Genomic DNA, 54700 nt, shown 5'->3' with positions numbered 1-54700 from the left:
CGGTGCAACTGCGGGAGACGGCCACCGGCATCGTCCGGCGCACCATCAGGGACAGCGCAAGCGAGTTGGACGGAGTGGCTTTCGCTCCGGACGGGCGGACCCTCGCCATCCCCGGTCGCGGGGACACGGTACGACTGTGGGACACCGCCTCCGGCACTGAGCGGGCCGCCGTGACCGCCGGTCACCACGAACGCGGGACCCCGAAAGTGGCCCTCAGCGCGGACGGCCGCACCCTGATCACCGCAAGTAACGGTGGCCCCGCCATTCGCGTTCACCGCCTAACCGCTGATCAGCCGCAGATCACTCTGCGAGGCCGTGCTGACACGTCCATTGACGACGTGGCATTCAGTCCGGACGGACGCACGGTGACCACAGTTCACCAAGGCCCGCCCGGCCAGGGGGCGGTACGGCTCTGGGATGTCCGGACCGGTGATCATGAAGCCACGCTGGCGCTCGACACCGACCTGGCACTCCGGGGAGAGCATCTGAGTTTCCCGGTTTGGCGCTTCGGTGCCGTGGGGTTCAGCCCGACTGGGCGTGCCCTGGCCGCCAGGGCCACAAAGAACAGAGTGGTGATCGAGGTCCGCGATGTCGCCACGGGCCGTCTTCGCATAAGCCGTGCCCTGGGCGCCATCAGGGCGGTCTTCAGTCCCGACGGGACGCGGCTCGCCATCGCCGGCGGGAAGGGGTGGGTGCGGATTTGGCACCTTTCAACCGGCGCACTGCATACCGTCCACACCGATCACGGCCGATCCGTCAGAACGTTGGCGTTCACCCCGGACGGCCGCACACTTGCCGTCGTGGGGATCGGGGCCGGCGAACGGATAACGCTGCTCGACGCCGCAACCGGCCGTACACAGCACATCATCGAGCCGGGCGGGAGCGGGCTGTCGTCCCCCGCGTTCAGCCCAGACGGGCACACCCTGGCCACCGCAAGCGACAGCAACGGCTGGGTGAAGACATGGGACCCGCGCACCGGTCAGCTCCAGGACAGCTTCCGTGTCGGCGGTCCGGTGGCATCGCTGACTCTCAGCCCCGACGGACGCACCCTGGCCACAAGCAGCGCAAGAGGAGTCCAGCTGTGGGACCTTGACACCAGCCAGATCCGAACCACCCTGCGGACCCGCTCGCCCGGAGCAGTGGCGTTCAGCCCGGACGGACGCACCCTGGCCATCAGCACGGGCAACTCCGTCGAGCTGCGGAACATCGACCTGCCCGACCCGGCCCGCGCCCTCCGCAACATCTGCGAGGCCATCGACACAACGCTCACCACCCTGGAACGGTCCCGCTATCTGCACGACCAGCCCCCCGAAACCGGCTGCCAACAGCGGTGAGCCGCCCGGCTCAGCCCTCCGGCGGGACAGAAGGCGGGGTTACGGGGTGCGCGTCGCGGCGCCAGTAAGTGGGACGCCAGCAGTACAGGACACCGTGGGGCCGCCCCTGAACCCGTACGGCACCGTCAGCGGCGGCGCCCTGCTCGACAACCTCACCGCCCTCGGCGGCGACCCCGCAAGAAGACGCCCCAGTCCGAAGGGCGAGCCAGGTCAGGACTGCGCGATCCGGAACGTGAGATAGCGGCTGAAGGCTTCGTGGCTGTCGGGGGTGAAGCGCCACTCCAGCATGGCCGAGCGAAGCTCCGGCTCGGTCAGCCAGCCGTGCCAGGCGACCTCGTCAGGATCGGGGGCCACGGCGTCCGGCATCACGGCTTCGTGTACGCCGAGCCAGTGCAGGCTCAGGCCGCTGCGGTTGATGAACGTGAACAGCAAGCGCGGCAGCACACGAATGCCCAGTTCCTCTGCCAACTCCCGGGCGGCGGCCTGTTCATAGGACTCGCCGACATTCACCGCGCCACCGACCACGACCTCATAGAGCCCGGGGAAGCGCGACAAGTGCTCCGACCGCCGGTGGACGAGGATCCGGCCACGATCACCACGACACACCGTCACGGCGACCCGATGCAGCCAACCCTCCCGGGTGGCCTGCCGACGGCTGACCACACCCACCACACGATCTTGACCGTCGACCCGCTCCACCAGTTCATCCACGACGCACACCCTGGCAGAGCCCACCGACAACGCCGCCGCCCCCACACAGTGGCGTAGCGCACTATTGCAAGCGTCTGCTTGCAATAGTTAGCGGGGGTGGGGCAAGGTGGGGGCATGGCAACGCTCAACGTCGGCAATCTTGGTGAGTATCTGCGGGAGCAGCGGCGCAATGCGCAGTTGAGCCTGCGGCAGCTCGCCGAGGCCGCCGGGGTGTCCAATCCGTATCTGAGCCAGATCGAGCGCGGGCTGCGCAAGCCGAGCGCGGAGGTGTTGCAGCAGGTCGCCAAGGCCCTGCGGATCTCCGCCGAGACGCTGTACGTGCGGGCCGGGATCCTCGACGCCGAGCGGGACCGGGACGAGGTGGAGACGCGAGCCGTCATCATCGCCGACCCGACGCTCAGCGAGCGGCAGAAGCAAGTGCTGCTCCAGATCTACGAGTCGTTCCGCAAGGAGAACGGCTTCGAGATCAAGGATGTCGAGGAAATCCCGGGCGTTCAGGATGATCTGGACCCTCAGGGCGTAACGGAAGGCCGGGTCACCGCCGTTGACAGGGCCCGCACGGCCGACGGCAGCGAGGCCGAGCAGAACGACCCGTACGACGAGGACAGCCTGCACAAGAACACGAAGAACAACGATCACAAGAGCGATACGAACGACAAGAACGGCAAGAACGATCGCGGTGCACCGCACGGTCGGCAGTCCGCGAGCTGACCAGGGGCGATGTAGCCCCACCATGCGGCAGCGGTCGTACGCCGTCGCACAAAACGCCACATAAAACCCTCACTCACAGCTTTCCGGAGGACCATCGCCATGGCCATCACCGACGACCTGCGCAAGACCTTCAGCGACCCGACCCCGCTCTACTTCGCCGCCGGCACCGCCGACCTGGCCTTCCAGCAGGCCAAGAAGGTGCCCACCATCGTGGAGCAGATCCGCACCGAGGCCCCGTCCAAGATCGAGGCCGTCCGGCACATCGACCCGAACTCCGTCCAGGAGAAGGCCACCACCCGCGCCAAGGAGGCGCAGGAGACCCTTCAGGGCAAGGTCACGGAGTTCATCAGCACGCTCGACACCGACCTGAAGAAGATCGGTGAGACCGCTCAGGACTTCGCCCTCCGCAGCGTCGGCGTGGCCGCCGAGTACGCCGTGAAGGCGCGCGAGACCTACGAGAAGGTCGCCGAGCACGGCGAGCAGACCGTGAAGACCTGGCGCGGCGAGACCGCCGAGGGCATCGAGGAGCTCGCGGTCGCCGTCGAGCCGAACCCCGAGCCGGCCGCGCCCGCGGCTGCCGAGGTCAAGGACGAGAAGCCCGCCGCGGCCAAGTCCGAGCCCGCCGAGGCGAAGAAGACGGCCCCGGCCAAGAAGGCCCCGGCCGCCCGCAAGACCACGGCCAAGAAGACGACGCCCCCCAGCAAGTAAGCGCGGCGTGTAGGGACGTAAACACAGATTCACCAACGCAAGAACCGTCGGGGACTCCGGGCACTATCGGAGTCCCCGACGCGTTCTGCGGGTACGGTGACGGCGTAGAGACGACTCGACACGGGTGGTGGGCACAGTGCTGATGACGGCATTCGGCGGCTTCATGTCGCTGCTCTTCCTCGCCATGCTGGTGCTCGCCGTGGCGGCGCTTGTGCTGGCAGCGATGGCCCGCGAGGACGCGTACCGCGCCGCGGACAAGAAGACCAAGCCGTTCTGGCTGATCATTCTCGGCGTCACGGTGGCCGTGAACCTCCTGGTGCCGATCCTTTTCCTGCAGATCGCCGGCCTCATCGCGACGATCGTCTTCTTCGTGGACGTACGCCCCGCGATCAAGCAGGTCTCGGGTGGCGGAGGAGGCGGCCGTCGCGGGGGCAGCAGCAGCGACGGTCCGTACGGGCCTTATAACGGCGGACGCTGAGGCATAACGGCGGACGTTGCGGCACGCGTACGCGGCTGCCAGCGAGCTGGCACTGACCCAGGCAGGCGTACGTGGCTTACCGTCGGCGCTGACCCAGGGCGTACGCGGCTTACGGCTGGCGTTCCAGCACAGGCCGTACGTGGTTTACGGGCGGTGCTGACCAGGGCAGGCGTACGTGGCTTACCGCCAGTGCCGACCCCCGCAGGCGTACGCGGCTCATAGCCGGCGTTCCAGCAGCAGTACCGCCACGTCGTCCGTCAGTTCCCCGCCGTTGAGGTCGCGGACCTCGTTCACGGCCGCTGTAAGGAGTTCCTCGCCGCTCAGGCCCTTGGCCAGCTGGCGGCGGACCATGTCGACCATTCCCTCCTGGCCGAGCCGTTCCTTGCCGGCGCCGATATGGCCCTCTATCAGGCCGTCCGTGTAGAGCATCAGGCTCCACGCGCCGCCCAACTCCACCTGCCGGCGCGGCCAGCGGGCGTTCGGCAGCAGGCCGAGGGCCGGGCCGCCGCTCTCGTACGGGAGCAGTTCGGCGACGTGGCCGGAGCGGGCGATCAGCGGGGTGGGGTGTCCGGCCAGGCACAGGCCGGCGCGGCGGCCGTCCGGTGCGATGTCGACCGTGCAGAGCGTCGCGAAGATCTCGTCGTTGTCCCGCTCGTGCTCCAGGACCTGCTGGAGCGTGCCGAGCAGCTCGTCGCCGCACAGCCCGGCCAGCGTGAGCGCGCGCCAGGCGATGCGCAGCTCCACGCCGAGCGCCGCCTCGTCGGGGCCATGCCCGCAGACGTCGCCGATCATGGCGTGCACGGTGCCGTCCGGAGTGCGCACGGTGTCGTAGAAGTCGCCCCCGAGCAGTGCGCGCGAGCGGCCGGGCCGGTAGCGCGCGGCGAACCGCAGTGAGGAGCCCTCCAGGAGGGGATTGGGCAGCAGCCCGCGATGCAGGCGGCGGTTCTCCTGGGCACGCACCCGGCCCTCGGCGAGCTTGCGCTCGGCGGTGTCCGACCGCTTGCGCTCCACCGCGTACCGGATCGCGCGGCTGAGCAGCCGGCCGTCCAGCTCATCGCGGAAGAGGTAGTCCTGGGCGCCGACGCGCACCGCCTCAGCACCGCGTTCGGCGTCCCCGGACGCGGTGAGCGCGAGGACGGCGTGCCGGGGCGCGAGCCGAAGTACGTGCTTGAGCGTGGCCAGCTCGTCGTCGCCCTCTACGGCCCGGCCGGGCGCCGGCAGCGCGAGGTCGAGCAGGATGCAGTGGACGTCGTCGGTGAGCAGCCGCTCGGCCTCGGTGAGGTTGCGCGCGGTACGGACCCGGATCGGCTTGCCGGCCGAGTCGAGCAGCTCGGGCACGCTCAGCGAACCGGCCGGGTCGTCCTCGATCACGAGCAGCGTCAGCGAGGTGCTGCCGGCCGGTTCACCGGCGTTGCGCATGGCCGAGGACGGCGCCTGGGCGGCCGAGGCGCCCGCTGTGGACGCGGTGCCGGCCGTGGCGCCGATTCTGGAGGCGGCGCGAGCCTGACCACCTTCCACGGCCGGGATCGCTCTCTGCCGCGGTACGGGTACGGGCATCGTCTTGGTTCCTTCCCTCCCCCCGAGGGCACGGTGGGACAAGGTCTAGCCCACCGACCGGGACCATAGCGTCAGCGGTGGCCACAAAGGAATGGCGTAAAGCGATCGGTACGCAAAACGGCCCCCGTCATATGCCGCATCCCCTAACGGATTTGGACATCGGTCGGCTCTCCAGGTGATGACGAACGTCACGTTGCCAGGGTTGATCCGGGCCCCGGAACGTGCTGCACGTCACGTGGGATGCGTCACGTATCAGCGGTTATGGGAGGGAGTTGCGGCAGCGACCGCCGTCCGCACCTTCACGTCACGCGCGTCCCTCACGGTCCCTCACGCAGCCGGACGCACGACCCCCAGGATCGGCATGGATCCCGCACCCGCGACCGTCACCGTCCGCCCCGGCCGTGGGGCGTGGATCATCGCGCCGTCGCCTATGTACATCGCCACATGGCTGGCGTCGGAGTTGTAGATGATGAGGTCGCCCGGGCGCATGTCCTTGATGTCGACACGGTCGAGCTGCTTCCACTGCTCCTGCGACGTACGCGGGATGGCCTGGCCTGCCGCCGCCCATGCCTGCAAGGTCAGGCCGGAGCAGTCGAACGTCTTCGGGCCCTCGGCGCCCCATTCGTACTGTTTGCCCAGCTGCTCCGTCGCGTACTCCACGGCCTTCTTGCCCGACGCCGTCGCCTCGCCCTTGACGTCATCGAGTACGCCGGAATCCAGCCAGGCCGTCTGCGCCTTGGCCGCGGCCTCCCGCTCCAGCTCGGCCAGCCGCTCCTTCTCGTCCTCCTCCAGCTCCGACTCGAGCTTCTCGGCGGCGGCGATCTGCTTCTTGACCTTCTTCTTCGCCTCGGCCTTGGCCTTGCGGTTGCCCTCCAGCTTCTGCCACTGGGCGGAGGCGTCCTTCGCGTACTGCTTCAAGTCCTTCTGCGTACGGGCCAGTTCGGCGAGCAGGCTCTTGGTCGCCCGCTCGCCCTGGCGCACCCGGCCCGCGCCGTCCAGATACTGCTGCGGGTTGTCGCTGAGCATCAGTTCCGCCTCGGGCGGCAGTCCGCCGCTGCGGTACTGGGCGCGGGCCGCCGCACCCGCCCGGTCCTTCAACTTGTCCAGCTTCGCCTGGCCCTGGACGATCGCGCGGGCCAGCTCGACGATCTGGGCGGACTGCTTGTCGGCCTTCTCCTCCGCCGCGTTGTACGCGTCCGTGGCGACCGCGGCGTCGTGGTAGAGCTTGTCCAGCTTCTTGCGGATCGCCTCAAGGTCCTTGGTGCTCGCGGGCGTTGAGGACGGAGATCGTGGTGCCGGGCTCGGTGTCGGATCCGCGTACGCCACCCCGGGCGCGGCCATGATGGCCGCCGCGCAGGCCAGGGCCATGGTCACCGTGGTCAGGCTCCGCTTGCCCGCTCCCATACTCCGCTCCCCAAAGCTGATTTACCGTCAGTAACTTACGGATGCCTCGGGGGATGGTGCCATGGCGCCCCGCAATCCGACAGAGGCAGACGCGAACTCCCCCAACTCCCCACAGGCCGCCTCCCTCAACTCCCCTCAGGCCGCCGCCCACTCGGCAACTCCCCTCGGGTCCTGCCCACTCGTGCCCACTCGACAATGATCTCCCCGCCCATGTGACGAACGACTCACGGAGATCGTTCCCGCTGCTGCCGGAGATCCTTCCCGCGGCATCACCGCGCCACCGCGCCACCGCGCCGCCTCATCGCGTCATCGCGTCACCGCAGGCCGGTTCACGGGTGCGGGCTGCCGCATCGTCGCGTCACCGCAGGCCGGTTCACGGGTGCGGGCTGCCGCATCGTCGCGTCACCGCAGGCCGGTTCACAGGTGCGGGCTGTCGCATCACCGCATGCCGGTCTACGGGCGCGGGCTGCCGCATCGTCGCACCACCGCACGCCGGTTCACGGCCGCGGGCTCACCAGAAGGCGCGGGCCACGGCAGCCGTGACTACCCCCGAGGCGCCAACGCCCCCCACCGCACGGTCACTTCGCCCTGTCGCCAGCGCGTCACGCCGTCCGTGACCGGCCAGTCGGCCGACAGATCGCGTACGGCCCGTATCCAGCGCTGCCGGACGCCGTACGAGGCGTACGGCGCTGCTGCCGCCCAGGCGCGGTCGAAGTCGCGCAGGAAGGCGTGCACCGGTTCACCCGGGACGTTGCGGTGGATGAGCGCCTTGGGGAGCCGTTCGGCCAGGTCGGAGGGGCGGTCCAGGGAGCCGAGGCGGGTGGCGAACGTGACGGTGCGCGGGCCCTCGGCGCCGAGCGCGACCCAGACGTGCCGTCGGCCGATCTCGTCGCAGGTGCCCTCGACGAGGAGCCCCCCGCGCGAGTTGGCGCACGCCGGCGCGAGGCGGGCGCACAGTCGCGCCCAGACGCCGGCGACCTCCGCCTCCTCGTACTGACGCAGCACGTTCGCCGCGCGGATCAGCGAGGGCCGCTCCGGGAGCGGGATCTCGAAGCCGCCGTGCCGGAAGGCGAGCCCTTCGCGCTCGTAGGGCAGCGCCGCCGCGACCCGGGCCGGATCGATCTCGACACCGACCACGCGCGTGCGTGGAGCGACGGTGCGCAGCCGCTGGAGGAGCTCCGCCGGGGTCCAGTGCGCGGCCCCGTAACCGAGGTCGACGGCCACCGCCTCGCCGGCCCGGCGCAGTTCGGCGCCGTGCACGGCGGCGATCCAGCGGTCCATGCGCCGCAGCCGGTTGGGGTTGGTCGTCCCGCGCGTCACCGTTCCCACGGGGGCGGGGGCGCGGGATGTCATGCGTACGAGGTTAGGGGGCGGCACTGACAGCGAGCCCTGGGTGTGTCCGCCACCACGTCTACGCACGGCAGCGTCGAACGGTTGAGCGAGATTCGGCAATGTTTCGGCAAAGAGGAAATGGAACGGGGGGCTCCGGTGTTCCGGCATTGGAGGGCACTCCAGGTCCTCCGGTCAGGCATGCCCGCAGCAAGGAGGAACGCCACGTGAGCCAGTACGTGAGCAGGCTCGGGCGCCGCTCTCCGGCGGCACCCCCGAGGCTCAGGCTGCACCGCAGGCCACGCCGCGTCGCGATGCTCTCCGTGCACACCTCGCCACTGCACCAGCCCGGCACGGGCGACGCCGGCGGCATGAACGTCTACATCGTGGAGCTGGCCCAGCGCCTCGCCGCGATCAACATCGAGGTCGAGATCTTCACGCGCGCGACCACCGGCGGCCTGCCGCCCAAGGTGGAACTCGCGCCCGGCGTCCTCGTACGCCACGTCGACGCCGGCCCCTACGAAGGCCTCGCCAAGGAGGACCTGCCCGCCCAGCTGTGCGCCTTCACGCACGGCGTGATGCAGGCCTGGGCCGGTCACCGCCCCGGCTACTACGACCTGGTGCACTCGCACTACTGGCTCTCCGGCCACGTCGGCTGGCTGGCCGCCGAACGCTGGGGCGCCCCCCTGGTGCACGCCATGCACACCATGGCGAAGGTCAAGAACGCCGCCCTGGCCGAGGGCGACACCCCCGAGCCGACCGCCCGCGTCATCGGCGAGACCCAGATCGTCCGCGCCGCCGACCGCCTCATCGCCAACACCTCCGAAGAGGCCGACGAACTCGTACGCCACTACGACGCCGACCCCGGCAAGGTCGCGGTCGTCCACCCCGGCGTGAACCTCGACCGCTTCCGCCCCGCCGACGGCCGCGCCGCCGCCCGCGCCCGTCTCGGGCTCCCGCAGGACGCCCTGATCCCCCTCTTCGCGGGCCGCATCCAGCCCCTGAAGGCCCCCGATGTACTGCTGCGCGCGGTGGCCGTCCTCCTTCAGGAGCGCCCCGAGCTCCGCTCGAAAATCGTGGTCCCTGTAGTGGGCGGTCCGAGCGGCAGCGGACTCGCCAAGCCTGAAGGCCTGCAGAAACTCGCCGCCCGCCTGGGTATCGCCGACGTCGTCTGGTTCCGCCCGCCCGTCGGCCAGGACAAGCTGGCGGACTGGTTCCGGGCCGCCTCCGTGCTCGTGATGCCCTCCTACAGTGAGTCGTTCGGGCTCGTCGCCATAGAGGCGCAGGCGACCGGCACTCCGGTGCTCGCGGCCGCCGTGGGCGGACTCCCCGTCGCCGTACGCGACAAGGAGACGGGCTTTTTGGTCCCCGGTCACGACCCTGCCGACTACGCGCGCGTGCTGCGCGATTTCGCCGACAATCCCGCGCTCCCGGAGCGGATGGGCGAGGCAGCCGCCTGGCACGCCAAGTCCTTCGGCTGGAACACCGCGGCCTCGGCCACCGCGGACGTCTACACGGCCGCCGTCCACGACCACCGCCGTCGCGTACGCTCCCACCATGGCTGACGAACGGCAGGCCGCACAGGTCGTCGAGGCGTTCCTCAAGGACGCCGAACTGGAGTGGGAAAGCCCCGAACCCGGCACCTACGTGGTGAAGCTCCCCGGCACCCGCAAGCTGTCCACGACCGTCTCCCTGATCGTCGGCAGACACTCCCTGTCCCTCAACGCCTTCGTGATCCGGCACCCCGACGAGAACGAGTCCGGCGTCCACCGCTGGCTCCTGGAGCGCAACCTCAAGCTCTATGGCGTCAGTTACGCCGTCGACCCGCTCGGCGACGTCTATGTGACCGGAAAACTCCCCCTGGCCGCCGTCACATCCGAGGAGATCGACCGGCTGCTCGGATCGGTCCTGGAGGCAGCCGACGGCGGTTTCAACACCCTCCTTGAGCTCGGTTTCGCGTCCGCGATCCGCAAGGAGTACGCCTGGCGGGTCTCGCGCGGCGAATCGACCCGCAACCTGGACGCGTTCACTCACCTGACTCAGCGCCCCGCCAACTGACGCCTGGTTTCGGTCGATCAACCATCGATTAACCGCTGCACGCCCTCTTCCCTGCTCTGGGGCCCCATGGCATGCTCACCGCCGGCGCAATTCTGAACGTCGTTCACATCCATGGAAATACCCATCCCTGGAAGGACGTGCGTACATGAGCAAGGAGTCAAAGGAGTCAGGCGAGAGGCACGAAAAGCGACGCGGGCACCCTGGGGGACACGAGAAGCGCCCCAAGCACGCGCGTATCACCAGACGGGCACTGCTGAACAGCGCGGCGGCCGTGGCCGTCGGCGCCGTGACCGACGGACCGGCGGCGGCCGCCACCTCCCCGCAGGCGGTACCCCGGGAACGTACGGGCAAAGTGCCGGCCCTCTGGCGGGAGTTCGTGAGAACCCCCTTCACGCACCCGCAGATCCCGTACGTCGGCCGAGCCGGTCACCGCGCCGGGGCGGCGCACTTCCCCCGGCGCCCCGTCGTGGCCGACGTCCGCGCGTACGGCGCCAGGGCGGACGGCGTGACCGACTCCGCTCCCGCGATCAACCGGGCCATCGCCGCCGCCGGAAGGGCCGGCGGTGGCACGGTTGTAGTCCCGCCCGGCACGTACCGCATCGACAACCTGATCCGCATCGGCTGCTCCAACGTCGTCCTGCGCGGCGCCGGCAGCGACCGTACGAAGCTGTACGCGACCAAGAACCTCACCGAGCTGATCGGGCTCTACGGATCGCGTTACGGCGGCGACAAGTCGTCGTGGTCGTGGGCGGGCGGACTCATCTGGCTCTGCCCCACGGCCCGTTGGGACTCACTCGCCACCGCGATCAGGGCGAAGGCCTGGCCCTTCGAAGGCTGGACCGGGAACAGTCGGGACGAGTGGGAGACGCTGACCACCGTGGCACCGGCGCGACGGGGCTCGTGGTCGGTGACGGTCGCCGACGCGAAGCACCTGAAGGCCGGCCGGCTTGTCCTGCTCCGATTAGCCGACGACACCGACCACACCCTCCTGGAGCACATGGCGGGCGGCGGCCCGGGCCCGGAGGCGTACCACTGGGACGACAAGACAAAGCTGACCGGTTACGTCCCCTACGAGTGGCCCGTGCGCATCGCGCGCGTGCAGGGCAAAAAGGTCACCCTGGAGCGCCCCCTCCCGCTCGACATACGCCCCGAGTGGGACCCGCGCCTCACCACCCACGTCACGGCGCTCACCGGCGCGGGCGTCGAAGGCCTCACCCTGGAGGCCGTCGAGACGCCGCAGCCGCCGCACCTCCTCGACCAGGGCTACAACGGCGTCACGTTCCAGTGCGCGTACGACTGCTGGGCCGACGACGTCGTCGTACGCCATATGGACAACGGCTTCGGCCTGGTGGCGGCCTCGGCCTGCACCCTACGCAACACCCGTGTCGCGGGCCGGGGTTCACACCACCCGTACTTCTGCCGCGAGGGTTCGCACGACAACCTCATCGAGGACTTCACGATCGAGCAGGGCACGACCCCGGCGCCGTCCGGCACCCAGCTCCACGGCATCAACGTAGAAGGCCTGTCCTCCTACAACGTCTGGTCGCGCGGCGATATGCGGATGGGCACCTTCGACTCACACCGCGGCATGCCCTTCGCGAACGTCCGCACCGACATCACGGTCAACAACACCGGCCGCCACGGAGGGGACTACAGCGCCGGACCCCTCTTCGGAGCCCGCTTCACCCACTGGAACATCCGCGTCTCGAACCACCGGGCCGGCCTGGTGAAGATCGACGGCGTGGCCCCGTACAGCGTCACCGTCGGCCTCAACCACTGCACCGAGTTCGGCCAGATCGACGTACCCGACTTCGCCGGAGACCTGCACACGCGCCTGGAGCTGTACGACACCACGGACGTCGTACGACCGCGGAATCTGTACGAGGCTCAGCGTGAGCTGACGCGAGAACTCATGCGCGAGCTGCCGCGGTAGCGCCCCGGGGTCACACCCACCAACCGCTTGAAATGGCGCGTCAGATGGGACTGGTCGTAGAAGCCGGTCGCCGTGGCCACCTCGCTCGGCGCGTGACCGTCGAGGAGCAGCCGGCGGGCGCGGTCGACGCGGCGTGACATCAGGTACTGGTGCGGCGCGATACCGAAGGCCGCGCTGAACGCCCGTACCAGATGGGCCGGATGGGCATGCACGAGCCGCGCGGCCTCGTCCAGGGCGATGCCCGGGACGAGGCGGGCGTCGAGGAGTTCGCGCAGGGTGTGCGCGATGCCGTGGTCCGGTGGCGGCCGGTCGTCAGTCAACCGGGGGCGCAGGTGGCCTCGCAGCCTGTCGCCGATGAGCGCGAGTCGGCTCGCGGCCTCCAGCTCGTCACCGGGCTGCCGCAGAGCCGAGTGCAGTTGCCCAACTCGCGTGCGCAGTACGGGATCCGCCAGGTCGGGGCCGTCCACCGCCGGGCCGATGAAGCTCTCGTCGAGCTGGGTCGCGTCCAGGTAGATGACGCGCTTGCGGAAGCCGTGCGGGGTCGCGGGGGAGCCGTTGTGCGGCACGTGCGGCGGAAGCAGGGTGACCGTGTCGTGCGGGGTGCCGTGCTCGTGCCGGTCGAGGTCGTAGCGTACGGCGCCGTCGTCGACGATCAGCAGGGTCCACGCGTCGTGTACGTGCATGGGGTACGCGTACTCGGTGAAGTGGGCGTGGAACACCTCCACGACACCCGGGACACGCGGGCGCCAGGCGGACACTTCCTGCCGGGGCACCATGCAAGAAACGTACAAGACGGTGGCGTACGGCGGCCGTCAGTCTCGTCCCATGAACAACGAACCCATCCTCCCCCACTCTCGACTTCGCTCGAGCGGGGGGACCCCCACCGACACCAAGATCGCCGTACTCCTGCGGGACGACCTGGAGTCCTGGCAGCGCCTGAATGTGACCGCCTTCCTGGTCAGCGGCCTGGGGACCGAGCTGCCCGAGGTGATCGGCGAGCCGTACGAGGACGCCGACGGAACCCCGTACCTCCGGATGTTCCGCCAGCCCGTGATGATCTTCGAAGGCTCCAAGGAGACCCTGACCGCGGCCCACAGCCGCGCCCTCACCCGCGCTCTGCCCCGCTCGGTTTTCACGTCGGACCTGTTCACCACGGGCAACGACCGGGACAACCGCGCGGCCGTACGGGCCGTCCCCACAGGGGAGTTGGACCTGGTGGGCCTCGCGGTGTACGGGCCGCGCAACGGCGTGGACAAGGTGGTGAAGGGGGCGCGGATGCATCCCTGAGGTCTTGGCCCGAGTCCCGTTTGCTGACCCTCAGCGGTCGAACCACTTCCCGCCCTCGCCGCTGAACCCGACCACGATCACGAGGGCGAAGGCGAGGCCCGAGGCGGCGGCGGGGGCGCCGCCTGAGGCGGCCAGCCCGATGAGGCCGCTGAGTACCGCGAACGCCTCGATCACGAGCACGGTGATACGCACCCAGGCGTACCGCTTCCGTGCCAGTACGGCACAGGTGAGCAGGACGAGCGCCAACACGATGGAGGTGTATGCCAACGGCCGCATCACACCGTCGACCTCCTGGTTGTGTTCGATTCGGCTGTTCACCTCGGCCAGGATGAAGAACCCGCCCAGACCATTGATGACAGCCTGAATCCACATCACCACCACAGCGATCTTGACCTGCAACGGCATACGCGCCGGCGCTTCAGTGACCATGAGCCCTGCCCCTTCTCGTGTCCCGTCTGCGCCGGCGACCCGGCGCACCCCGCCATCCAGCAGCCCCTGAACCATGGGGTATTGGAGCGGGGAGGGGTCCCGGGCGCCGGGCGCCCAGGGCTCGTCGAAGGCGGGGGGCGGGGAGGATGGGGAGGGCGCCCCATGGGCGTACGGCCCGAATGGCTCACGCCGCGCTGATCCCCGGCTTCGCGGGCGACGCGGCGGATCCCGGCGCCGGCTCCTCATCCGGCAACCCCCGCATCAGCACCCAGTACCCGACCCCCGCCACCGTCCCCACCACCGCACACGTCCCCCACAGCCACTCCGCCCCCAGCCAGTCGATGATCCCGCCCGCCATCAGGGGGGCGACGAGGCTGGCCACCGGCCAGGTCGATGCGTAGACGCCCTGGTAGCGGCCCCGGCCGTGCAACGGGGAGAGACGGACGACCAGGCCCATCTGGATGGGGGCCATGACGATCTCGGCGAGGGACCAGACGCACACGGTGAGGGCGATGAGCCCGAGGGACCCGGCGAAGGCGGTGAGGCCGAAGCCGTACCCCGCGCAGAGCGAGGAGATGACGAGCAGCCGCCCGGGATCACGGTCTTCGAGGAAGCGGGTGACGGGGATCTGGAGGACGACGATCAGGACGCCGTTGATGGCGATCGCCATGCCGTAGTCGGCGGGCGCGAACCCCGCCTGCCCCATCGCCACCGGCAGCCCCACCATTCCCTGCATGAAGATCAGCGCGATGAGGAAGAACAGCACGACCATGCCCATGAACCGGCCGTCGCGCAGAACGGTGCCGAGGCTCACCTCCTCGGCCGCCTTTTCCTTCTCCGTACGTACGGGCCTGGATTCCGGCAACTTGGCGAAGATGACGATCGCGCAGGCGAGCGTCATCCCGGCCTCGATCAGGAACCCGGCGACATAGCTGTACTCGGCGATAAATCCGGCGACCGCCGACGAGATCGCGAACCCGAGGTTGATCGCCCAGTAGTTGAGGGAGAGGGCCCGCACCCGGTCTTCGGGCGGGACGATGTCGGCCATCATCGCCTGCACGGCGGGCCGGGAGGCGCTGCTGGTCGCGCCGACCAGGAAGGCGACGGCGGCGATCGCGACCGGGTGCTGCATAAAGCCGAGCAGCGCGACGCTCGCAGCCGTCGACGACTGGGCGATGAGCAGGGTGGGCCGCCGCCCGAGCCGGTCGGTCATCACGCCCGCGACGATGGAGGAGACGACCCCGCCGAGCCCGTGGAGTGCGACGACGAGACCGGCGTACGAGGCGGAGTAGCCGCGCTCGAGGGTGAGATACAGGGCCATGAAGGTGGCGACGAAGGCCCCGAGCCGGTTGACGAGCGTGCTGAGCCACAGCCACCAGAACGCGCGGGGTAAGCCGGAGACGGATTCGCGGACGGCGCGTTTCATGGCGGCGCGTGACATCGGAATCCCCCGGATGTAAGCGGCTTAGGGTCCCTCTGTAACTTACAAGAGCGGAGCGTTGCCCCGCCCTCCAATTAATGAGGGTCCTCAACTGTCCGGCTGCCGGGCAGCCCCACGACGGATTCAGGGCGTCTATTACGCTCGGGGCATGGCCGACGCACCGTACAAGCTGATCCTCCTCCGCCACGGCGAGAGCGAATGGAACGCGAAGAACCTGTTCACCGGCTGGGTGGACGTCAACCTCAACGAGAAGGGCGAGAAGGAGGCAGTCCGCGGCGGTGAGCTGCTCAAGGACGCCGGCCTGCTGCCCGACGTCGTGCACACCTCCCTCCAGAAGCGCGCGATCCGCACCGCGCAGCTCGCGCTGGAGGCCGCCGACCGCCTGTGGATCCCGGTCCACCGCACCTGGCGCCTGAACGAGCGTCACTACGGCGCGCTCCAGGGCAAGGACAAGGCGCAGACGCTCGCCGAGTTCGGCGAGGAACAGTTCATGCTGTGGCGCCGCTCGTACGACACGCCTCCGCCGCCGCTGGACCGCGACGCCGAGTACTCGCAGTTCGAGGACCCGCGCTACGCGACCCTCCCGCCGGAGCTGCGCCCGCAGACGGAGTGCCTCAAGGACGTCGTCGTCCGCATGCTCCCGTACTGGTTCGACGGCATCGTCCCCGACCTCCTCACCGGCCGCACGGTCCTGGTGGCGGCCCACGGCAACTCGCTGCGCGCCCTCGTCAAGCACCTCGACGGCATCTCGGACGCGGACATCGCGGGCCTGAACATCCCGACAGGCATCCCGCTGTCCTACGAACTGGACGCCGACTTCAAGCCGGTGAACCCCGGCGGCACGTACCTCGACCCGGAGGCGGCCGCGGCGGCGATCGAGGCGGTCAAGAACCAGGGAAAGAAGAAGTAGGTTTTGTGATCATGCCCCTGAGCTGCGCATACGGCGCGACTCGGGGGCATTTTCATGCCGTGGAACCTCTCTGGAACCTCAGCCCGTGTGATCTTGCGGCCGGAGAGCCTGCCCGAGAGCCTTCCGGGCCCGCTCCCGACTGCTCGGCATGAGGTGCGGTACACCTTCAGAGTCAGGCCTGGGTCCGAGTGCCCGAAGTACTCGGCAAGGGCCTTGATGCTCTCCCCGGCGTCCAGGACCCCGCAACCTCACTGAGGCAGGAACCCCGGCTCCTCCTGTCCAAGGGCGTGGAGTCGCGCAAGGTAGTCCTGAGCTGCTGGCTCCGCGCTGTAGCGGTTCCGTATCTCGGCTCTTGCACTTGCGGCTCCGGAACGTCCGCCCCTTGCTGCAGTCTGGTCAGCCCTCCGCACCTTGTGCCTGCGCATAGCACCCTGTGCCTGCCCATACTGGGATGAGGATCTGATCGGCGTCCGGTCGACGGGTAAGGAGGTGCCCGCACGTGAAGCTCTACCTGCGCCGTGCCGCCGTCTCTGTGGCCGCGGTGTCCCTGGCCGTCGTCCTGGCCTCCTGCGGCAATGCCGGGAACACCTCCGGCACGGGCGGCGTGACGATCGGCTTGCTGCTCCCGGGAGCCGGGACCCCTCGCGCCGAGCAGTTCGACAGGCCCCTGATCGAGAAGAAGATCAAGGACCTGTGCGGCGACTGCACGGTGGAGTACGCCAATGCCAAGGAGGATGTGGCCACCCAACACCAGCAGATTCACTCCATGGTCACCAAGGGGGTCGAGGTCCTGATCCTCGACCCCGTCGACGCCAAGGTGGCCCGGTCCTCGGTCGAGACGGCCGATCGCGCGGGCATCCCGGTCGTCGCCTACGACCGCCTCGCCACGGGCCCGATCTCGGGCTACGTCTCCTTCGACGGCGAGAAGGTCGGTGAGATCCAGGGCCGGGCGCTCCTCAAGGCCATGGGCGACAAGGCGGACGGCGGGCAGATCGTCATGATGAATGGCTCCTCGGCCGACCCGAACTCGGCCGCCTTCAAGAGGGGCGCTCTGTCTGTCCTCCAGGGGAAGGTGAAGATCGGGAAGGCGTACGACACCGTCGAGTGGAATCCGGATAACGCCCACATCAACATGTCCGGCGCCATCTCCGCTCTGGGCGCCGACAACATCGACGGCGTCTACTCCGCCAACGACGGCCTCGCTGGCGGCGTCATCTCCGCCCTCAGGGCCGCCAAGGTCTCACCGCTCCCCCCGGTCACCGGCCAGGACGCCGACATTACGGCCGTACAGCGCATCGTGAGCGGCGAGCAGTACATGACCGTCTACAAGCCCTTCAAGCTTGAGGCCGATGCCGCCGCCGAAATGGCCGTTGCCCTGGCCCAGGGTGAACAACTCGGCGACATCGCCCCAGACATGGTCGACAGCCCCACCACCGACGACATCCCGGCCGTCCTGCTCACCCCGATCTCCCTGACCGCCGACAACATCAAGGACACGGTCGTCAAGGACGGCATGTACACGATCGATCAGATCTGCACGCCCAAGTACAAAGCCGCTTGTGAAAGGGCGGGACTCACCACGTAAACGCGATCTACGCGTTCACCTCAAGACCTCTAGCGGTAGAGGGTCTGACCTCTAGCGCTAGAGGTCCCGACGCGCCCCAAGTTGGGGCCCTCTCCGGGACCTCTGTGGGACCTCCGACGACGACCGGCAACGACCAACGACGACCACCAACAACCGCTCAGCCGCAGTTCAGTTGGGCCTGCACCTCTCTGACCAGGGCCGAAAAACGGGCCCGCCAGACCCAGGGCAAGAGGAAGTAAGGATGACGATCAGGCCCCTGAGCTGCGCTTACGGTGCAGATCAGGGGCCTTCGTTCGCTCGGGGCGCACTATGGGCCCTCAGCGCGGGGTTCGCACGGCTGCAGGGCAGCGAGCGCAGATCAAGAGTGTGGCGGCATGTCGGTCGGTCATTCCTGCACGGCTGTGTCGCCGTAGCGCCGCGCGACCTCGTGGAACGCCTCCTTGGGTCTGCACGCACCGTCGCCGGTCACCGCCATGACCCCGAAGCCGGCCTTGTCGAGGTCGAGGCGAGGGTCGTCGTGATGCGGGAAGTCGGGCATGGCGAAGGTGAAGACGAAGCAGCCGTGTACGCCCTCCGCGTTGTACTGGTCGATGAGTTCACCGAGGTAGCGGGCCTGGACGGCCTCGTTGCGGGGGTGGTCGCCGCGGATGCGCGGGGGTGTGGCGAACCAGTTGACGATCCAGAAGGAACCGGCTCCCCGCTGGTCGGCTCCTATGAAGGCACCGCACCCGAACTCGGTGATGACGACGGGCTTGTCGTGGTCGCGGACCAGGCTGCGCAGGCGGTCCGTGTAGGTGGGGTGGTTGCGGCCGGAGCGGTAGAGGCTGACGGCGACCAGGTCGAACAGCGACCAGTCGACGTGTTCCCATCCGGCCGCGGAGTAGGTGACCGGCCCGCCGAAGCGGCGCCGCGCGGTGGTCACGGCGGTGGTGAGCAGCCGGTGGAGCCGCCGGTCGATCCGGCGCCGCAGCACGCGGTGGAAACGCACGATGAGCTTCAGGCGCAGGAAAGACCGAGGTCCGGGGACGATGCCGGGCACGGTGTGGGAGAACTCGCTGCCGACCAGGAGCGTCACTCGGTCCGGGTGTTCCCGGCGAAGTTCTTCAGCCGCCTCGGCGACGGCGTCCAGGTGCTCCAGCAGCTTCGGCTGAGGCAGCTCGGGAACGTTGGGCCGGATGTAGACGCCGAGACCGGTCTCGAGGGCAGTGCGGGCGGCATCGATCAACCCCTTCCCGTCCCCGATGAGCATCACGGTGGTGCAGTGCAGATCCCGGGTGATGACCTCCATGTCACGCCGCACGTCGTCGGTACTTGCCTCGCCGAACAGGTAGGAGATGCCGCGGATGGTCAGCATGCGCTCGGCTCCTGTCGAAGCAGACGGTGGGCGGCCATGAGGGCTGGTGCGGGCATGCGGATCCTTTGGGTGGTGGTTCGACGGTCCGGGTCGTCATCGGTCCGGTCGACGCTAGAGAGGCAGCCGACGGTCGGGCATCCGTCTTCCGTCCAGAACCGCACGACTTCCGTCCAAAAGTGCGCGGCCCTCCGTCCATGCGCGACCTGACGTCTGGTCATGCCGGAGCCGCACAACGGCTCGTAGCGGTTCAGGCGGGTCCCGCGCGGCCGCGGCGAAAGTTCGCTGTGGTTCGCCCTGCCCGCGTCTAGCCGGCGATCCGCCGCTGCGTGGCCGCCAGGTACTCCCGCAGTGTCTGGCGGGACTGGACGAGCGTGTCGATCTGCTCGTCCAGTCCGGCGATGCGCGCCTGTAGCAGGTCAAGGGTCTCCGGGCAGGGCCTCAGATCGGGGGCCGCGCCGGTGACGCACGGTTGGAGGTACCCGATCTCCTGGGTCGACAGCCCGGCGTCGAGCAGTTTCCTGATCTGGGTCACGGTCAGCACGGCGTCGTCGCCGTACTCGCGGTAACCGTTGTCGCCGCGGTCGGGCACCAGCAGGCCCTGCGCCTCGTAGTACCGCAGTTGGTGCGGGTTCACCCCGGTGCGCCGACTCAGCTCCCCGATCAGCATGGGAATTCTCCCTTGACCTTCATACCGGTGTGAACGTTGACGATTGTGCCACCGAGCGGAGAAGGAGCACATGATGCAGACCAGCACACCTGTCACTGTTCTGGGCCTCGGACTGATGGGCGGCGCCCTCGCCGGGGCGTTCTTGCGCGCGGGACACCCGACGACCGTGTGGAACCGCACGACGGCCAAGGCCGACGACCTCGTGGCTCGGGGCGCGACGCTCGCCGAGTCTCCGGCGGCCGCGGTTGCGGCTGCCCCGCTTGTCGTGGTCTGCGTGTCGGACTACGACGCCGTGGCGGACGTCCTCGACGGACCGCTCGACGGCCGGGTCGTGGTGAACCTGACCTCGGGCACACCCTCGCGTGCCAGAGTGTTTGCCGAGGAGGTGGCGCGCCGCCGCGGCGGCTACCTCGACGGCGGGATCATGGCCGTCCCCGAGGCCGTCGGCACGGCCGGCGCCGTGCTCGCCTACAGCGGGCCGCGACCGCTGTACGACGCCCACGAGTCCACGCTGGGCAGTCTCGGCACGGGTCTCCACCTCGGCGATGACCCCGGACTGTCGGCCACGCACGAGATGGCCACGCTCGTCCTCATGTGGGGCATGCTCGACGGTTTCCTCAACGGCGCCGCGATCCTCGGCACGGCCGGTGTCTCCGCCACGGCATACCTCCCCATCGCACAGACGGCGATCGACACGGTGGCCGGCTGGCTGCCGGGCTACGCGCGGCAGGCAGACGACGGCATCTACCCGGCCGACGACGGCACTATCGGCACCCACCTGGCGGCGATGGCCCACGTGGTCGAGGAGAGCGAGGCGCTCGGCGTCAACGCCGAGCTGCCGAGGCTCGTGAAGGCACTGGCCGAGCGAGCGGCGGCCAGCGGTCACGGCGCCAGCGGATACGTGGCGTTGGTGGAGCAGTTCCGCAAGCCATGAGTCGCACGGTGGCGGCACTGAGAGGCCCCGGATCGCTCCGGGGCCTCTTGCGTTCGAGCCACAGCAACACTTGATGTCGGCCTGGGCTGGGCCTGCCCCGCCGGACGTACGGACTCAAACCGCTGCCCCGGCCAGGCGGTGGAACGCCTGGATGGTGTCGGGGTGGGCGAGTTCGTCCAGGAGGTGGCGCCACTCGGGGTCGGTGGCGGTCGCATGCGCCAGCTCCCAGGCGGTGAGCAGCGCGGTGAGGTCGCTTTCGTGAGGGATCGCGGCCGGGGCGTCCTGCGTGGTGCTCGTCTGTGTGGACAGCGGCGCCTTCATGGGAGTTTCCTTCCGGCTGGGAGCTGTGAACCTCTGGATTCGCTGGGTTCAACCATCCCGTTGCCCGTTCGCCGGAACCATGGAGTGCTCTACCGGATCGAGGGTGCAGGTAGCCGCACCCCGAGAGGGTCGTTCGCCCCCTCTCACACTTCCAGCGGCACCGGATGGATCTCGTCGGCCTTGTGGCCGGTGCGTTCGTGGATGCGTTGGACCGCTTCGGCGGTGGGGGCCTCGGAGAGGCAGTAGACCGTGCCGGACTCGGGGTCTGCCCACGCCTTCTCGAAGTGCACGTTCTCTTCTTGCTCGATGGCGAGGTCCGCCTGGTGGGCCTGCCTCAGCTGTTCCGCCGTGATGCCCTGCATTCCGTGGTGGACGTCCATGAAGTGAGTCATGGCCTCGCACCTCCTCGCGCTGACGAGTTCGCCCGCCCCCTCTCCTCCATGCTGCGCCCGGAGGGCCACGCGGGCGACCGCTCACAGAGGCACGTACGAATGACTCACAGGGGCTCGTACGACGGCCCGGACACCGAGCCGTCGTACGAGCCCCGCAAGACGTACGAGCCGTACGAACTCAACCGCACTGGCAAGGGCTGCCCGACTGGCAGCCGCACCTGCAGCCCGCGCCGCAGCCGCACGCGGCGAGCAGCGGGAGGCTGGTGATCTCGGCGGGCTGTTCCGTCTCGCGCTCGCGGGTCGGGTCGGGGGTGGTGGTGGGGGATTCGGCCATGGTCCCTCCTCGAAGGCTGATGCCTACGCCCATTGCAGGCCCCCACCGCCCGGCGCATCAACGGCGCACCGAGGCTCCCAAGCACCGACCACGAACCCGTACGCCCTTGCGACGGAGCCGCACGCCCCCGCAACAGCCCGTACGCGCCCTCGCAACCCGACCCGTACACCTTGCCGCGGAGCGCCTACGCCCCCGCAACAGCCCGTACGCGCCCTCGCAACCCGACCCGTACACCTTGCCGCGGAGCGCCTACGCCCCCTCAACCCCCGTAACCGGCTGCACGTCCTGCTGAAGCTCGTCCGCGTGCTCGCCCGTCACCAGGTACACCACCCGGTTCGCCACCGACACCGCATGGTCCGCGAAGCGCTCGTAGTAGCGGCCCAGCAGCGTGACGTCGACGGCCGTCTCGATGCCGTGCTTCCAGCGGTCGTCCATGAGGTGCTGGAACAGGGCGCGGTGCAGCGTGTCCATCGCGTCGTCGTCCTGCTCCAGCTGGAGCGCGAGGTCGACGTCCTTCGTGACGATGACCTCCGCCGCCTTCGCCATCAGGCGCTGCGCGAGCTGGCCCATCTCCAGGATCGTGGCGTGCAGGTCGTGCGGGACCGCGCGCTCCGGGAAACGGAGGCGGGCGAGCTTCGCGACATGCTGGGCGAGGTCGCCCGAGCGCTCGAGGTCCGCGCTCATCCGCAGCGACGTGACCACGATCCGCAGGTCCGTCGCGACCGGCTGCTGCCGCGCCAGCAGGGCTATCGCCCGCGCCTCGAGCTCGTGCTGGAGATCGTCTACCTTCTGGTCGCCCGCGATCACGGTCTCCGCCAGCTTCAGGTCGGAGTCGAGCATCGCCGTCGTGGCGCGCCCGATCGCCGACCCGACGAGCCGGGCCATCTCGACCAGGCCCTCGCCGATCGAGTCAAGTTCCTCGTGGTACGCGTCGCGCATCAGGATGTCCCTCTCTTACGTCAGCTTCCGGATCCCGTACACGGAGATCCCCGTACACGGGTCCCCATGCACGATTCCCCTACGGGATTCCGAGGGGCTCGCGTACCCCACGCTCCCACGGTCCGGCCTGAACGCGTCCGTTTCCGCCCCCACAAATGAACCATCCGTATCACCCAGGTGAACTGTGAGCGACATGGCCCCTCCCTGCTGGTATGCCTTCCGACGAAGCTCTCGGAGGAAGTGAACCGACACGGTCCCCACGGTGAACTCTGGGCGACACGAGACTCTGGGCGGTGTAAGGGGGGCGTACGTCATGCCTAACCTGGAGCCATGGACGTGAACGCGGCGGTCGCCGCAGCGGCAGCGATCGCCGGTGTGCTCACCGGTGTCATCGCCATGCTGGCGTTCCGCTGGAGCGAGCGTGAGCAGAAGCGGCCGACGCGCACGTCACTGCACACGGACCCGGTGCTTCCGCCGGGCGTCGACACGGTCCTGTCCGTGCTCCGCTCCTCCGCCGTCGTACTCGACGAGGCCGACGCCGTGGTCAAGGCGAGTTCCGCCGCCTACGCCCTCGGTCTCGTACGCGGCGGGAAACTCGCCGTCGAGCCCATGCTGCAGATGGCCCGAGACACCCGGCGCGACGGCGAAATACGGCAGGTCGAGCTGGACCTGCCTCGCCGCGGCACCGGCCGCGGCGAGGCCCTCGCCGTGTCCGCCCGCGTCGCCCCGCTCGGCTCCCGCCTCGTACTCCTCCTCGTCGAGGACCTCACCGAGGCCCGCCGCATCGAGGCCGTACGACGCGACTTCGTCGCCAACGTCAGCCACGAGCTCAAGACCCCCGTCGGCGCGCTCAGCCTCCTCTCCGAGGCCGTCATGGACGCCGCCGACGACCCGGAGGCCGTGGAACGCTTCGCCGGACGCATGCAGATAGAGGCCACCCGCCTCACCAACCTCGTCCAGGAACTCATCGACCTCTCCCGGGTCCAGAACGACGACCCCCTCGAGGACGCCGAACCCGTACGCGTGGACGAACTCGTCGCCGAGGCCATCGACCGCTGCCGCCACCAGGCCGGCACCAAGCAGATCACCATGGCCGCCAATGTGGGGGGCGGGCCCGTAGGGACCTCGGATGAGGGTGGTGGTGGGCGACGGGCGGGAACCGCCGACCTGCAGATCTGGGGCAACCGCGGCCAGCTGGCCGCCGCCCTCGGCAACCTCGTCGAGAACGCCGTCAACTACTCGCCCGCCCGTACGCGCGTGGGAATCGCCGCCCGCAAGGTCCCCGCGCCCGGCGGAGACCTCATAGAGGTCGCCGTCACCGACCAGGGCATCGGCATCTCCGAGAAGGACCGCGAGCGCATCTTCGAGCGCTTCTACCGCGTCGACCCGGCCCGCTCCCGCCACACCGGCGGTACGGGCCTGGGCCTGGCGATCGTCAAGCACGTGGCCGCCTCGCACGGCGGGGAGGTCACGGTGTGGAGCTCCGAGGGTCAGGGCTCCACCTTCACCCTCCGGCTGCCGGAGGCGGGCGTGGCCCGCGACCGCGCGACCGACCACACGTCCGGACTCGCCGACGACGTCGACACCGGGCAGCCCGACGGAACGACCACCGTCACATCCCCCACTACATCCCCGTACGAATCGCTTTCTGCCCCGGAGGTCCTTCCGTGACCCGAGTGCTCGTCGTCGAGGACGAGGAGTCCTTCAGCGACGCTCTGTCCTACATGCTCCGCAAGGAGGGCTTCGAGGTCGCCATCGCGACCACCGGGCCCGACGGCCTCGACGAGTTCGAGCGCAACGGCGCCGACCTCGTCCTGCTCGATCTGATGCTGCCCGGACTGCCCGGCACCGAGGTGTGCCGCCAGCTGCGCAGCCGCTCCAACGTCCCGGTGATCATGGTCACCGCCAAGGACAGCGAGATCGACAAGGTCGTCGGCCTGGAAATAGGAGCCGACGACTATGTGACCAAGCCCTTCTCCTCACGCGAGCTGGTCGCCCGCATCCGCGCCGTACTGCGCCGCCGCGGCGAGCCCGAGGAGGTCACCCCCGCCGCACTGGAGGCCGGCCCGGTCCGCATGGACGTCGACCGCCATGTGGTCACCGTCTCCGGCTCCAAGGTCGACCTCCCCCTCAAGGAGTTCGACCTCCTGGAGATGCTGCTGCGCAACGCGGGCCGCGTGCTGACCCGCATGCAGCTCATCGACCGCGTCTGGGGCGCCGACTACGTCGGTGACACCAAGACCCTCGACGTCCACGTCAAGCGCCTCCGCGCCAAGATCGAGCCGGACCCGGGCGCGCCCCGGTACCTGGTGACGGTGCGGGGTCTCGGGTACAAGTTCGAGCCGTAGGCCGAACACCTCGCACGCTGAGCACGACGAAGGGCGGGACCCCTGGAAAGAGGGGTCCCGCCCTTCGTACGTACGAGAATTCAGTACGTACGAGAATTCCGCAGCCCTACGACGCTCAGTGCCCGGCGGCCGCGTCCTCGCCGCCCTCGGGAGCCGTGGGCGTCGCGCTCGGCGACGCGGCGTCCGTGGGGCTGTTCTGCCCGGACCCGTCCGCGCCGGCCTCACCGTTCCCCGGCTCGTTCGGCGTGCCGGAGGGGGACCCGCTGGGGCTCGGGCTTCCGGAGCCCTCGGAACCAGGCGCCTGGGGAGTCTCGGAGGGGCCCCACTCGGCGTAGTAGCCCTCGGACGGGACGACGAACGCCCGCAGATTCACCGCACCCGTCTCGCTGAAGGTGAAGGTGACCTGCTGCGCCTCGCCGTCCTCCAGGGCCTCACGGCCGCCGTTCAGGACGGCGGAGGCGTTGCCCTTGCCGCCGAGAATCACCGAGCCGTCGGCCGGCACCGTGATCGGGCCGGAACCCTCGGCGGGCTTGAGCGTGACGGGCTCCTTGACGCCCGCCACGCGGATCGACTCCAGCGTCTCAGCGCTGTTGCCGTTGTTGAACAGGGTCGCGGAGATCGCGGACGGGCCCGTCGACTCCGGGTCGGGCTGGGTGATCACCACGGCGTTCTGGATCTGGATGTCGCCCACGCTGGTCGCGGCGTTGTCCGGCCTGATCTCCAGCGACTGGGCGTTGCTTCCGGCGCCGCACGCGGCGAGCGAGGCGATCGAGAACGCGATGGCGGCGGCGGCGAGGGCGCCGCGTCGAAGGCTGCTGCTCACGGCGGCGGCAACTCCTTGAACGCAGGGGCGGCGGCCTTGTAAAGCCGCACTGAGGTCGGTCAGCGGCCTCAGGTTACCGAGCCGCCCCCGGGCTCCCGCACCCGACCCGCCTCTACGGGCACTCTCGGGGGTCGCCGCGACCGTCGCATCGTGGCGTGTTCTTGAGGTCGCCGCGCAGAGCGCACCTCATGTCCCGACGTACACAAAGAGCACACAAGTAGATCCGAGCCACGTTGACAACATTTCCCATAAGGAATGCGATCAGGACTACGCAAGAGATCCGCAAGAGAATTGATCTTCGGCATGGCGTGATCAATTCCGGAATCGTCTCGTACCCGCCCCCGATCACCGAACGGAGTAGCCCAAGCCCCACCTCTGGAACCCGACAAATCTGGACGTTCGGCCACGTGAGTAAGCCTTCGAAGGCTTGTAACGGGCGGGTTTCGCGCCCCTCGAGGAACGGCTCCGACCTGCGAATACCCCCTTGTCGCGCCCCCTCGAAGCACGTTCCTGTCGCTGTTGTCAAGCCCCGAGATGTGCCCTGACCTGCGAAAACGCCATTCAGAAGATGCGGTTCTCGTGTTACTCTGGATAGCCACGGAAGGGGTACCTGTCACATGACGTTCAAGGTTGGCGACACCGTGGTCTATCCCCATCACGGGGCCGCGCTGATCGAGGCCATCGAAACTCGTCAGATCAAAGGCGTGGACAAGACCTACTTGGTGCTGAAGGTCGCCCAGGGCGACCTGACGGTGCGTGTGCCAGCGGACAATGCGGAGTTCGTCGGCGTGCGTGATGTGGTCGGTCAGGACGGGCTGGACCGGGTCTTCGAAGTGCTGCGCGCGCCGTATGCCGAGGAGCCCACGAACTGGTCGCGTCGTTACAAGGCAAATCTCGAGAAGCTCGCCTCCGGTGATGTCATCAAGGTTGCGGAAGTCGTCCGTGACCTGTGGCGTCGTGAGCGCGAGCGTGGACTCTCCGCCGGCGAGAAGCGCATGCTCGCCAAGGCTCGGCAGATCCTGGTGAGCGAGCTCGCCCTCGCGGAGAACACGAACGAGGACAAGGCCGAGGCCCTGCTCGACGAGGTCCTCGCGTCCTGACGCCCGTCACTCTCTGATCGCTTCCCGACCAGAGGCGATACGAGCGGTCCGGCGTACGCAATTGAAATGCCGCGGTGCCCGATGACGTAAGTTCTGTCGCCGGGCGCTGCGGCATGCTCGCACCCAGAACACCGTACGACCGTACGTGAGCGACTGGGTAATGAATTTCCGGCCGCCGATACTTGGCGTGCCGGGCCCGGGCAGCTGGCTCGACCGGATGTCACGGAAGGGTCCCCGGTCAAGGCGTCGCGCCCGGCACGCTGAGGCCATACCCATACGGGCCCGGTCGTCAAACCGACGTCAACCGGCGGGTCAAACCGGTGCGTGCCGGGCGGCGTTCGCGGGCGCCGGATTGACGTCCGGCGGACGCCGGATCGACGAGCGATTGACGCCGGGCCGACGACCGGACCTGGCCGTGCACAACCGGCGAGACCGGGCCGGTGCACAACCGGCAGGACCTGGCCGTACACAATCCCGTACACACCCGTACGTACACACACCCGACAGGAACCGATGTCTGACGATTCACGCCGTTCCGGGGCCGGTACCGCGGCCGTGATTCCGGCCGCAGGCCGAGGCGTGCGCCTCGGCCCTGGCGCTCCCAAAGCGCTACGGGCGCTGAACGGCACTCCCATGCTCATTCACGCGGTACGCGCCATGGCCGCATCGCGTGCCGTCCAGCTGGTCGTCGTCGTGGCGCCGCCCGACGGGGCCGCCGAGGTCAAGTCGCTCCTGGGCTCGCATTCGCTGCCCGAGCGCACCGACTTCCTCGTCGTGCCCGGTGGCGAGAGTCGGCAGGAGTCCGTGAAGCTCGGCCTCGATGTGCTGCCGCCCGGCATCGACATCGTGCTCGTGCACGACGCGGCCCGGCCGCTCGTTCCCGTCGACACCGTCGACGCGGTCATCGAGGCGGTACGGGACGGGGCCCCCGCCGTCGTACCCGCGCTGCCGCTTGCGGACACCGTCAAGGAAGTCGAGCCGCGGACCGACGGGTCGCCCGAGCCGGTCGTCGCCACTCCCGAGCGGGGGCGGTTGCGGGCCGTACAGACTCCGCAAGGCTTTGACCGGGACACCCTGCTGCACGCCCACGAGACCGTCACGGACGGGGTCACCGACGACGCGAGCATGGTCGAGCAGTTGGGCAAGCCCGTTGTGGTCGTGCCGGGGCATGAGGAGGCGTTCAAGGTGACGCGGCCGCTTGATCTGGTGCTGGCCGAGGCGGTCCTTGCGCGGCGGAGGGCCAAGGATGGGTTCTGAGGCGTCGCTGCCGTTCGTGTTGCCGCAGGTGGGGATCGGTACCGATATTCACGCCTTTGAGGAGGGGCGGGAGTTGTGGTGTGCCGGGCTCAAGTGGGAGGGCGAGGGGGCGGGGCTTGCCGGGCATTCCGACGCGGATGTCGTCGCGCATGCCGCCTGTAATGCGTTGTTCTCTGCTGCCGGGCTTGGTGATCTTGGGGCTCATTTCGGGACGGGGCGGCCCGAGTGGGCCGGGGCGTCCGGGGTTACGTTGCTTGCCGAGGCGGCTCGAATCGTGCGTGACGCTGGGTTCGTCATCGGGAACGTTGCCGTTCAGGTTGTTGGGCCTCGGCCCAAGATCGGGAAGCGGCGGGATGAGGCGCAGGAGTTGTTGTCCGGGGCGGTGGGGGCGCCCGTTTCGGTTTCGGGCGCCACTACGGATGGGCTGGGGTTTCCGGGGCGGGGGGAGGGGTTGATGGCGGTGGCTACGGCGTTGGTCGTGCGTACGGGCTGATGTGGGCGGTTTCTTTCCCCAGTCCCGCCCCTTCCCGAAACTGGGGGCTGCGCCCCCAGGCCCCGCTGCCTCCGGCGGGTGGGGCGCCTACCGCGGGTGTGTAGGTTCGGGGGTGGGTGGGACGCCTACCGGGGTGGGGTGATACCTCGTGTCGCGGCTGCGGGTTCGTTGTAGTTGCTCGCGCAGTTCCCCGCGCCCCTGAAGGGGCGCTCCCGGAGCCGTCAGTCACAACGGAGCCAACCGCTCAAACCCCGTAGCGGCACCCACTACCCTTGGACCCGTGACTATTCGCCTGTACGACACCAGCGCCCGGCAGATTCGTGACTTCGTCCCGCTCTCTGCGGGCTGTGTCTCGATCTACCTGTGTGGTGCCACCGTGCAGGCCGCGCCGCACATCGGGCATGTCAGGTCGAATCTGAACTTCGACATCCTGCGTCGCTGGTTCGCGTACCGCGGCTACGACGTGACGTTCATCCGCAACGTCACGGACATCGACGACAAGATCATCAAGAAGGCCGCGGAGCAGAACCGGCCCTGGTGGTCCATCGGTTACGAGAACGAGCGGGCGTTCAACGACGGCTACGAAGCCCTCGGCTGCCTGCCGCCCACGTACGAACCCCGCGCCACCGGCCACATCACCGAGATGGTCGAGATGATGCGCACGCTCATCGAGCGCGGGCATGGTTACGAGGCCGACGGCAACGTCTACTTCGACGTGCGCTCCCTGCCCGGCTATCTCTCCCTGTCCAATCAGGACCTGGACGAGCTTCGCCAGCCCTCCGAGGAGGGCGAGACCGGGAAGCGGGATCCGCGCGACTTCGCCATGTGGAAGGCCGCCAAGCCGGGCGAGCCGAGTTGGGAGACGCCTTGGGGACGGGGGCGTCCGGGCTGGCACCTGGAGTGCAGTGCCATGGCGCACAAGTACCTGGGGTCCGCCTTCGACATCCACGGCGGCGGGATCGATCTCATCTTCCCGCACCACGAGAATGAGATCGCCCAGGCCAGGGGCTTCGGGGACGAGTTCGCCAAGTACTGGGTGCACAACGCCTGGGTCACCATGAGCGGCGAGAAGATGTCGAAGTCGCTCGGCAACTCCGTGCTCGTCAGCGAGATGGTCAAGCAGTGGCGGCCCATCGTGCTGCGCTACTACCTGGGCACCCCGCACTACCGCTCCACCATCGAGTACAGCGAAGAGGCCCTGCGCGAGGCCGAGTCGGCGTTCGCGCGGATCGAGGGCTTCATCCAGCGGGTGGTGGACATGGCGGGGCCGGTCGAGCCCGCGGCCGATGTGCCGCCCGCCTTCGCCGAGGCCATGGACGACGACCTGGGAGTGCCAGGGGCCCTCGCCGTCGTGCACACCACCGTCCGGCAGGGCAACAGTGCGCTCGCCGCCGATGACAAGGACGCTGCCGTCGCCCGGCTCGCCGAGGTCAGGGCCATGCTCGGCGTTCTCGGTCTCGACCCGCTCGACCCGCAGTGGGCCGGCGGGAGCGACCAGGGCCAGGACCTGCACGGGGTCGTCGACAGCCTCGTACGCCTGGTCCTCGAGCAGCGTGAGGCGGCCCGGGCCCGCAAGGACTGGACCACCGCCGACGCCATCCGCGACCAGCTGAGCCAGTCCGGGCTCGTCATCGAAGACAGCCCTCAAGGACCTCGCTGGACGCTCGGCCCGCGCTGATCCCGCGGCGGAATCCTTGATCGATTGTGCCGCCCGGCCTTCCGGGCGGCACACTTCATAGACGCACAGCGCATTCAGAGACGTACACACGCACGCATTCACACAGAGACAGGTAGGTCATGGCCGCAAACAACCGCCGCATGTCCGGCAAGAAGGGCGCGCAGGTCGGCAGCGGCGGCCAGCGACGCCGGGGCCTGGAAGGCAAGGGCCCCACCCCGCCCGCCGAGATGCGCAAGGGGCACAAGAAGAACCGCATCGCCGCCGCCCAGGCGAAGCAGACCGCCCGCCGTCCCGCCCCCAGGGGCCGCGGCGGCAAGTCCACCTCCGAACTCGTCGTCGGCCGCAACCCCGTCGTCGAGGCGCTGCGCGAGGGCGTGCCCGCGACCATGCTCTACGTGCAGCAGTTCATCGACAACGACGAGCGGGTCCGCGAGGCGCTCCAGCTCGCCGGCGAGCGCGGCGGCATCCACCTCATGGAAGCCCCCCGCCCCGAACTCGACCGCATGACCAACGGCCTCAACCACCAGGGCCTCGTCCTGCAGATCCCGCCGTACGAGTACGCGCACCCCGAGGACCTCGCCGCCGCCGCGTACGACGCGGGCGAGGACCCGCTGATCGTCGCGCTCGACGGCGTCACCGACCCGCGCAACCTCGGCGCCGTCGTCCGCTCCGTCTCCGCCTTCGGCGGCCACGGCGTCGTCGTCCCCGAGCGCCGCGCCGCCGGCATGACCGCCGGCGCCTGGAAGACCTCCGCGGGCACCGCCGCCCGTACGCCCGTCGCCCGCGCCACCAACCTGACGCGCGCCCTGGAGGCGTACAAGAAGGCCGGCATCATCGTCGTCGGCCTGGCCGCCGACGGCGACGCCGAGATCGGGGAACTGGAGGCGCTCGAAGGACCCGTCGTCATCGTCGTCGGCAGCGAGGGCAAGGGCCTGTCCCGGCTGGTCGGCGAGACCTGCGACTACCGCGTACGGATCCCGATGCCGGGCGGTGCCGAGTCGCTGAACGCGGGTGTGGCGGCCGGAGTCGTGCTCTACGAGGCGGCTCGACGGCGCGCCTGACGGTGCGCGGGGTGATCTTGACGGAGTCCGGACAGATCGGGACGGTCAAGGCAGTGTCCTAACGACACGTCACTCGGTTAGATGAGTGTGGACACCAGAACACCCCGCACACCCACGGGGGACCGCACGTCGGGCTTCGACGACGCTCCCGCGCTGAGCATGGTGAAGGTGCCGAGCGATCCGGCGCAGGTCATCGTCAATCATGCGAGCTTCCGCGTGCAGCTGGGCACCGGCTCCCGTACGCAGTCCCCGCGCGTAGCACGCCACCTGAGCTCCGCCGACCCCGCACGCAGGCCCGCGACCGGCACCCCCGGCACCCGCCGCCGCGCCCCCGTCGTCTGGAGCGGGCGGTCTGCACCCGACGACACCGGCGCCACCCGCCTGCTGCAGGCCGCGCGGAGCACCACCGTGCACCACGGCGCCCAGGAACCGACGGGCGACGCCGGCGCGACCCAGGTCATCCCGCGCATCGACCACGACGTCGACGGATACGGCGACAGCGGATACGGCGGTAACGGCAACGGCTACCGCGGCGCCGGATACGGCGGCTATGGCGCATACGGCGGCTACGACACCGACACCGATGCGGATCCCGACGCCACCGTCGCGACCCCCACCATCGGCGGCCCCCGCGCCCCCCAGACGCCGCAGACCCCGATCCTTCCGCAGATGCGCACCTCGGGCAGCGCGGACGAGGAGTACGGCCAACACCCGTACGACGAGGGCGAGTACGAGGCCGACCCGTACGACGACGAGACCGGCGAGGACATCCAGCGCGGACGCCACGCCGACCCGGTACGGCACGCGTACTACCCCGGCCGCCGGATGAACCTCGGCGTCGTCCTGCTCCCGCTGCGCCTCATCCTCGGCTTTATCTCCCTCTACGCAGGCATGGGCAAGCTCTGCGACCCGCACTACTTCGACGGCGGCAAGCGCGGCTCCATGGTCAAGTGGCTCAACACCCTCCAACCCTGGGAAGTCGCCGAGCCACTAAGGCAGTTCGCCCTCGAACACCCCGTCGGCTCCGGACTCCTCATCGCCTTCTTCCAGGTGATCGTCGGCGTCCTCACCGTCTTCGGCCTGTGGCAGCGGGCCGCGGCCGCCGTCGGTGCGCTGATGGCGGCCGCGCTCCTGGTCACCGTCAGCTGGAAGAGCGTCCCCGCCTATGACGTGACCGACGTCATCTACCTCGCCGCCTGGATCCCGCTGATCATCGCGGGCGCCCCCGTCTACTCCATCGACGGCCGCCTCGCGGGCGGCGCCTGGCGCAGGCTCGGGCCCCGCGCGCACATCTGGGAGCTGCGCCGTTACGTCCTGCGCCGCGGCGCCCTCATCAGTACCCTCGTCGTCGGGCTCACCCTGCTCGTCGGCTCCATGCTCGGCGGCGCCGTCCGCGACGCCGACCGCGTGGTCGTCCCCGGCCCCGGCGAGGCCCCGCGCAACGAACTCCCCGGCTCCCCGCTCCCCGAGGAGTCCGGCGACGACCGCCGCTCGGAAAGCCCCTCGGCCGGCAACTCGCCCACCCAGGGCGCGACTTCGGCCAGCCCCTCCGAGAAGGGCGACAAGAACACCCCCGGCGCCTCCCGCGAGTCCGCCACCGAGGGCGCCGGACAGCCCAGCGAAACCCAGGGCACCGGCCAGGTCCCGCCCGCCCAGCAGACGGCACCACCCGCCGAGGCGCCCAGCACGAGCGCGGGCCCGTCCTCTTCGGGCGGCGCCGGCACGGGCGGAACGGGGTCCCCCGGAGGCACCGGCGGCGGCAATGACTCGGGCGACGGCTCGGGTGGCGGCTCCGGCGGTTCCGGCGGCGGCTCGGACGAGGGCAGCCTGGTGGGCGGTCTGCTCGGGTAACGGTTCCGGACAACGGCCCTTCGCCGGTACGCAGTTGGGGCCCCGCACGCGTGAAGTTCTCACGAGTGCGGGGCCCCATTGACGTACGTACAAATGACGTGCGTACGGCTCATGTACGGACAGCCGTGAGGGTCTTCAACTGTTGGCGGTTTTGCTGCGTTTTCCTGTGCGATTCGGGCGGTGCCGGTCGGCTGCCGTGTCTTTGTGCGGGGGTCGGTCGTTAGGCCGATCGGGTGCACGGATGTGCCCGATTCGGGACCGAGCAGGGGGGTGGTGGGTGTGGGCCGGTTGATGGCGACGGCGCCGTGTACCGCCTTCGGTGGCGTGGTCGAGGGCAGCGGCGAGCGGGTCGGTCAAGCGGTGCTGTACGAGCGGGTGGGTTTTCTCGCCCAGTTGAGCCGCGAGCTGACCCGGGCCCTGGTGGCTTCCCGGTGGGACGAGGGTTCGCTGGAGGTGCTGGCCGCCGGGGTCGACGGGCGGGGTGAGCCGTTGCCGTCCAAGGGCTGGATGGCGCTGCGCCGCCTCAACTGGCAGCACACGGCGAGTTTCGCCGAGGGGGTGTATGTGTCGGACCGGGTGCGGCGGGGTGCGGAGGAGTACGCGGCGCGCACCCTGCGGCTGGCGCTGCATCGGCGCACTGTGGTGGCGGCGGTGCTGGCCACCTGGCCCGCCGACCCCCACCGGCGCACCCAGGCGGAGTGGGAGGCGTTGCAGGCGCTGCTGCCGAGCGGGGTCGGCCATGCGGAGATCCGCAACCGCACCCGGCAGGTCCGCGCCTATGTGGCCGAGCACGGGCGCCTGCCCGCCGGGCTGTGCGAGCTGGAGGAGCCGCCCCAGATCGCCGCGCAGGTGCTGCTGGCGGCGACGGACCGCCAGCAGGTCACCCTGCAGCGGGTGGATGCGGGGCTGGCCCGGCTGCGGGTGAAGCTCCCGCTGTGCCCGGCCCCCGGCTCGGGGCGGGAGTGGGCCTGGCATGTGATCGACCTGCGGCTGCCCGCCACCGTCGGCCCGGAGACGGTGCTGCACACCCCGACCCCGCGCCCCACCCGCGGTGGGCGGATCGCGGTGGACCTGCCGCACTCCCGGCCCGCCCCGGCCACCAAGGCGTCCGGGCACACCGTGGCGGTCGGCTTCGACTGGGGTGTAAACACCCTGCTGACCGGAACGGTGGGCCGTCTGACCGGCCCCAAAACTGCCCGGCGGGTGGTCACCGACGGCCGCCCTCTGCTCTTCGACGCCACCGCCATCAGCGCGAAACTGCACCGGCTGCGCGGCCACCGCGAACACCTCGCCGCCCGACGCGACCACTACCGCGCCCTCGCGGAACCTCTCGGTGCCCCCCTGCTGGCCTGGGACGACCTGCACCGGCGGGCCGCAGTGCTGGAAGTGGAGCACGCGCGGGTGTGCGCCCGCATCCGCCACCTCAACGACGCGCTGGCCTGGGCGGCGGCCCGCTGGGCCATCGACCAGAGCCTCGCACTCGGCGCCAGCGTCATCTACCTGGAGGACCTGGCCACCCTGGAGGCCCGCGGCAAACGGCGCGGCAACGCCCGGCTGTCCGGGCAGGTCCGCGGCACCCTCGCCGAGGCGATCCGGCACCTGGCCGCCACGGCGGGCATCACCGTGGTCACCGTCCCCGCCCGGGGCACCTCCGCACGCTGCCCGCAATGCCTGGGGCCGCTGGGCCATCACCCGGCGCCGGACCGGCTTGCCGAGCGCGGCTGGACCTGGGCCCACTGCCCCAGCTGTGGCCTGTCGCTGGACCGGGACCACGCGGCCGCCCGCCGGATCGTCTCCCGCGGCCTGCTCGCCCAGACCCACACCAGCACCGACCGCACCACCGGCACCCGCACCATCCGCACCACCGTCGAGGGCACCGTCACCTGCCTGCGCCGACCGAAGAAGACCACCCGCCGGCTGCGCCGCGCCCGCCAACAGGCGGCCGCACCGCCCCGGCCGCCCGGGCCGAAGACCACCCCGGGCAAGCGCCGCCCCACTCCGGCCCGGCCCTCCCCGGCCGGCCGGTCATCGACTTCCCGCCGTATGCCCGAAGTGCGTACGGTCCCCGCCACCACCCCCACCCGGGTGGTCAAGCGTCCGGCGGGGCATGACACCCAGACACCAGCCCCCTTCCCGGGGCGGGTGCCAGGTCATGGAGTACCCGCCCCCCACCGGCCGGAGCCTGCTCCGAGCGGGCGGGTGCGGCTCCCCCGCGGAACCTGCCGGCGGCGCACCCGCGCCACCCAGCGGACCGGCTTCCACCACGTGCACGCCACCGAGGTCCACCCCCTCACCCCGAGGTTCGGACCCCCCGAGGGCGACCCCACACGGCCACGCCGCGCCCGAAAAGCCTGAGTTACTCAGGCACACACAGAGTTCCAGAGACGCTCAACGCCCCAGTGCCGCCAGCTCCTTCGCCGCCTCCGTGAGGTCCTTCGCGGTGTCGATGGCGCGCCAGTACGCGCCCTGGGGGAGCGGGCAGCCGAACAGGCGGCGCTCGCGGGCCAGGCGCGGGAACGTGGTGCGCTCGTGGTCGCCGAGGTCGGGCAGCATGTCGGTGAACTCGGGGGAGAAGACGTAGACGCCCGCATTGACCTCGTACGACGTCGGCGGGGACTCGACGAAGTCCGTGATGTGACCGAAGTTGTCGGTCTCGACGGCGCCCCACGGGATGCGGGGGCGGGCCAGGGCGAGGGTCGCCACCGCGTCGCGCTCGGTGTGGAAGTCCGCCATGTCGCGCAGCGAGAAACGGGTCCAGATGTCACCGTTCGTCGCGTACCACGGCTGGCCGGGGTGCGGCAGATGCTGCGCGGCGAACTTGAGGCCGCCGCCGCGGCCCAGGGGCTCCTTCTCGACCACGGTGGTGACGCGGACGGGGAGGTCGGACGACTCCAGCCACTGCTGGAGGACCTCGGCGAGATGGCCGCACGAGACGACCACGTCCGTCACGCCCTCCTCGGCGAGCCAGCCCAGCTGATGGCCGATGATCGGAGTCCCCGTGCCGGGGATCTCGACCATCGGCTTGGGCCGGTCGTCGGTGTAGGGACGCAGCCGCGAGCCCTGACCACCGGCCAGGACAACGGCTTGAACGGGGCGCGACGCGGCGTTCGGATGCTTCATGAACGGCACTGTACGTCGCGCCCCGCTCGGGGCTTGTACGGGGCTTGCTCGGGGGTTGTGCGGGGGCTTTGCGGGGGCTTTGCGGGGGCTTTGCGCGTGGGCTTGTGCCTGGGCTTGTGTCGTCGGCCGTCGGGCCGTGTCTTACGGCCCGTCAGCCGGCCGCCCTTCAGCCCTGGCCGCCGGCGCCGGCGACGCCCGTGGCGAAGGACGTGTCGCAGACGGGGCGTGAGAACGACTGGGCGCGGGACGGGCCGTACTTGGCGACGGCGGCACGGCCCAGCGCGCGGGCGATGGAGGCGCAGTGCCTGGCGAGCGACGGGCGGCCGTTCACCGCCTCCTGGAGATGCGTGAGCGCCACCCCCGCGTCCTTCTCCTGCAACTCGAGCAGGAGCTGGTCGCGCAGCATGTCCTGCGGGGCGCGGGAGGCGGAGCGCGAGGACGCCTTCTCGGCGGAGGCGGCGAGCACCGAGGCCGAGGAGGAGCCGCTCCTCGACCACGGGACCGTGGCGACCGCGAGTGTCCCGGAGAGCACCAGGACGACGGGCAGAACGAGGGCGAGACTACGGCCGATCCGGTGGGCCGGACCGCGGCTGTGCCGCGTCGGGCGGTCGGCGGGGCGACGGCCGTGCCGCTTCGAGGGACTGGTCGAGGGGTTAGTGGAGTGCTTCACGCGAGTGAGGGTAGCGCGGAGTGATGATTTGGCGACATTTGGTAATCAGTTCGAGCGACGGCCAATGCTCAAACTCGGGCGGGAAGTTGACGTACGCGGGTCGAAATGACCGGTGTGCCGGGGTATTTGTCGACAACGGAAGACCGGCTGAAAACCGGCAAAAAGGGGCCCCGCAGCAAGCTGCGGGGCCCCTTCCGTCAACGTGGGCGAATTCACCCGGTACGGGCGCCTTCTGTTGTGGGTGCCTCAGTCCGGAGCCTCAGTCGGAGAGACGCTCACCCGTGGACGTCGAGAACACGTGGGTCTCGCCCGGCCGCGGCACGACGTGCAGCGTGGCGCCCTTCTCCGGGACCGCGCGGCCGCTGACGCGGACGACCAGGTCCTTGAGCTCTTCGCCGACCTTGGCGCTGCCGTACACGTAACCGTCGGCGCCCAGCTCCTCGACCACGTTCACCGAGACGGCGAGGCCCGCCGGGGCGTCCTCGGTCTCCTTGGTCAGGGCCTTCGCGGCGCCGCCGTTCTGCTCGACGATGTCGAAGTGCTCCGGGCGGACGCCGACCGTGACGGTGCGGTCGCCGCGGTCCGAGGCGGCCGAGAGGGCCTCCCGGTTGACCGGCACCACGCTGTTGCCGAACTTCACGCCGCCGTCCGTGATCGGCACCTCGACCAGGTTCATGGCCGGCGAGCCGATGAACCCGGCGACGAACAGGTTCGCCGGCCGGTCGTACATGTTGCGCGGCGAGTCGACCTGCTGGAGCAGACCGTCCTTCAGTACGGCCACCCGGTCGCCCATCGTCATGGCCTCGACCTGGTCGTGGGTGACGTACACGGTGGTGATGCCCAGGCGGCGCTGCAGGCTCGCGATCTGCGTACGCGTCGACACACGCAGCTTGGCGTCGAGGTTCGACAGCGGCTCGTCCATGAGGAACACCTGCGGCTCACGCACGATGGCACGACCCATCGCCACACGCTGCCGCTGACCACCGGAGAGCGCCTTCGGCTTGCGCGCCAGGTAGTCGGTGAGGTCGAGGATCTTCGCCGCGTCCTCCACCTTCTGGCGGATCTCGGCCTTGTTGACACCCGCGATCTTGAGCGCGAAGCCCATGTTGTCGGCGACCGTCATGTGCGGGTACAGCGCGTAGTTCTGGAACACCATGGCGATGTCCCGGTCCTTCGGCGGCAGATGCGTGACGTCACGGTCACCGATGCGGATGGAGCCGGCGTTCACGTCCTCGAGCCCCGCGAGCATCCGGAGCGAGGTGGACTTGCCGCAGCCGGACGGACCGACCAGAACAAGGAATTCGCCGTCCTCGATCTCGATGTCGAGACCATCGACGGCGGGCTTCTCGGAACCCGGGTAAATCCGGGTCGCCTTGTCGAACGAGACAGTGGCCATGGTGATGGGCCCCCTTCTACCGGCAGGAACGTGCCGGACGATCCGTTGTGGAAGGTGGTGCCACTACGGGTGATTCCGTTGTGGTGTTGTGGTTCAGTCCACACAGGGCGGACTGGGTCAGGACGGTACCTGGCGTTTGCCTGATCTGTCAGTAGTCGGGGGACTGTGAACTTCGCGAAAATCTTCGACAGGACCCTGCTGTGACGTGGGTACACTGCACGGGCGCGCACGTGGCACGTCGTGCAGGCCTCCTTAGCTCAGCTGGCCAGAGCAACGCACTTGTAATGCGTAGGTCGTCGGTTCGAATCCGACAGGGGGCTCCACTCGAGCCCAGCCCAGACAGTGTCTGAGCTGGGCTTTTCGTTTAGCGGACGCGGCGGCGACGGCGCGCGCGTGCTGCCCTGTTGTCCGCGGTCTCAGTTTTGGTCTCACTTGCGGGTTCTGGCTGGGGCATGAAGGCGTCTCCCATGCGGCGCATTGCATCCTTGGAGAGGTGAGATCTTCCCTTCACGTACCGGCGGGTCTGGCTGATCTGGGTGTGCCGGAGGATCTCCATGATGGTGGGCATGTCCACACCCAGCTCGTTGAGGATCGTGCCTGCCGTGTGTCGGCTGCCGTCGTACAGGCGGCGGTCGTCTATGCCTGCCTCTGCGAGCAGGTCCTTGAACTCCTCCCAGTCGGCTCGGGGGTCCAGCGGTCGACCGTCCGGCCGCGTGAATACCGCCTTGTGGTCCTGCCACTCGTCACCTGCGGCTGTCCTCATGTCCTCCTGTTGAGTCTTGTGCGCGCGCAGGTAGGGGATGAACGGCGGCGGAATCGGCACGGGGTTGGTGCTCTTCTTGGTCTTGGGGCGGGTGAAGACCAGTCCACCGCCCTTGCGATCCGGGCACGCGCTGGCGTGCTTCGTGCAGGCCTTCGTGCACGGCTTGGGGCAGCCGCGCTTGTAGTTCTTGTGCGTCTTGCAGTCCGGCGGGCATGGCTCGAAGCGGTGGAGGCGGTCACCGCAGGCGTGCGGGTCCTTGCAGCCGTGGCGCCAGGTGAGCCGTTGAAGCTGCCACTGAGGGTGGAACAGCTCGTTTTCGAGGTCTACGTACGGCCACCGCAGGCCCAACGTCTCCCCCTGCCGGAAGCCCATCCCGACGCCGACGCACCATCGCATGAACGTGGGGCGCTTGGCCGCAGCCTTCAGGAAGGCTTTCGCTTCGTCGGTCGTGAAGGGGTTCGCCTCAGTCTCGTCGACGGTCGGCGGGTCCACGAGCGTGGCGACGTTCTCCCCGATGATCCGGCGGCGGTGGGCAATCTTCAGGGCCCGCGACAGAATGCGGTGCACCTTGAGCACGTGAGAAGGGGCGTGCCCCTCGTCGAGCATGGCGCGGTACATCCGTTCCAGGTGCTCCGGCTGGAGTTTGTCGAGCCGGTGCTTGCCGATGCCGGGGATGATGTCGTTGCGGGTCTTGGACCAGTAGTCATCCAGTGACCGCGGCTTGAGCTTCAGGCTCGCGATGTCGGTGAGGTACGTCTCCATCCATGCCGCCACCGTCGGCTTGCGTCCGGCCTTGGGAGCACGGCCCTTGTCGCGGAGGTTCTCCAACTCGCGCACCTTGCGGCGTACTTCGGCTTCGGTCTTGGCCCTTCGGTGGCGACGGTCCGGACTGCCGTCGTCCTTGACGCCCATCGTGACGCGGCCGTGCCACCAACCGTCACTGCCCTCGTAGACGGACGATTCCATGTTCGGATTGCGGGGGCTCATGTACTCCTCCATACGAGAGGTGGCCCCGGATCACGTCCGGGGCCACCTCGGTTGAGCTTGGGTCAGTTGGGCAGCGGTTCGAGGCTGTTTACGTAGGCCTCAAGGTCGCTTCGGCGTATGCGGCGGGAGCGGCCTTCCTTGACGTACTTCAGGACTCCGGCGGCCATCAGCTCGTAGACGGTCGATCGGCCGTAGCGCAGAGCCTCAGCCGCTTCCTCGGGGGTGTAGAGAAGGGGTTCGATGGCTTGAGTGGCGGTGCTCATATGGCGGTGCCTCCTCGGCAGGCTTGTGGGGGCGGTGGCCCCCTTCCTGTCAGGTCCGCTACTTCCGCTACCTCCGCTACCGCCCTGGTCAGAGGACTGATCGAGGTAGCGGATAGCGGCGCGGGTAGCGGATGGAGCCGCTACCGGCCCCGCGATCGTGGCCGCGGGGCGGGTAGCGGATGGGGCGTTGCGGTAGCGGATGGGTAGCGGCTTGCCGCTACCCGGAGACCGCCTCTGAGCTGCCCGGTAGCGGAGGTAGCGGAAGTAGCGCACTTTCCGCGGGGGGTGGGCAGTAGCGCTGCCACGCGTCGTGTAGGTCCGTCGCGTAGTAGCCCTTCATGACGCTGCCGCCTGCCTTGATGTTGCGGGCCGCGATGGGGGTGTTGTCCGCGGTCATGTACTCGCGCAGCATCCGTGACAGCCCGCGCGCATCGAGGGGCTTGCCGCTCATGTCCGCCCACGGTGCCTCTTCGAGGCTGTGGAGCCTGTCGAGGATGGCGACGGTGGGCAGACGGTCGATGCCGTTGAACACGTAGTCGCGCAGGTCCGTGAGCAGGCGGATACCGATGCTTCCCTTGTCTCCGAGCTTGGCCGCGTTCACCAGCTCGATGCAGGCAGTTCGGGCCCGCTCCGGCCACGCACCGCCTGCCGCGTCCGCGATGGCGAGCAGGGGTTCCCATACGTCCGCGGGCCGGTCGCTGATGCCCTCTGGGAGCTCCGGGAACACTCCGTCGACGAGGTGGCGCACGGACTGTGCCCAGGTGGCGAGCCGGTCCCGTAGTTCGTGGCCTTCCTTCTCGTGGATGCGCTGCCGGAACGGCTCAACCCGCTCGTTCGGTGCGCGGCGCCGCATGCGGACGATGATGGAGCGGGTCAGGATGGTGTCCGGCAGCGAGCCGAGTCCGGCGACCGCGACTCCGCAGAACGACGGGAACTCCTGTACCTGCTGGTTGGAGCCGTCGCCTACGCAGCGCCACATGACGCCGGAGCGTCGGTGACCGGCGTTCAGGAAGCCGCGGAGCTGTTCGTTCTCTCCGGCCTTGGGCCCGAAGACGGTATCGATCTCGTCGAACAGGATCGTGGGCCGTCCCTCCATCCCGGACACCGCGCGGAAGAGCGCGGAAGCGGACGCGTTGACCGCGACCATCGGTTGCGGCACGAGGGTTTCCACGATCTCCAGCGCGCGGGACTTGCCAGAGCCCGGCTCCGGGGAGAGGAACGCGAGCCGCGGTGTGGAGTCGAAGCAGTCGAGCAGGTGCGCGTGCGCGTCCCACAACGCCACGGCGACGTACGCGGCTTCGAGGGGGAAGATGTTGAAGCGCCGGTGGAAGGCCTCCACCTCGTCGAGCAGTGCGGCGCCATCGGTGGCGGGTGCCGGCGGATTGGTGCTCATGCCGCCTGCCTCCCTTCCTGGTTGGTGCGCAGCGGGCACACGTCCCGGTGGGCGGTGTGGTCATCGATCAGGGCCAGTACGCGAGCGCGGCCGACCGCGCTGCGGTCCCAGCCACACGCGCACGTCGAGGTGGCCGTAGGCACGGCACCGCGCGGTGCGGCGATGTGCAGCCACGCGATGGGGTACCGGCCGTCGCCGGAGTGCGGGTCAGGACGAAGAGCAGAAGGGACGCCCTTGCGGGCGGCGCCTTTCGGCTCGCCCACGGCCGGACCGGGCACCGCTCGTTTGGCGGCACGCGGTCCGGTCGGGGTGGCGGGAAGGCTCTTCAGTGGGGGGCGGGGCGGGGCGCTCATGCCGCCCTCTCCTGACCGTTGCGGGCAATCGACCAGTTCAGACCGCTGCGAATGGTCGCCTCACACGACCGCGGCGACAGACCGGCCTGCTCCCCCGCCCACTGAAGAGCCTCCTCCACCTGCTCCCTGGGGAGGTCGCCCCACGCGATGAACCGCCCCAAGGCTCGCGCCGCCCGCAGCAGCGTGGCGTTGCGCTCGCCCTCCGGTGCCTGCCGCACGGACGCGGTTTCCGCGTTCAGGCCTGCTGCGGCGTAGCTGGAGGCTCGAACCGTCGACGGTGCGGCCGTTAGTGCCCGCGATGCCTGACGGACCGTCAGGCGTGCGTACAGCCAGTCCGGCAGCGGCGCGGGCGGCGTGTCGTTGACGACCGCGTAGGCGCCCGTGGGGGTGAGGCTGCCGGGGGCGACGACGTAGCCGCCCCATGCGCGGGTGTCGATCCGCTTGCCGAGCCGTCCGGCCGTGTTGCCGAGCCTGACACCGGGCGGGGCGGTGAAGTACAGGTGGACCCCGCCGCTCGCAGTCCGCACCATGAGGGTCGTGGGCACGGCGTGCCCGGCGCGCTCGCAGAGCGCCGTGAAGGTCGTCACGCCGTTAGGCGTGTCCGTACTGCCCTTGCTCTTGCGCTTGGGCATGTCGAGGTCGACAACGACCAGCCCGGACGGGCCGGTCGCAATGCCGACGTTGAACGGCAGCTCGCCCCACGCGCGGCGGATGCGGTCCGGGTCGATGGTGGCGCGCTCTTCCCACTTGCGGTGACCGCCTGCACAGTCCCCGATGCCGGGGCAGACGTCTTCACCGTGCAGGGCCGGACGCTTGTCGCCGGGCCGCAGCGGGAGGACGGCCCATCCTCGCTCCGCGGCCTCCAGGGCGGCGAACAGGAGGTGACGGTTCATGCCGTCACCCCCGTCACGCTCGATGGGGTGTCATGGGCCGGACGGCCCTCCCCGAATGACGCTCGTTGGGTCATGCTGTAGGTCTCCTGCTCTCTTGGAGGGACTGGAGAACCGGAGCGGGCGCAGGCTTGTGGTGAGACGGCGCCCGCTCCGGCGTAGCTACTTCGGGCCGTGGGCGGCGCGGCGGATGAGGCTCGCGATGGTGGCGACGGTCGGGTAGTCCCACCCGGCGAGCCAGTCCACGATCAGCCGGTCGTACGCGCCCAACTCGACTCCTGTGGCCTTGAGTTCGGCGTGCAGGGTGGCGCGCTGCATCTCGGTGCCGATGAACCCGCGCGGCGCGATGTCCAGGGGCTCATCCGAGATCGGGTCGGGCTGCGGTTCGTTGAGCACGGCGCTCCCTTGGTCACTCGGTGCCGGTGTAGTGGGCGATGTAGCCGGGGCAGGTCGACTCGGGGCAGTCGCAGCCGCCGCACTCGTTGCAGACGTCGCCGGAGCACTCGTCACACATCTCGTGACCGGTGCAGTACTCGCTCGCGCAGTCGTCGCAGTACCGCTCGTCTTCGTCGAACACGTGGTTCCTCCTTGCGGTCAGCCGTGGAAGTGGTTGCGCTTGAAGACGGCTTTGCGGATGTTGACCGTGGTCCCGCTGCGGTGGCCGCTCGCGCTGAGGACCTGCACGGCGACCCAGCCGCCGAAGATGACGGCAGCGAGGGTGACGAGCTGAGTGATCAGCGCGGTCAGCGCGGTGATGAACGCGGTCAGCAGGAACAGCCCGCCGCACACCGCGCCGAAGCCGATGCCGCCGAGGGCGATGTTCACCGCCGTACGGGAGACGGGCGGCTTGGCCGCGACGGGTTCGGGCTTGGCGGGTTCGAGGGTGTAGCCGGTGACGACGCGACCGTCCGGCAGGACGACGCTCGCCACGGACGGGACGCTGCCCGGCTGCACTGGTACGACCGGCGTCGACGGCATGGGGGCGAGCGGGGTGGGCCGGTGGACTTCCACCGCCTCACGGTGGCTGGGCCTGGGGTGCTTGGCGGGTTCGTTCACGGGTTCCTCCGGTTCAGTTGCCGAGTTCGGTCAGGAAGTCGGCGAAGGATGCGACCAGGTCGCGGATGGGCTCGTACGCGCCGGTCCCGGCGGCGAAGAAGCCGAACAGGAACAGCAGCACCGCGGCGCCCGCTCCGGTCGACTTGGTTTTGACGGCGAACAGGGAGGCGATGCCGAACAGCAGCACGGCGGAGATGTCGAAGCTCATCGCGAACCCTCCGGGCGCGGGGTGTCGGTGCCTGCGCGGTAGGTGCGCAGCCAGAGGTTGTAGAGGTGGCGGCCGACGCGTACGCGCTTGCCGGTCGCGCGGCAGCGGCGGCAGTCCTTGCCGCGCTTGAGCCGTCCCTTGCGGTCGGTCTTCATCCGGAAGCCCCAGCCGCGGCACTTGCGGCAGGGTCCGAACGGGGAGGCAGCGCACACCGCGACGTAACACAGCGTGACGCCAAAGGTGAGGGTGATAGCGAGCAGGGCAGGGGTCATGACGGGCCCTCCCAGGCGGGTTTCAGGGGTTTGCGCAGGTGGGCCGCTATCCGCTAGCGACCTGATCAGAGCGGGTTTGGGGCGCTAGCGGAGCCGCTATCGATAGCGGGGTGTGCTGCTATCGATAGCGGCTCCGGTCAGTCAGCCCGCGTCCCGCTTTCCGTTACGCTCCGCAATCGCGGTCGTGATGTGGGAGCGGTCGATGCCGCGCTTGTTCGTGAACTTGCCGTCGATCCGGCGCCCCACCTGAACGGTGGCGATGCCGTGCGGCTTCAGGGCCGCGGCGAGCCCTTCGGGGTCCCATCCTTCGTAGACCTCGGGCCGCAGCTCCGCGAGCCGGGCGACGACGGTTTCGGACCACACCTTGGGCTCCTTGGCCGGAACCACGGCGAGGATGTCCGCGAGCAGGTCGTACGCGCTCGCCACCGTCTCGGGCTCTTCCCCGAGTGCGTGGCCGGAGAGGGTGCCTGCCTCCTCGCGGAGCTTGCGGGCGCGGGCGCCGATGGCTTCGGCGCCGGGGCCGTCGACGTACACCGACCCCACGATCCGGGCGTCGGAGCCTTCACCGACGAAGTAGTGGATGCCCTTGTCACCCCAGGCGAACATGGTCGCCCGCACCCCGCGCTTGTAGGCGGACGTGCCGAGCACCATGTCGTTTTCGAGCTGGCCCATGACCTTGAGGCACCAGCGGGCTGAGGCGTTCGCGGAGATCCCGGTGGGCAGTGCCTTGGCGTCCGGTCGCTGCGTGGCGAGCAGCAGCACGATGCCGGTGGCCGGACCGCGCTTGACCAGGTCGGTTGCGATCTCCTCGAACTCGTCCTTGTACTTGGGGTGCTCGAACAGGACTTGGCACTCATCCACCCCGATCACGATCGGGTGCAGGCCAAGGGAGCGCTTGTCTGCGAGTTCGCTGGTCACCTTGGACTCCGGGCAGATGTCCCGCGGAAGTGAGCGGATCACCTTGGTGCGGCGCCGCAACTCCTCGCGCAGCGCGCGGAAGTCGCTGATGGCGTACTCGATGGCGTCGTCATCGTCGCCCGCGGCATGCCGGTGTGAGACGGCGTTGCCGACCGGGTCCAGGTCGCCGGTGCCCTTCATGTCGTAGGTGTGCAGCTCAGCGCGCGGGTCCAGGGCCGCGATGAGCAGCAGCAGGCGCAGCAGGAACGTCTTGCCCATGCGCGGGATGGCGCCGATGATGCCCGCGATGTACATCAGGGTGACCTCGACCCAGCGTCCGCGCTGGTCGGTGCCGTAAGCGACCGGCTTGAACAGGTTGACGCTGCCGCTGGTCAGCAGTGGCCACTTGGGCTTCTTCGCGGTCGACATGTCCTGATCGCCGACCCAGAGCACCAGGTGCCCGGTGTGCTCATCGGGCACCGCCTCGGGCCACACGCAGCCCAGCGGGCGCCGCAGTCCGGACGCGAGCCGGTCCCGGCGCTCGATGACGTCGGTGACCGTCACGCCGTAGGGGAGGTTGCCCTCGGCGCGCCAGCCGGGCCCGTCGCGGGTGATCGGGGCGGTGAACTCGAAGCCGTCCCGCCCCTTGGCCTGGGCCTGGTTGATGGCGGGGATGCCGAGCGAGCCGAGCGCGCGCAGCACGATGTCACTGGTGAGCTTGGTGGCCTTGGGCAGCTCCACCGCCCGGTGGATGACCGGGTCGTCGGCCTTGCGTCCGGCGTAGCCGAGGGCCAGCGTGATGGTGCCCACCGCCACCGCCTGAAGCCAGTCGGGCGCGAGCACGTACAGGGCGAGCGCCGCCCCGAGCCCTACGAACATGGCCAGCACGGCCACGAGGGTGCGAAGCCGGACGCGCGCGTCGCGCTTGCGCGACAGGTTCAGGTACATCGCCGCGTCTTCCTTCTCCACCATGGCGCGGCGTACGGGGGCGCCCTCGGCGTCGGCCACCCACCGCATGGTGGCGCCCACCAACCGTGCGGCACCGGACGGGGCTTGCAGGGTGAGTCGGGCGGCGTAGACCGGGGAGCGCAGCGCGTGGTAGCCGACCGAGTGGGCGTAGTGGCGGGCCACCCACGCGGATGCGGTCCGCAGCTCCGCTACCGACTTGAGCCACACCGGAACGACCGGGCGACGCTGCGCGGCCAGTAGCCGACCCAGGTAGCCCGGACCGGTCGCCTTCACCGTCGACTGGTCGACCATCACACGCGCGGTCGGGTCGCCCGACTCGGCAGCCGACTGGTCCGGTCCGGAGTCGGGCGACGCGTCGGTGTCGGGTCGGGCAGCCGAGTCGGCCGACTCCGCGCGGGCGGATCGGGCCTTGTCGAGGTCGACCACCTCACCCCCGGAGTCGGCTCCGGGGGCGGCGCTCATCTCGGCTTCGAGCCGGTTGAACAGTTCGCTCTCGTCGTCGGGGTGCTTCACTGAAGGTTCCTTCCAAGGGGAGGAAAGGGCGGGGTCCGGCCGTCGCTGTAGGAGGTGGGCGACCGGTCCCCGCCGCAGGGTTGGGTGTTTCACGGGGTGCGCTGTTCCTCGGCGGCGAGACACATGCCGCAGATGCCGTACGAGCGGGGGATGCAGTAGCCGACATCGAGCAGGCAGCGCGGGCAGGTGCGGCGGGCGAGCATCGCCAGCGCGAGCGCGCCCCACTTGCGCGACGTCATCGGCCGGACCGGCTTGGCGTCGTCGACGCGGTAGAGGTAGGCGACGCGGACGCCACTGGTGCGCCGGTTGACCCGCATCACCTGAGCGGCGATCGGCTGACCGCCGGGCCGCAGCCCGCGGGCGCGTAACTGACGACGAGTCGCCAGACCATCCGGGGCCAGCCGCCACGGGTAGGTGGGGATGCCGTGCAGCGCGCCGGTCGGGTCGTAGCACTTGCCGTAGACGGCGGACATCACGGAACCACGTGCAGCGCCGGGGCGTTGACGCGCTCGGCCTTCAGCGCGTCACGTAGCTTGCGCGCGTTGCCAGCCGAGCAGCGCACCGCGGTACGGACGGCTTCCGCGTTCAACTCCGCATCCGTCCACGACGCGGTGAGCGTGCGCGCCTCACTCAGCAGCTCCTCGAAGGTGCGCTGAGGCGCACCCTTGCCTTTGTTCGCAGGCTTCCGGCGCGGGCGCGGCTTCGCCGCGGGCGATTGTGCCGGCGGATTCTCAATCGGGGGCAGCGCGGGCGTCTCCTGCTCGGCGGCCGGGGCGATTTCGCCCATGCGCAGCATCACGCGCTCACGCCGCGGAGTCTCCCAACGCCACTTGCGGCCGTAGCGCTCGCGCAACTCGGCACGGGCCAACTGCCGTTCCTTCTCCCGGACCAGCGCCACCGAGTAGGAGGTGACCTCCCATAGCGTCATCCGGCGCCACAGCGCGAACGTGGACAGCGGGGCGAGCAGCCAGCGGGAGAACCGGATCTTTTCTATGCGGCGGCCGGTGGCCGCGCCGATCCGTACGGCGTAGATGTGGGCGGCGATCTCGGAGAAGACCACCCACAGCAGCGGCATCGTGCCGTGCGCGACCTTGGCCGACAGGGAGTGTCCGGCCGCGACGTTCAGCCAGCACGTGATCAGGGTGAGCACCCAGGGCACGAACCGCACCCACGCCTGCGCCATGTCCATCCGGATCAACAGCAGGTTGGCCACGGTGAACACCGGAACCGCCCCGTCGATGCCGACCGGGAGAATCCACGGCTCAGCGAACCCCCACCGCGCGGCGGCGGCCGACACCGCATCGAACGAGGAGATGAACCCCAGCGCGCCGACTCCGGCCGCCCCGAGCGCGGCGATGCCAGCGAGTCCCATCTCCGGCTTCGTCAGCGGCGGCACCGCCGCACGCTCGGGGGCCGGTGCCGTCTCCTTGGTAGTCATGCCGCCGCTCCCTTCCGGGAGGACCGGCGAAGCCGGGCCGGGCGGGGCAGCGGGACGACGTTGAACAGCTCGGGGGCGTGCGCCTCGATCACCTCGGCGACGACGCGGGTTACGTCGTCCGGGAGCTCCGGGTGGTCCGCGAGGATGTCGCGGGCGGCGTCCAGCCGGGCCGCGCGCTCTTCGTCGCTCTCGCCCTCGACACCGAGCCACAGCTCAATCGGGGTACCGAGCGCCAGTTCCGTGAAGTCCTCGGGTGAGATGGCCTGTTGGCGGCCGATGTACGTACGCATGAAGGCTCCTGAGTTGGAGGGACAGGGAGCCGGAGCAGCCGCAGGCGTGTGGTGAGACGGCGACTGCTCCGGAAGAACCCACGCCGCGGACGCGGCTGGGAGATCAGCGCTGGACGACGGGCTTGTCCAGGTCGCGATGGTGGACGGTGACCGTGTGCCCAGCGGCCGTCAGCCGGTCGGCGAGCGCGCGGGCGAACGTCGGGGCGCGGTGACGGCCGCCCGCGCATCCGTCGGCGACGGTGACCATCCCGGCGCTGGGGCCGGAAGCGAACGCGGCCACCGCCGTGGCGGTGGCGTCGACCAGGTCCGTGATGCCAGGGGTGTTCAGCACGGCGGTGCGGACCGGCTCGTCGTTCGCGGTCATGTAGCGGAGCTCCGGCGACACGTGCGGGTCACGGAAGTGGTGACGCAGATCGATGGTCAGATGCGCGGTCGGCGGCTCGGCGTGCAGGTAGCCGAACGACACGATTTCAACAACGCTCATGAAGGACTCCCAGGAAGTGAAGGGACGTTCCGGCTCCCCTCAGCCCCGCCCGTACGGAACCGCGAGGTGCGGCCCGGACGGGCGGGGGAGGCAACCGGCCGCAGCGCCACACAGACGCTGCGGAACGGAGAGAACATGCGCGGTCATAGCCGCGCGGCCGTCTTTTCGACTCGGGGAGACGGGGCCCACCTATGCAGTTCTCAAGTAGCGCCACTCCCAGCCCGTTGGCGTGCGACCGAAGCCGCCTTCCCGGTTCTTCCGGCTGGCGTGTGATGCAGTACCTGTATTACAGGTACTGCATTGTGCTTGCGTCAAGTAGGCCGACGAGATTTCTTGGCTTTGTGTCAGGACTTCTTGGCGCACCATCAGAATCGCTGCAGGTCAGGGGAGTTGGTTACCCCCTTCGTGGACAGCTCAGGTCGATCTCGCTACCTTCAAGAGGTCCCTAGACGTCCCATCGGGGGTAGAGATGTCCAACGAGCGTTTGAGGTCCGCCCTGTTGGCCCAAGGCATGTCGGTGCAGGACCTGGCGGAGAAAATCAAGGTCAACCCGAAGACCGTCGAACGCTGGATCACGCAGGGGAAGGTGCCGTACCGGCGACACCAGTACGCGACGGCGTCAGTGCTCAAGGTGGACGTGACAACCCTGTGGGACGACAGCCGCACCGTCGACAGCGCTGCGGACCTGAGTAAGGCGGAGATCGTCAACGTCTATCCGCACCGCCACATGGTCCCAGCCGGGCTCTGGCGCGAGATGTATGGGCGTGCTGGGAAGTACCTCGATGTCCTCGTGTACGCGGGGCTGTTCCTGTCGGAGGACCCCCAATTCCTCAACCTGCTCAGGAAGAAGGTGGAGCTGGGGGGACACATGGGTCAGACGCAGGTACGCATCCTGCTCGGGGATCCCAACTGCCCAGCGGTGAAGCAGCGCGGCATCGATGAGGGGCACGGCTTCATGGATGGCAAGATCCGCAACGCCCTGGTCAACTATCGCCCGCTCTTCGAGAGCCACCCGGAGATACGGTTCCGGCTCCACGAAGCCACGCTCTACAACTCCCTGTACCGCGCTGACGACGAGATCCTGGTGAACACGCACGTCTACGGCGTAGCCGCGTACATGGCTCCGGTCCTTCACCTGCGGCGACTGCCGGGCGGCGGGCTGTTCGACACGTACGCCAATAGCATCGAACAAACCTGGGGAGGCGCACGCCAGGCAACGGAAGCCGACTTCAAGGGAGCCTGAGCATGGGACGCATCGACCACTTCCACAACCCCGACGCCCCGCCGGCCAATTCGGTAGTTCCGTCCGTCGTGGCGTTCGTGCAGAACTCCGCGGGGCAGGTGCTCTTGATCAAGCGCTCCGACAACGGGCGTTGGGCGCTTCCTGGTGGAGGGCACGACGCGGGCGAGTTCATCAGCGACACCGTGGTGCGGGAGGTCTGGGAAGAGACCGGCATCAAGGTGGAGGTCATCGAACTGTGCGGGATCTACACCGACCCGGCGCACGTGCTTCAGTACGACGACGGTGAGGTCCGGCAGCAGTTCAGCATGTGCTTCCGAGCGCGGCCGGTAGGGGGCGAAGTCCGTACGAGCAACGAAACGACTCAGGTCCGCTGGGTCGACCCAGCGGACCTGTCTACGTACGACATCCATCCCACCATGCAACTGAGGATCCAGCACGCGATGGACCGGACACGGACGGCTCCCTACATCGGCTGACGCTCGGTGGCCGCGAGCCGTTCGAGCACGCGCGCCGTGCTCGCCAGGATCTCGGGTTCGGCGCGGCGGATGAACGTTCCGATGAGGCTGTCTGGTCCGTAGCGTCCGGCAATCTCGTTCACGCGGTCGACAGGGTTAGTGGCTGTGCCGTCCGGCGTGGTGTTCATGTCGCAGTAGCAGAGAGCATCCGTGAGTTCGGGCGTCTCGCGAGGGAACTCAGACTCCAGCTCCTCACGAAGCCCGCGGGCTTCTGCCTCCATCCACGCACACGAGTGGTGCGCCACGAGACGCACGACTCGGCTGTCGGCGTGTGCCACGTCGCGGAGGTACCGGGCACCGTCCAGCGGGTGAAAGCCGCTCTTGGCCAAGTCCGGCGCGTAGCCAATGTCATGGAGTATTGCGGCAGCTTCCAGCAGCTCAGCGTCCTCGCCGAGCATGGCAGCAATGGTGCGCGCTCGCTCTGCAACACCCAGGGAGTGCTGCCAGCGGCGCGGCAGCGGCCCGGAGAGCAGCGACTCTGCGAGGGGGTAGGCCCACTCTGTCAGTCCCGTACGAATCAAGGTCGGGGACGCTCCTCTCTGCTCGGTACAGCGCGCACTGTTCGCACTTTCCCCTGCCCTCCCTCCGACAGCCATCCGGCTGCCTCAAGCTTGTCGAGAGCCCTGCTCACGGTGGGCCGCGATACACCGAACCGCACGCACAACGCTGATGCGCTCGGAAACGCCGCCCCCACCTCTAGCTGGTCCTCTGCGATCACATCGGCGATCCGGTCGACCAGTGGTCGACTGTCCTCCTGCTGCCCCGCCCTGACTACTCGCCATCGGCCGCCACGTACCGGCTCCGCGACACCGTCCGCCTGGAGTGCGCGGAACACACGGAGCGCCACACCTCGCGAGACTCCGTGGTCGCGCACGATGTCAGCGGCTGACGGCAGCACCGTCATCTCCGGATTGGCCTCAATTTGAGCCTTCACCGCGTCTGCGATCTTCAGGAAAGTCCCCCGAGGGCTCGCCTGCTGCGACACTCGCTCTCCCTCTCCATCTGCTCGTCGTCAAGTCCAAGCCTCGCACGCCGTGGGCGCTTCCAGAACGCCCTCAAGAGGTTCGATCCGCTTGCGCGGGGGCGTCGCTTCTTGCTATGTGCCGTTTGGTTACCGCAAGAGGATCGAGGCCACTACCGTGTTCTCATGCAGTACGTCGACAACCCGACTGGCCGCCTCCACAAGCTTCTTCTAGCCTGCGGGGCTCACCGCGCGAGACTACCTTGCTCGATTGCGCGCTAGGCCAAGAAAAACCCTCATCAGTCTTGAGTATCTGCGATAGTCTCTAGGGCTAGAAAACGCGCAAGCGCGATATCGGGACCTAGAGAGTTTGCCTCACCGCTCCGCGGAAGCAATTGCGGTGTCTCAGCATATTTGGGGTCATCTTTTGCGTGAACAATTCTATTCCTCAAGGCGTAAACCCTCTTGGCGGCCTGAATCGCAACAGTCTCATTCGTCGCCTTCAAGCTGACCGGCGGCACTCCCACTATAGGACCCTTCTGTGAGAAATACTCTCCGAAGGCGTCTAGTTGAAACAGTTCCCTCAGCTTATCCTCGCGGACGCAATCACGCACCAGAATCTTGAGCGCTTCCTCCTCGCTCAACCCTTTCGTTCGCTCAACGACATTTAGCACTCTCAACACTGAAGCGTCGTTAGAGATATCGAATGAGAAATCGCGCATTTCTCGACGTACCCGCCTCAAGGCATCCCGCTTTGAAGTCAGCGGCATGTAGTATTCAAGGATCTGGTAGTAAGAAAGGAATGAAAACGGCGGGTTGTCTGCGGCTTCGGTGGCGAATGAAAACAGTGCCGCTACCTCACGCGGCACGGAAGTTGCAGGGAAAGAGATGCTCGACTTGCCCCTGTACCTCGACCCGCGACTCGTCACCCGAGCCCGTTCCCACGGCACCAGATTGATGCCTAGATCACGCCTAGCGTCGAGCTCAAACAGTAGGCCGTCGGCAACATGCTGCGCGATGTCCAATTTCGTTTCGGCATTCTTGGCCGACGAGACCATCACCTTCAGCGTATAGTCAACGAGATCCGATCGCATGTGCCTGCCATTGGATAGCCTGAATGCCGCGATGGGGCTAATTTCCGAAAGCTCTACACACACCTCACCGGATGGATCCGTCAAGTGGAAACCAGGGGAATACTGCCTCCTTTCGGTTCGAATCGCCCACGGATTGAACTCGTGGTCACATTCCGCGCGCTGATAGTCCCACTCTAGACGCTCAATGAGTCGACCCGCAGGAAGGATGCTGCCGGACACCTGAAGTAGATACTCTACGTACGATCCCCCGTTCTGGAATACGCCTTTGTATCCATCACAGTCTCGATAATCAGAAATAACGGAAGAGACGTCACTCAGGTTTTCTCTGGTGACGATGTATCTGCGGCGCTGGGCAGAGTTGAGAGGCCTCCTCGTCTCTTCGAATCTGAAACGATCGCCGCCAAATTGTGACAGGGCAAATCCTGCTGCCTCAATCTTCTTTACCTCGGCCTCCTCTTCCGGTGCTGGGGAGGCGTCTCCTTTTTGCGCCTCTTCCTCTTCCTCGTTAATACTCAGAAGCGCCTCAAACTCGAAATCATCGTCGTTCTTAGACATTCGCTCCCACTCCTTCGATGGCTACCACCCAAGGTACCGTCTCTGAAACCTCGCGGAGACCCGATTTATGAAGCCCACGCCTATAAGTTCTGGGACCAGTGACCTGAATGACCTCATAGGCGATGCATACCCTTGTCACCAGATCTGAGCTGCTGGTTGATGACCACCGAACGCTGTCAACCGGGCTCGGCCGTGCTTTGCCGAGCCCGACACGGCCTGCGCAACTGGCGAGAGTCGGGGGCCAAACTGGGGTTCAACAGGGATGCCGGGGCTATGAGGAGACAAAGCCAGCGACACAGGCGAGCATCCACTTGGTTGCTCGATCGGTGAGCTCGTCGAAGGCGTCCGCGAGTTCGGTGAGATCGTCACTGCTGCGCTTGCTGAACTCGGGTTCGGCCTTCATGCGGCGGAACCGCATGCTCAACAACTCGCCTGTCTCACCCACGATCCCAGCGGCACCATGAACGTACCGATGCCGCCTGTCGAGCAGCGCTTTGCCCTCACGCAAGATCGACTGAAGTTCCTCACGCGGTGTCGGTGGGATCTCGTCGTGCGCCTCAAGCAGGGTTCGGCACGCGTTGAGAAGCCGACTACTGGATTCTCCGCTCAGAAGCAGCGCGCCAAAGGGGCTCTCGCAGAGCTGCTTCACCACCAGTTCAAGGCGAAGTTCAAATTGGGCTGCTGTGCGGACCATGCGCCCGAGGGGGAGATCTAGTTCATCGTGCTCCGTCATCGCGCCAGGTTCCTTGGGTGAGGTAGAGGCGCGCAACTGGTTTCAACGGACCAAGGCGGCCCCCTGGGAGTTCGGTCTCAGTTGTGGTCTCGATTGCCACGGGATCCAGGTTGGTCCGCTACCGTCCACTGACGTCCGAAAGCTTCTCTGACCAGTGGTTTTGGCTGCGCCATGGACGTCCGTGGACACTCCTGGACCAAGATCGGACAA

58 protein-coding genes, 1 tRNA gene and 1 pseudogene (1 of these 60 running past the window's edge) are annotated in these 54700 nt (G+C 68.8%); 23 read left to right on the top strand and 37 right to left on the bottom strand.

The annotated features are described in order from the left end of the window. Window positions 1-1334, top strand: partial view of an nSTAND1 domain-containing NTPase gene (locus OHT21_RS21015; protein ID WP_328769901.1) — the end only. 2458 nt of this gene lie to the left of the window's left edge; only the last 1334 of its 3792 coding nucleotides appear in the window; its start codon lies beyond the left edge, outside the window; it ends in the stop codon at window positions 1332-1334. Window positions 1335-1544: 210 nt separating this feature from the next. Here the strand turns inward: OHT21_RS21015 and OHT21_RS21010 are convergent, their stop codons facing one another. After that, window positions 1545-2045, bottom strand: a complete 501-nt coding sequence (locus OHT21_RS21010) for an NUDIX domain-containing protein (protein WP_443050407.1) — start codon at window positions 2043-2045, stop codon at window positions 1545-1547. Window positions 2046-2159: 114 nt separating this feature from the next. Here OHT21_RS21010 and OHT21_RS21005 point away from each other — a divergent pair, with 114 nt between their 5' ends. The 3 genes from OHT21_RS21005 (at window position 2160) to OHT21_RS20995 (ending at window position 3942) form a co-directional block, all read left to right on the top strand. After that, window positions 2160-2756, top strand: a complete 597-nt coding sequence (locus OHT21_RS21005; protein WP_328769900.1) for a helix-turn-helix domain-containing protein — start codon at window positions 2160-2162, stop codon at window positions 2754-2756. 99 nt (window positions 2757-2855) lie between these two features. Then, a complete protein-coding gene (locus OHT21_RS21000; RefSeq protein WP_328769899.1) occupies window positions 2856-3464 on the top strand; it encodes a hypothetical protein in 609 nt (202 codons plus the stop codon). A gap of 142 nt (window positions 3465-3606) precedes the next feature. After that, complete coding sequence (locus tag OHT21_RS20995) at window positions 3607-3942, top strand: DUF2516 family protein (protein WP_443050406.1); 336 nt, start codon at window positions 3607-3609, stop codon at window positions 3940-3942. Window positions 3943-4158: 216 nt separating this feature from the next. Here the strand turns inward: OHT21_RS20995 and OHT21_RS20990 are convergent, their stop codons facing one another. The 3 genes from OHT21_RS20990 to OHT21_RS20980 form a co-directional block, all read right to left on the bottom strand. Continuing rightward, on the bottom strand, window positions 4159-5499 hold the full coding sequence (locus OHT21_RS20990; protein ID WP_328769897.1) for a PP2C family protein-serine/threonine phosphatase: 1341 nt from the start codon (window positions 5497-5499) through the stop codon (window positions 4159-4161). 327 nt (window positions 5500-5826) lie between these two features. Beyond that, a complete protein-coding gene (locus OHT21_RS20985; protein ID WP_328769896.1) occupies window positions 5827-6903 on the bottom strand; it encodes a C40 family peptidase in 1077 nt (358 codons plus the stop codon). Between the two features lie 543 nt (window positions 6904-7446). Beyond that, window positions 7447-8256 (bottom strand): class I SAM-dependent methyltransferase, encoded by an 810-nt coding sequence (locus OHT21_RS20980; protein ID WP_328769895.1) that lies wholly within the window; start codon window positions 8254-8256, stop codon window positions 7447-7449. Window positions 8257-8459: 203 nt separating this feature from the next. On the opposite strand from OHT21_RS20980, the gene mshA reads away from it, so the two are divergent. The 3 genes from mshA to OHT21_RS20965 all read left to right on the top strand — a co-directional run bounded on the left by mshA (window position 8460) and on the right by OHT21_RS20965 (window position 12223). Further along, window positions 8460-9797 (top strand): D-inositol-3-phosphate glycosyltransferase, encoded by a 1338-nt coding sequence (mshA, locus tag OHT21_RS20975; protein ID WP_328769894.1) that lies wholly within the window; start codon window positions 8460-8462, stop codon window positions 9795-9797. Next, window positions 9790-10290, top strand: coding sequence for a YbjN domain-containing protein (locus OHT21_RS20970; RefSeq protein ID WP_328769893.1), 501 nt, complete (start codon window positions 9790-9792; stop codon window positions 10288-10290). Before mshA ends, OHT21_RS20970 begins: the two co-directional genes overlap by 8 nt. Before the next feature lie 145 nt (window positions 10291-10435). Beyond that, window positions 10436-12223, top strand: coding sequence for a glycosyl hydrolase family 28-related protein (locus tag OHT21_RS20965; protein WP_328769892.1), 1788 nt, complete (start codon window positions 10436-10438; stop codon window positions 12221-12223). Here OHT21_RS20965 and OHT21_RS20960 read toward each other — a convergent pair. Further along, the gene (locus OHT21_RS20960) at window positions 12178-12999 is read right to left on the bottom strand and encodes a helix-turn-helix transcriptional regulator (protein ID WP_328769891.1); all 822 of its coding nucleotides are present in this window, start codon (window positions 12997-12999) and stop codon (window positions 12178-12180) included. The genes OHT21_RS20965 and OHT21_RS20960 overlap by 46 nt on opposite strands. A 49-nt stretch (window positions 13000-13048) precedes the next feature. On the opposite strand from OHT21_RS20960, the gene OHT21_RS20955 reads away from it, so the two are divergent. Further along, window positions 13049-13510 carry a DUF2000 domain-containing protein gene (locus OHT21_RS20955; RefSeq protein ID WP_328769890.1) on the top strand — a complete coding sequence of 154 codons (462 nt, stop codon included), beginning with the start codon at window positions 13049-13051 and terminating at the stop codon, window positions 13508-13510. Between the two features lie 30 nt (window positions 13511-13540). On the opposite strand, the gene OHT21_RS20950 is transcribed toward OHT21_RS20955, so the two are convergent. Both OHT21_RS20950 and OHT21_RS20945 read right to left on the bottom strand, forming a co-directional pair. Next, window positions 13541-13939, bottom strand: coding sequence for a hypothetical protein (locus tag OHT21_RS20950; protein WP_328769889.1), 399 nt, complete (start codon window positions 13937-13939; stop codon window positions 13541-13543). 184 nt (window positions 13940-14123) lie between these two features. Continuing rightward, a complete protein-coding gene (locus OHT21_RS20945) occupies window positions 14124-15380 on the bottom strand; it encodes an MDR family MFS transporter (RefSeq protein WP_328769888.1) in 1257 nt (418 codons plus the stop codon). A gap of 148 nt (window positions 15381-15528) precedes the next feature. Here OHT21_RS20945 and OHT21_RS20940 point away from each other — a divergent pair, with 148 nt between their 5' ends. Continuing rightward, window positions 15529-16290, top strand: a complete 762-nt coding sequence (locus tag OHT21_RS20940; protein ID WP_328439983.1) for a phosphoglyceromutase — start codon at window positions 15529-15531, stop codon at window positions 16288-16290. Between the two features lie 78 nt (window positions 16291-16368). Here OHT21_RS20940 and OHT21_RS20935 read toward each other — a convergent pair. Then, window positions 16369-16529: pseudogene (locus tag OHT21_RS20935) on the bottom strand (site-specific integrase); the annotation flags it as partial. 260 nt (window positions 16530-16789) lie between these two features. Here OHT21_RS20935 and OHT21_RS20930 point away from each other — a divergent pair. Beyond that, window positions 16790-17875 (top strand): substrate-binding domain-containing protein, encoded by a 1086-nt coding sequence (locus OHT21_RS20930; protein ID WP_328769887.1) that lies wholly within the window; start codon window positions 16790-16792, stop codon window positions 17873-17875. A 385-nt stretch (window positions 17876-18260) separates the two neighbouring features. Here the strand turns inward: OHT21_RS20930 and OHT21_RS20925 are convergent, their stop codons facing one another. Next, on the bottom strand, window positions 18261-19229 hold the full coding sequence (locus tag OHT21_RS20925) for a hypothetical protein (protein WP_328769886.1): 969 nt from the start codon (window positions 19227-19229) through the stop codon (window positions 18261-18263). Window positions 19230-19533: 304 nt separating this feature from the next. Continuing rightward, complete coding sequence (locus OHT21_RS20920) at window positions 19534-19896, bottom strand: MerR family transcriptional regulator (RefSeq protein WP_328769885.1); 363 nt, start codon at window positions 19894-19896, stop codon at window positions 19534-19536. Window positions 19897-19966: 70 nt separating this feature from the next. On the opposite strand from OHT21_RS20920, the gene OHT21_RS20915 reads away from it, so the two are divergent. After that, the gene (locus tag OHT21_RS20915) at window positions 19967-20830 is read left to right on the top strand and encodes an NAD(P)-dependent oxidoreductase (RefSeq protein WP_328769884.1); all 864 of its coding nucleotides are present in this window, start codon (window positions 19967-19969) and stop codon (window positions 20828-20830) included. A 114-nt stretch (window positions 20831-20944) separates the two neighbouring features. Here OHT21_RS20915 and OHT21_RS20910 read toward each other — a convergent pair whose 3' ends face one another. From OHT21_RS20910 to phoU, 4 genes are all read right to left on the bottom strand, one after another. Continuing rightward, entirely contained in the window at window positions 20945-21151 is a 207-nt protein-coding gene (locus OHT21_RS20910; protein WP_328769883.1) for a hypothetical protein, read from the bottom strand. A gap of 143 nt (window positions 21152-21294) precedes the next feature. Continuing rightward, complete coding sequence (locus tag OHT21_RS20905) at window positions 21295-21543, bottom strand: SCO4226 family nickel-binding protein (protein WP_328769882.1); 249 nt, start codon at window positions 21541-21543, stop codon at window positions 21295-21297. 178 nt (window positions 21544-21721) lie between these two features. Beyond that, window positions 21722-21877 (bottom strand): hypothetical protein, encoded by a 156-nt coding sequence (locus OHT21_RS20900; RefSeq protein WP_328769881.1) that lies wholly within the window; start codon window positions 21875-21877, stop codon window positions 21722-21724. Window positions 21878-22126: 249 nt separating this feature from the next. Then, the gene (gene phoU, locus OHT21_RS20895; RefSeq protein ID WP_328769880.1) at window positions 22127-22816 is read right to left on the bottom strand and encodes a phosphate signaling complex protein PhoU; all 690 of its coding nucleotides are present in this window, start codon (window positions 22814-22816) and stop codon (window positions 22127-22129) included. Window positions 22817-23146: 330 nt separating this feature from the next. Here phoU and OHT21_RS20890 point away from each other — a divergent pair, with 330 nt between their 5' ends. Both OHT21_RS20890 and OHT21_RS20885 read left to right on the top strand, forming a co-directional pair. Continuing rightward, window positions 23147-24487, top strand: coding sequence for a sensor histidine kinase (locus OHT21_RS20890; protein WP_328769879.1), 1341 nt, complete (start codon window positions 23147-23149; stop codon window positions 24485-24487). Then, window positions 24484-25164: a response regulator transcription factor gene (locus OHT21_RS20885; RefSeq protein ID WP_033322296.1), complete on the top strand. Its 681-nt coding sequence runs from the start codon at window positions 24484-24486 to the stop codon at window positions 25162-25164. Before OHT21_RS20890 ends, OHT21_RS20885 begins: the two co-directional genes overlap by 4 nt. A 115-nt stretch (window positions 25165-25279) precedes the next feature. Here the strand turns inward: OHT21_RS20885 and OHT21_RS20880 are convergent, their stop codons facing one another. Beyond that, entirely contained in the window at window positions 25280-25987 is a 708-nt protein-coding gene (locus OHT21_RS20880) for a DUF461 domain-containing protein (protein ID WP_328769878.1), read from the bottom strand. 617 nt (window positions 25988-26604) lie between these two features. Between OHT21_RS20880 and OHT21_RS20875 the strand changes: the two genes are divergently transcribed. The 7 genes from OHT21_RS20875 (at window position 26605) to OHT21_RS20845 (ending at window position 35782) form a co-directional block, all read left to right on the top strand. Beyond that, a complete protein-coding gene (locus tag OHT21_RS20875) occupies window positions 26605-27087 on the top strand; it encodes a CarD family transcriptional regulator (RefSeq protein ID WP_003953493.1) in 483 nt (160 codons plus the stop codon). 513 nt (window positions 27088-27600) lie between these two features. Then, entirely contained in the window at window positions 27601-28344 is a 744-nt protein-coding gene (gene ispD, locus OHT21_RS20870; protein WP_328769877.1) for a 2-C-methyl-D-erythritol 4-phosphate cytidylyltransferase, read from the top strand. Next, entirely contained in the window at window positions 28334-28837 is a 504-nt protein-coding gene (gene ispF / locus OHT21_RS20865) for a 2-C-methyl-D-erythritol 2,4-cyclodiphosphate synthase (protein WP_328769876.1), read from the top strand. Before ispD ends, ispF begins: the two co-directional genes overlap by 11 nt. Before the next feature lie 280 nt (window positions 28838-29117). After that, window positions 29118-30515 carry a cysteine--tRNA ligase gene (cysS, locus tag OHT21_RS20860; RefSeq protein WP_328769875.1) on the top strand — a complete coding sequence of 466 codons (1398 nt, stop codon included), beginning with the start codon at window positions 29118-29120 and terminating at the stop codon, window positions 30513-30515. A gap of 119 nt (window positions 30516-30634) precedes the next feature. Further along, the gene (gene rlmB, locus OHT21_RS20855) at window positions 30635-31576 is read left to right on the top strand and encodes a 23S rRNA (guanosine(2251)-2'-O)-methyltransferase RlmB (protein ID WP_328769874.1); all 942 of its coding nucleotides are present in this window, start codon (window positions 30635-30637) and stop codon (window positions 31574-31576) included. 81 nt (window positions 31577-31657) lie between these two features. Continuing rightward, window positions 31658-33427, top strand: coding sequence for a DoxX family protein (locus OHT21_RS20850; protein WP_328769873.1), 1770 nt, complete (start codon window positions 31658-31660; stop codon window positions 33425-33427). A gap of 291 nt (window positions 33428-33718) precedes the next feature. Next, window positions 33719-35782 carry a zinc ribbon domain-containing protein gene (locus tag OHT21_RS20845; protein WP_328769872.1) on the top strand — a complete coding sequence of 688 codons (2064 nt, stop codon included), beginning with the start codon at window positions 33719-33721 and terminating at the stop codon, window positions 35780-35782. Between the two features lie 33 nt (window positions 35783-35815). Here the strand turns inward: OHT21_RS20845 and OHT21_RS20840 are convergent, their stop codons facing one another. From OHT21_RS20840 to OHT21_RS20830, 3 genes are all read right to left on the bottom strand, one after another. Further along, window positions 35816-36547, bottom strand: a complete 732-nt coding sequence (locus OHT21_RS20840) for a nucleotidyltransferase family protein (RefSeq protein WP_328769871.1) — start codon at window positions 36545-36547, stop codon at window positions 35816-35818. Between the two features lie 166 nt (window positions 36548-36713). Further along, window positions 36714-37217 (bottom strand): hypothetical protein, encoded by a 504-nt coding sequence (locus tag OHT21_RS20835; protein ID WP_443050405.1) that lies wholly within the window; start codon window positions 37215-37217, stop codon window positions 36714-36716. A gap of 259 nt (window positions 37218-37476) precedes the next feature. Then, window positions 37477-38613, bottom strand: coding sequence for an ABC transporter ATP-binding protein (locus OHT21_RS20830; protein ID WP_328769870.1), 1137 nt, complete (start codon window positions 38611-38613; stop codon window positions 37477-37479). Between the two features lie 246 nt (window positions 38614-38859). On the opposite strand from OHT21_RS20830, the gene OHT21_RS20825 reads away from it, so the two are divergent. Then, window positions 38860-38936, top strand: a tRNA-Thr gene (locus OHT21_RS20825). A 41-nt stretch (window positions 38937-38977) separates the two neighbouring features. On the opposite strand, the gene OHT21_RS20820 is transcribed toward OHT21_RS20825, so the two are convergent. From OHT21_RS20820 to OHT21_RS20750, 15 genes are all read right to left on the bottom strand, one after another. After that, the gene (locus OHT21_RS20820; protein WP_328769869.1) at window positions 38978-40363 is read right to left on the bottom strand and encodes a tyrosine-type recombinase/integrase; all 1386 of its coding nucleotides are present in this window, start codon (window positions 40361-40363) and stop codon (window positions 38978-38980) included. 62 nt (window positions 40364-40425) lie between these two features. After that, entirely contained in the window at window positions 40426-40626 is a 201-nt protein-coding gene (locus tag OHT21_RS20815) for a helix-turn-helix domain-containing protein (RefSeq protein ID WP_328769868.1), read from the bottom strand. Window positions 40627-40843: 217 nt separating this feature from the next. Then, window positions 40844-42019 carry a DUF3631 domain-containing protein gene (locus OHT21_RS20810; protein ID WP_328769867.1) on the bottom strand — a complete coding sequence of 392 codons (1176 nt, stop codon included), beginning with the start codon at window positions 42017-42019 and terminating at the stop codon, window positions 40844-40846. Beyond that, window positions 42016-42372, bottom strand: coding sequence for a hypothetical protein (locus OHT21_RS20805; RefSeq protein ID WP_328769866.1), 357 nt, complete (start codon window positions 42370-42372; stop codon window positions 42016-42018). Before OHT21_RS20805 ends, OHT21_RS20810 begins: the two co-directional genes overlap by 4 nt. Continuing rightward, window positions 42369-43265 (bottom strand): bifunctional DNA primase/polymerase, encoded by an 897-nt coding sequence (locus tag OHT21_RS20800; RefSeq protein WP_328769865.1) that lies wholly within the window; start codon window positions 43263-43265, stop codon window positions 42369-42371. Before OHT21_RS20800 ends, OHT21_RS20805 begins: the two co-directional genes overlap by 4 nt. Before the next feature lie 159 nt (window positions 43266-43424). After that, window positions 43425-43658 carry a hypothetical protein gene (locus OHT21_RS20795; protein ID WP_328769864.1) on the bottom strand — a complete coding sequence of 78 codons (234 nt, stop codon included), beginning with the start codon at window positions 43656-43658 and terminating at the stop codon, window positions 43425-43427. A 13-nt stretch (window positions 43659-43671) separates the two neighbouring features. After that, the gene (locus OHT21_RS20790) at window positions 43672-43839 is read right to left on the bottom strand and encodes a hypothetical protein (protein WP_328769863.1); all 168 of its coding nucleotides are present in this window, start codon (window positions 43837-43839) and stop codon (window positions 43672-43674) included. 17 nt (window positions 43840-43856) lie between these two features. Further along, entirely contained in the window at window positions 43857-44318 is a 462-nt protein-coding gene (locus OHT21_RS20785) for a hypothetical protein (protein WP_328769862.1), read from the bottom strand. A gap of 13 nt (window positions 44319-44331) precedes the next feature. Next, window positions 44332-44526 carry a hypothetical protein gene (locus OHT21_RS20780; RefSeq protein ID WP_328769861.1) on the bottom strand — a complete coding sequence of 65 codons (195 nt, stop codon included), beginning with the start codon at window positions 44524-44526 and terminating at the stop codon, window positions 44332-44334. After that, complete coding sequence (locus tag OHT21_RS20775; RefSeq protein WP_328769860.1) at window positions 44523-44798, bottom strand: hypothetical protein; 276 nt, start codon at window positions 44796-44798, stop codon at window positions 44523-44525. Before OHT21_RS20775 ends, OHT21_RS20780 begins: the two co-directional genes overlap by 4 nt. Window positions 44799-44939: 141 nt before the next feature. After that, complete coding sequence (locus OHT21_RS20770) at window positions 44940-47177, bottom strand: cell division protein FtsK (RefSeq protein WP_328769859.1); 2238 nt, start codon at window positions 47175-47177, stop codon at window positions 44940-44942. A gap of 89 nt (window positions 47178-47266) precedes the next feature. Beyond that, a complete protein-coding gene (locus OHT21_RS20765; RefSeq protein ID WP_328769858.1) occupies window positions 47267-47650 on the bottom strand; it encodes an RRQRL motif-containing zinc-binding protein in 384 nt (127 codons plus the stop codon). After that, window positions 47650-48615 carry a DUF2637 domain-containing protein gene (locus OHT21_RS20760; RefSeq protein WP_328769857.1) on the bottom strand — a complete coding sequence of 322 codons (966 nt, stop codon included), beginning with the start codon at window positions 48613-48615 and terminating at the stop codon, window positions 47650-47652. The genes OHT21_RS20765 and OHT21_RS20760 overlap by 1 nt, the downstream gene beginning before the upstream one ends. Further along, window positions 48612-48905, bottom strand: coding sequence for a hypothetical protein (locus OHT21_RS20755; RefSeq protein ID WP_328769856.1), 294 nt, complete (start codon window positions 48903-48905; stop codon window positions 48612-48614). The genes OHT21_RS20760 and OHT21_RS20755 overlap by 4 nt, the downstream gene beginning before the upstream one ends. 103 nt (window positions 48906-49008) lie before the next feature. Continuing rightward, a complete protein-coding gene (locus OHT21_RS20750; protein ID WP_328769855.1) occupies window positions 49009-49389 on the bottom strand; it encodes a RapZ C-terminal domain-containing protein in 381 nt (126 codons plus the stop codon). A gap of 469 nt (window positions 49390-49858) precedes the next feature. Between OHT21_RS20750 and OHT21_RS20745 the strand changes: the two genes are divergently transcribed. Together OHT21_RS20745 and OHT21_RS20740 are read left to right on the top strand one after the other, a co-directional pair. Continuing rightward, window positions 49859-50632 (top strand): helix-turn-helix domain-containing protein, encoded by a 774-nt coding sequence (locus tag OHT21_RS20745; RefSeq protein WP_328769854.1) that lies wholly within the window; start codon window positions 49859-49861, stop codon window positions 50630-50632. Between the two features lie 2 nt (window positions 50633-50634). Next, on the top strand, window positions 50635-51108 hold the full coding sequence (locus OHT21_RS20740) for an NUDIX domain-containing protein (RefSeq protein ID WP_328769853.1): 474 nt from the start codon (window positions 50635-50637) through the stop codon (window positions 51106-51108). Here the strand turns inward: OHT21_RS20740 and OHT21_RS20735 are convergent. The 4 genes from OHT21_RS20735 to OHT21_RS20720 form a co-directional block, all read right to left on the bottom strand. Continuing rightward, on the bottom strand, window positions 51096-51668 hold the full coding sequence (locus OHT21_RS20735; RefSeq protein WP_328769852.1) for an HD domain-containing protein: 573 nt from the start codon (window positions 51666-51668) through the stop codon (window positions 51096-51098). The two genes, OHT21_RS20740 and OHT21_RS20735, sit on opposite strands and share 13 nt — an antisense overlap. Next, window positions 51665-52051 carry a GntR family transcriptional regulator gene (locus OHT21_RS20730; RefSeq protein WP_328774169.1) on the bottom strand — a complete coding sequence of 129 codons (387 nt, stop codon included), beginning with the start codon at window positions 52049-52051 and terminating at the stop codon, window positions 51665-51667. The genes OHT21_RS20735 and OHT21_RS20730 overlap by 4 nt, the downstream gene beginning before the upstream one ends. Window positions 52052-52407: 356 nt before the next feature. Continuing rightward, the gene (locus tag OHT21_RS20725; protein ID WP_328769851.1) at window positions 52408-53757 is read right to left on the bottom strand and encodes a hypothetical protein; all 1350 of its coding nucleotides are present in this window, start codon (window positions 53755-53757) and stop codon (window positions 52408-52410) included. Between the two features lie 271 nt (window positions 53758-54028). Next, window positions 54029-54490 (bottom strand): hypothetical protein, encoded by a 462-nt coding sequence (locus OHT21_RS20720; RefSeq protein WP_328769850.1) that lies wholly within the window; start codon window positions 54488-54490, stop codon window positions 54029-54031. Window positions 54491-54700: the final 210 nt, after the last annotated feature.

The sequence above is a fragment of the Streptomyces sp. NBC_00286 genome (assembly GCF_036173125.1).
Lineage (GTDB): Bacteria > Actinomycetota > Actinomycetes > Streptomycetales > Streptomycetaceae > Streptomyces.
Note: the sequence above shows the minus strand (reverse complement) of the source record. Positions and strands in the feature narration are given on the sequence as shown.

Excerpts from the sequence above, each read along its gene's own strand:
- OHT21_RS21005 (WP_328769900.1), top strand. The coding sequence starts at position 2,160 with ATGGCAACGCTCAACGTCGGCAATCTTGGTGAGTATCTGCGGGAGCAG.
- OHT21_RS21000 (WP_328769899.1), top strand. The coding sequence starts at position 2,856 with ATGGCCATCACCGACGACCTGCGCAAGACCTTCAGCGACCCGACCCCG.
- OHT21_RS20995 (WP_443050406.1), top strand. The coding sequence starts at position 3,607 with ATGACGGCATTCGGCGGCTTCATGTCGCTGCTCTTCCTCGCCATGCTG.
- OHT21_RS20990 (WP_328769897.1), bottom strand. The coding sequence starts at position 5,499 with ATGCCCGTACCCGTACCGCGGCAGAGAGCGATCCCGGCCGTGGAAGGT.
- OHT21_RS20985 (WP_328769896.1), bottom strand. The coding sequence starts at position 6,903 with ATGGGAGCGGGCAAGCGGAGCCTGACCACGGTGACCATGGCCCTGGCC.
- OHT21_RS20980 (WP_328769895.1), bottom strand. The coding sequence starts at position 8,256 with ATGACATCCCGCGCCCCCGCCCCCGTGGGAACGGTGACGCGCGGGACG.
- OHT21_RS20970 (WP_328769893.1), top strand. The coding sequence starts at position 9,790 with ATGGCTGACGAACGGCAGGCCGCACAGGTCGTCGAGGCGTTCCTCAAG.
- OHT21_RS20965 (WP_328769892.1), top strand. The coding sequence starts at position 10,436 with ATGAGCAAGGAGTCAAAGGAGTCAGGCGAGAGGCACGAAAAGCGACGC.
- OHT21_RS20960 (WP_328769891.1), bottom strand. The coding sequence starts at position 12,999 with ATGGTGCCCCGGCAGGAAGTGTCCGCCTGGCGCCCGCGTGTCCCGGGT.
- OHT21_RS20955 (WP_328769890.1), top strand. The coding sequence starts at position 13,049 with ATGAACAACGAACCCATCCTCCCCCACTCTCGACTTCGCTCGAGCGGG.
- OHT21_RS20950 (WP_328769889.1), bottom strand. The coding sequence starts at position 13,939 with ATGGTCACTGAAGCGCCGGCGCGTATGCCGTTGCAGGTCAAGATCGCT.
- OHT21_RS20945 (WP_328769888.1), bottom strand. The coding sequence starts at position 15,380 with ATGTCACGCGCCGCCATGAAACGCGCCGTCCGCGAATCCGTCTCCGGC.
- OHT21_RS20940 (WP_328439983.1), top strand. The coding sequence starts at position 15,529 with ATGGCCGACGCACCGTACAAGCTGATCCTCCTCCGCCACGGCGAGAGC.
- OHT21_RS20925 (WP_328769886.1), bottom strand. The coding sequence starts at position 19,229 with ATGCTGACCATCCGCGGCATCTCCTACCTGTTCGGCGAGGCAAGTACC.
- OHT21_RS20920 (WP_328769885.1), bottom strand. The coding sequence starts at position 19,896 with ATGCTGATCGGGGAGCTGAGTCGGCGCACCGGGGTGAACCCGCACCAA.
- OHT21_RS20915 (WP_328769884.1), top strand. The coding sequence starts at position 19,967 with ATGATGCAGACCAGCACACCTGTCACTGTTCTGGGCCTCGGACTGATG.
- OHT21_RS20910 (WP_328769883.1), bottom strand. The coding sequence starts at position 21,151 with ATGAAGGCGCCGCTGTCCACACAGACGAGCACCACGCAGGACGCCCCG.
- OHT21_RS20905 (WP_328769882.1), bottom strand. The coding sequence starts at position 21,543 with ATGACTCACTTCATGGACGTCCACCACGGAATGCAGGGCATCACGGCG.
- OHT21_RS20900 (WP_328769881.1), bottom strand. The coding sequence starts at position 21,877 with ATGGCCGAATCCCCCACCACCACCCCCGACCCGACCCGCGAGCGCGAG.
- phoU (WP_328769880.1), bottom strand. The coding sequence starts at position 22,816 with ATGCGCGACGCGTACCACGAGGAACTTGACTCGATCGGCGAGGGCCTG.
- OHT21_RS20890 (WP_328769879.1), top strand. The coding sequence starts at position 23,147 with ATGGACGTGAACGCGGCGGTCGCCGCAGCGGCAGCGATCGCCGGTGTG.
- OHT21_RS20875 (WP_003953493.1), top strand. The coding sequence starts at position 26,605 with ATGACGTTCAAGGTTGGCGACACCGTGGTCTATCCCCATCACGGGGCC.
- ispD (WP_328769877.1), top strand. The coding sequence starts at position 27,601 with ATGTCTGACGATTCACGCCGTTCCGGGGCCGGTACCGCGGCCGTGATT.
- ispF (WP_328769876.1), top strand. The coding sequence starts at position 28,334 with ATGGGTTCTGAGGCGTCGCTGCCGTTCGTGTTGCCGCAGGTGGGGATC.
- rlmB (WP_328769874.1), top strand. The coding sequence starts at position 30,635 with ATGGCCGCAAACAACCGCCGCATGTCCGGCAAGAAGGGCGCGCAGGTC.
- OHT21_RS20850 (WP_328769873.1), top strand. The coding sequence starts at position 31,658 with ATGAGTGTGGACACCAGAACACCCCGCACACCCACGGGGGACCGCACG.
- OHT21_RS20845 (WP_328769872.1), top strand. The coding sequence starts at position 33,719 with ATGGCGACGGCGCCGTGTACCGCCTTCGGTGGCGTGGTCGAGGGCAGC.
- OHT21_RS20840 (WP_328769871.1), bottom strand. The coding sequence starts at position 36,547 with ATGAAGCATCCGAACGCCGCGTCGCGCCCCGTTCAAGCCGTTGTCCTG.
- OHT21_RS20830 (WP_328769870.1), bottom strand. The coding sequence starts at position 38,613 with ATGGCCACTGTCTCGTTCGACAAGGCGACCCGGATTTACCCGGGTTCC.
- OHT21_RS20820 (WP_328769869.1), bottom strand. The coding sequence starts at position 40,363 with ATGAGCCCCCGCAATCCGAACATGGAATCGTCCGTCTACGAGGGCAGT.
- OHT21_RS20815 (WP_328769868.1), bottom strand. The coding sequence starts at position 40,626 with ATGAGCACCGCCACTCAAGCCATCGAACCCCTTCTCTACACCCCCGAG.
- OHT21_RS20810 (WP_328769867.1), bottom strand. The coding sequence starts at position 42,019 with ATGAGCACCAATCCGCCGGCACCCGCCACCGATGGCGCCGCACTGCTC.
- OHT21_RS20805 (WP_328769866.1), bottom strand. The coding sequence starts at position 42,372 with ATGAGCGCCCCGCCCCGCCCCCCACTGAAGAGCCTTCCCGCCACCCCG.
- OHT21_RS20800 (WP_328769865.1), bottom strand. The coding sequence starts at position 43,265 with ATGAACCGTCACCTCCTGTTCGCCGCCCTGGAGGCCGCGGAGCGAGGA.
- OHT21_RS20780 (WP_328769861.1), bottom strand. The coding sequence starts at position 44,526 with ATGAGCTTCGACATCTCCGCCGTGCTGCTGTTCGGCATCGCCTCCCTG.
- OHT21_RS20775 (WP_328769860.1), bottom strand. The coding sequence starts at position 44,798 with ATGACCCCTGCCCTGCTCGCTATCACCCTCACCTTTGGCGTCACGCTG.
- OHT21_RS20765 (WP_328769858.1), bottom strand. The coding sequence starts at position 47,650 with ATGTCCGCCGTCTACGGCAAGTGCTACGACCCGACCGGCGCGCTGCAC.
- OHT21_RS20760 (WP_328769857.1), bottom strand. The coding sequence starts at position 48,615 with ATGACTACCAAGGAGACGGCACCGGCCCCCGAGCGTGCGGCGGTGCCG.
- OHT21_RS20755 (WP_328769856.1), bottom strand. The coding sequence starts at position 48,905 with ATGCGTACGTACATCGGCCGCCAACAGGCCATCTCACCCGAGGACTTC.
- OHT21_RS20750 (WP_328769855.1), bottom strand. The coding sequence starts at position 49,389 with ATGAGCGTTGTTGAAATCGTGTCGTTCGGCTACCTGCACGCCGAGCCG.
- OHT21_RS20745 (WP_328769854.1), top strand. The coding sequence starts at position 49,859 with ATGTCCAACGAGCGTTTGAGGTCCGCCCTGTTGGCCCAAGGCATGTCG.
- OHT21_RS20740 (WP_328769853.1), top strand. The coding sequence starts at position 50,635 with ATGGGACGCATCGACCACTTCCACAACCCCGACGCCCCGCCGGCCAAT.
- OHT21_RS20730 (WP_328774169.1), bottom strand. The coding sequence starts at position 52,051 with ATGACGGTGCTGCCGTCAGCCGCTGACATCGTGCGCGACCACGGAGTC.
- OHT21_RS20725 (WP_328769851.1), bottom strand. The coding sequence starts at position 53,757 with ATGTCTAAGAACGACGATGATTTCGAGTTTGAGGCGCTTCTGAGTATT.
- OHT21_RS20720 (WP_328769850.1), bottom strand. The coding sequence starts at position 54,490 with ATGACGGAGCACGATGAACTAGATCTCCCCCTCGGGCGCATGGTCCGC.